The organism is Saprospiraceae bacterium (assembly GCA_026129545.1).
Lineage (GTDB): Bacteria > Bacteroidota > Bacteroidia > Chitinophagales > Saprospiraceae > M3007.
Genome location: JAHCHX010000001.1, coordinates 651,200 through 708,870, shown reverse-complemented (window position 1 = coordinate 708,870; position 57,671 = coordinate 651,200). Strand labels below are relative to the sequence as shown.

Annotated in this window: 49 protein-coding genes and 1 pseudogene (2 of these 50 running past the window's edge); 33 read left to right on the top strand and 17 right to left on the bottom strand. The window is 52.4% G+C overall.

Annotation, left to right across the window (positions count from 1 at the left end):
- The 4 genes from KIS77_02525 to KIS77_02510 all read left to right on the top strand — a co-directional run.
- Positions 1–4,995: the 3' portion of a gliding motility-associated C-terminal domain-containing protein gene (locus KIS77_02525; GenBank protein ID MCW5921190.1), read on the top strand. The gene continues 1,602 nt to the left of window position 1, outside the view; only the last 4,995 of its 6,597 coding nucleotides appear in the window; its start codon lies beyond the left edge, outside the window; it ends in the stop codon at positions 4,993–4,995.
- 141 nt (positions 4,996–5,136) lie between these two features.
- Complete coding sequence (locus KIS77_02520; protein MCW5921189.1) at positions 5,137–5,775, top strand: LysE family transporter; 639 nt, start codon at positions 5,137–5,139, stop codon at positions 5,773–5,775.
- Positions 5,776–5,792: 17 nt separating this feature from the next.
- Positions 5,793–6,704, top strand: coding sequence for a sterol desaturase family protein (locus tag KIS77_02515; GenBank protein MCW5921188.1), 912 nt, complete (start codon positions 5,793–5,795; stop codon positions 6,702–6,704).
- A gap of 134 nt (positions 6,705–6,838) precedes the next feature.
- Positions 6,839–8,104 (top strand): ABC transporter permease, encoded by a 1,266-nt coding sequence (locus KIS77_02510; protein MCW5921187.1) that lies wholly within the window; start codon positions 6,839–6,841, stop codon positions 8,102–8,104.
- Positions 8,105–8,199: 95 nt separating this feature from the next.
- On the opposite strand, the gene KIS77_02505 is transcribed toward KIS77_02510, so the two are convergent.
- The gene (locus KIS77_02505; protein MCW5921186.1) at positions 8,200–8,904 is read right to left on the bottom strand and encodes an outer membrane lipoprotein carrier protein LolA; all 705 of its coding nucleotides are present in this window, start codon (positions 8,902–8,904) and stop codon (positions 8,200–8,202) included.
- Positions 8,905–9,063: 159 nt separating this feature from the next.
- Between KIS77_02505 and rnr the strand changes: the two genes are divergently transcribed.
- The gene (gene rnr, locus KIS77_02500; protein ID MCW5921185.1) at positions 9,064–11,382 is read left to right on the top strand and encodes a ribonuclease R; all 2,319 of its coding nucleotides are present in this window, start codon (positions 9,064–9,066) and stop codon (positions 11,380–11,382) included.
- 217 nt (positions 11,383–11,599) lie between these two features.
- Here the strand turns inward: rnr and KIS77_02495 are convergent, their stop codons facing one another.
- Positions 11,600–12,028 carry a DUF1761 domain-containing protein gene (locus KIS77_02495; GenBank protein MCW5921184.1) on the bottom strand — a complete coding sequence of 143 codons (429 nt, stop codon included), beginning with the start codon at positions 12,026–12,028 and terminating at the stop codon, positions 11,600–11,602.
- A gap of 99 nt (positions 12,029–12,127) precedes the next feature.
- Complete coding sequence (locus tag KIS77_02490) at positions 12,128–12,805, bottom strand: winged helix DNA-binding protein (protein MCW5921183.1); 678 nt, start codon at positions 12,803–12,805, stop codon at positions 12,128–12,130.
- A gap of 189 nt (positions 12,806–12,994) precedes the next feature.
- Between KIS77_02490 and KIS77_02485 the strand changes: the two genes are divergently transcribed.
- The 10 genes and pseudogenes from KIS77_02485 to KIS77_02440 all read left to right on the top strand — a co-directional run bounded on the left by KIS77_02485 (position 12,995) and on the right by KIS77_02440 (position 25,156).
- Complete coding sequence (locus tag KIS77_02485; GenBank protein MCW5921182.1) at positions 12,995–15,451, top strand: TonB-dependent receptor; 2,457 nt, start codon at positions 12,995–12,997, stop codon at positions 15,449–15,451.
- Positions 15,452–15,811: 360 nt separating this feature from the next.
- Positions 15,812–16,087, top strand: a pseudogene (locus KIS77_02480) (four helix bundle protein).
- A 153-nt stretch (positions 16,088–16,240) separates the two neighbouring features.
- Complete coding sequence (gene carB, locus KIS77_02475; protein MCW5921181.1) at positions 16,241–19,153, top strand: carbamoyl-phosphate synthase large subunit; 2,913 nt, start codon at positions 16,241–16,243, stop codon at positions 19,151–19,153.
- 95 nt (positions 19,154–19,248) lie between these two features.
- The gene (locus KIS77_02470) at positions 19,249–19,500 is read left to right on the top strand and encodes a DUF433 domain-containing protein (GenBank protein ID MCW5921180.1); all 252 of its coding nucleotides are present in this window, start codon (positions 19,249–19,251) and stop codon (positions 19,498–19,500) included.
- On the top strand, positions 19,501–19,866 hold the full coding sequence (locus tag KIS77_02465) for a DUF5615 family PIN-like protein (protein MCW5921179.1): 366 nt from the start codon (positions 19,501–19,503) through the stop codon (positions 19,864–19,866).
- A gap of 319 nt (positions 19,867–20,185) precedes the next feature.
- Entirely contained in the window at positions 20,186–20,503 is a 318-nt protein-coding gene (locus tag KIS77_02460; GenBank protein ID MCW5921178.1) for a type II toxin-antitoxin system HigB family toxin, read from the top strand.
- On the top strand, positions 20,481–20,840 hold the full coding sequence (locus KIS77_02455; GenBank protein MCW5921177.1) for a hypothetical protein: 360 nt from the start codon (positions 20,481–20,483) through the stop codon (positions 20,838–20,840). Before KIS77_02460 ends, KIS77_02455 begins: the two co-directional genes overlap by 23 nt.
- Positions 20,841–20,935: 95 nt before the next feature.
- Complete coding sequence (locus KIS77_02450) at positions 20,936–21,904, top strand: ankyrin repeat domain-containing protein (protein ID MCW5921176.1); 969 nt, start codon at positions 20,936–20,938, stop codon at positions 21,902–21,904.
- 95 nt (positions 21,905–21,999) lie between these two features.
- Positions 22,000–23,295 (top strand): NAD(P)-binding domain-containing protein, encoded by a 1,296-nt coding sequence (locus tag KIS77_02445; GenBank protein ID MCW5921175.1) that lies wholly within the window; start codon positions 22,000–22,002, stop codon positions 23,293–23,295.
- Between the two features lie 76 nt (positions 23,296–23,371).
- Positions 23,372–25,156, top strand: a complete 1,785-nt coding sequence (locus tag KIS77_02440; protein MCW5921174.1) for an ATP-binding cassette domain-containing protein — start codon at positions 23,372–23,374, stop codon at positions 25,154–25,156.
- A gap of 382 nt (positions 25,157–25,538) precedes the next feature.
- On the opposite strand, the gene KIS77_02435 is transcribed toward KIS77_02440, so the two are convergent.
- On the bottom strand, positions 25,539–25,901 hold the full coding sequence (locus KIS77_02435) for a gliding motility protein GldC (GenBank protein ID MCW5921173.1): 363 nt from the start codon (positions 25,899–25,901) through the stop codon (positions 25,539–25,541).
- 70 nt (positions 25,902–25,971) lie between these two features.
- Between KIS77_02435 and KIS77_02430 the strand changes: the two genes are divergently transcribed.
- Complete coding sequence (locus tag KIS77_02430) at positions 25,972–28,704, top strand: PD-(D/E)XK nuclease family protein (GenBank protein ID MCW5921172.1); 2,733 nt, start codon at positions 25,972–25,974, stop codon at positions 28,702–28,704.
- Positions 28,705–28,977: 273 nt separating this feature from the next.
- Positions 28,978–30,822, top strand: a complete 1,845-nt coding sequence (locus tag KIS77_02425; GenBank protein MCW5921171.1) for a hypothetical protein — start codon at positions 28,978–28,980, stop codon at positions 30,820–30,822.
- A 5-nt stretch (positions 30,823–30,827) separates the two neighbouring features.
- Here the strand turns inward: KIS77_02425 and KIS77_02420 are convergent, their stop codons facing one another.
- Complete coding sequence (locus KIS77_02420; protein MCW5921170.1) at positions 30,828–31,145, bottom strand: 2Fe-2S iron-sulfur cluster binding domain-containing protein; 318 nt, start codon at positions 31,143–31,145, stop codon at positions 30,828–30,830.
- 688 nt (positions 31,146–31,833) lie between these two features.
- On the opposite strand from KIS77_02420, the gene KIS77_02415 reads away from it, so the two are divergent.
- From KIS77_02415 to KIS77_02360, 12 genes are all read left to right on the top strand, one after another.
- Positions 31,834–32,085 (top strand): type II toxin-antitoxin system RelE/ParE family toxin, encoded by a 252-nt coding sequence (locus KIS77_02415; protein ID MCW5921169.1) that lies wholly within the window; start codon positions 31,834–31,836, stop codon positions 32,083–32,085.
- A gap of 47 nt (positions 32,086–32,132) precedes the next feature.
- Positions 32,133–34,037 (top strand): ABC-F family ATP-binding cassette domain-containing protein, encoded by a 1,905-nt coding sequence (locus KIS77_02410; GenBank protein MCW5921168.1) that lies wholly within the window; start codon positions 32,133–32,135, stop codon positions 34,035–34,037.
- Between the two features lie 25 nt (positions 34,038–34,062).
- A complete protein-coding gene (locus tag KIS77_02405; protein MCW5921167.1) occupies positions 34,063–34,326 on the top strand; it encodes a hypothetical protein in 264 nt (87 codons plus the stop codon).
- Entirely contained in the window at positions 34,313–34,849 is a 537-nt protein-coding gene (locus tag KIS77_02400; GenBank protein ID MCW5921166.1) for a hypothetical protein, read from the top strand. The genes KIS77_02405 and KIS77_02400 overlap by 14 nt, the downstream gene beginning before the upstream one ends.
- Before the next feature lie 37 nt (positions 34,850–34,886).
- Complete coding sequence (locus tag KIS77_02395) at positions 34,887–35,891, top strand: SH3 domain-containing protein (GenBank protein MCW5921165.1); 1,005 nt, start codon at positions 34,887–34,889, stop codon at positions 35,889–35,891.
- 78 nt (positions 35,892–35,969) lie between these two features.
- Positions 35,970–36,401 (top strand): four helix bundle protein, encoded by a 432-nt coding sequence (locus KIS77_02390; protein MCW5921164.1) that lies wholly within the window; start codon positions 35,970–35,972, stop codon positions 36,399–36,401.
- A 254-nt stretch (positions 36,402–36,655) separates the two neighbouring features.
- A complete protein-coding gene (locus tag KIS77_02385) occupies positions 36,656–37,861 on the top strand; it encodes an aminotransferase class I/II-fold pyridoxal phosphate-dependent enzyme (GenBank protein ID MCW5921163.1) in 1,206 nt (401 codons plus the stop codon).
- 578 nt (positions 37,862–38,439) lie between these two features.
- Positions 38,440–39,150 (top strand): hypothetical protein, encoded by a 711-nt coding sequence (locus tag KIS77_02380; GenBank protein ID MCW5921162.1) that lies wholly within the window; start codon positions 38,440–38,442, stop codon positions 39,148–39,150.
- A 234-nt stretch (positions 39,151–39,384) separates the two neighbouring features.
- Positions 39,385–40,590, top strand: a complete 1,206-nt coding sequence (locus tag KIS77_02375) for a DUF2029 domain-containing protein (GenBank protein MCW5921161.1) — start codon at positions 39,385–39,387, stop codon at positions 40,588–40,590.
- Positions 40,587–41,258, top strand: a complete 672-nt coding sequence (locus KIS77_02370) for a hypothetical protein (GenBank protein MCW5921160.1) — start codon at positions 40,587–40,589, stop codon at positions 41,256–41,258. Before KIS77_02375 ends, KIS77_02370 begins: the two co-directional genes overlap by 4 nt.
- Before the next feature lie 194 nt (positions 41,259–41,452).
- Positions 41,453–42,163, top strand: a complete 711-nt coding sequence (locus tag KIS77_02365; GenBank protein ID MCW5921159.1) for a hypothetical protein — start codon at positions 41,453–41,455, stop codon at positions 42,161–42,163.
- Positions 42,135–43,160: an NAD(P)/FAD-dependent oxidoreductase gene (locus tag KIS77_02360; GenBank protein MCW5921158.1), complete on the top strand. Its 1,026-nt coding sequence runs from the start codon at positions 42,135–42,137 to the stop codon at positions 43,158–43,160. Before KIS77_02365 ends, KIS77_02360 begins: the two co-directional genes overlap by 29 nt.
- Positions 43,161–43,304: 144 nt before the next feature.
- On the opposite strand, the gene KIS77_02355 is transcribed toward KIS77_02360, so the two are convergent.
- Together KIS77_02355 and KIS77_02350 are read right to left on the bottom strand one after the other, a co-directional pair.
- Positions 43,305–43,820 (bottom strand): DUF4199 family protein, encoded by a 516-nt coding sequence (locus tag KIS77_02355; GenBank protein ID MCW5921157.1) that lies wholly within the window; start codon positions 43,818–43,820, stop codon positions 43,305–43,307.
- A gap of 20 nt (positions 43,821–43,840) precedes the next feature.
- Positions 43,841–44,404: a DUF4199 domain-containing protein gene (locus KIS77_02350; GenBank protein MCW5921156.1), complete on the bottom strand. Its 564-nt coding sequence runs from the start codon at positions 44,402–44,404 to the stop codon at positions 43,841–43,843.
- A gap of 251 nt (positions 44,405–44,655) precedes the next feature.
- On the opposite strand from KIS77_02350, the gene KIS77_02345 reads away from it, so the two are divergent.
- A complete protein-coding gene (locus tag KIS77_02345) occupies positions 44,656–46,431 on the top strand; it encodes an ABC transporter ATP-binding protein (GenBank protein ID MCW5921155.1) in 1,776 nt (591 codons plus the stop codon).
- 22 nt (positions 46,432–46,453) lie between these two features.
- Here the strand turns inward: KIS77_02345 and KIS77_02340 are convergent, their stop codons facing one another.
- From KIS77_02340 to KIS77_02310, 7 genes are all read right to left on the bottom strand, one after another.
- Entirely contained in the window at positions 46,454–46,972 is a 519-nt protein-coding gene (locus KIS77_02340) for a DUF2480 family protein (protein MCW5921154.1), read from the bottom strand.
- Positions 46,973–47,023: 51 nt separating this feature from the next.
- Positions 47,024–47,599, bottom strand: coding sequence for an SMC-Scp complex subunit ScpB (gene scpB, locus KIS77_02335; GenBank protein ID MCW5921153.1), 576 nt, complete (start codon positions 47,597–47,599; stop codon positions 47,024–47,026).
- A gap of 329 nt (positions 47,600–47,928) precedes the next feature.
- A complete protein-coding gene (locus KIS77_02330; protein ID MCW5921152.1) occupies positions 47,929–48,450 on the bottom strand; it encodes a DUF4382 domain-containing protein in 522 nt (173 codons plus the stop codon).
- A gap of 240 nt (positions 48,451–48,690) precedes the next feature.
- Positions 48,691–49,233, bottom strand: a complete 543-nt coding sequence (locus tag KIS77_02325) for a peptidoglycan-binding protein (protein ID MCW5921151.1) — start codon at positions 49,231–49,233, stop codon at positions 48,691–48,693.
- Between the two features lie 30 nt (positions 49,234–49,263).
- The gene (locus tag KIS77_02320; GenBank protein MCW5921150.1) at positions 49,264–49,620 is read right to left on the bottom strand and encodes a hypothetical protein; all 357 of its coding nucleotides are present in this window, start codon (positions 49,618–49,620) and stop codon (positions 49,264–49,266) included.
- Positions 49,621–49,779: 159 nt separating this feature from the next.
- Positions 49,780–51,153, bottom strand: a complete 1,374-nt coding sequence (locus tag KIS77_02315) for a peptidoglycan DD-metalloendopeptidase family protein (protein MCW5921149.1) — start codon at positions 51,151–51,153, stop codon at positions 49,780–49,782.
- 25 nt (positions 51,154–51,178) lie between these two features.
- Entirely contained in the window at positions 51,179–51,388 is a 210-nt protein-coding gene (locus KIS77_02310; protein ID MCW5921148.1) for a hypothetical protein, read from the bottom strand.
- Between the two features lie 72 nt (positions 51,389–51,460).
- Here KIS77_02310 and KIS77_02305 point away from each other — a divergent pair, with 72 nt between their 5' ends.
- Positions 51,461–53,161, top strand: a complete 1,701-nt coding sequence (locus tag KIS77_02305) for a gliding motility-associated C-terminal domain-containing protein (protein MCW5921147.1) — start codon at positions 51,461–51,463, stop codon at positions 53,159–53,161.
- A gap of 189 nt (positions 53,162–53,350) precedes the next feature.
- Here KIS77_02305 and KIS77_02300 read toward each other — a convergent pair whose 3' ends face one another.
- The gene (locus tag KIS77_02300; protein ID MCW5921146.1) at positions 53,351–54,154 is read right to left on the bottom strand and encodes a cyclase family protein; all 804 of its coding nucleotides are present in this window, start codon (positions 54,152–54,154) and stop codon (positions 53,351–53,353) included.
- A 181-nt stretch (positions 54,155–54,335) separates the two neighbouring features.
- On the opposite strand from KIS77_02300, the gene KIS77_02295 reads away from it, so the two are divergent.
- Complete coding sequence (locus KIS77_02295) at positions 54,336–55,349, top strand: alpha/beta hydrolase (GenBank protein ID MCW5921145.1); 1,014 nt, start codon at positions 54,336–54,338, stop codon at positions 55,347–55,349.
- Positions 55,350–55,625: 276 nt separating this feature from the next.
- Here the strand turns inward: KIS77_02295 and KIS77_02290 are convergent, their stop codons facing one another.
- The gene (locus tag KIS77_02290) at positions 55,626–56,270 is read right to left on the bottom strand and encodes an outer membrane beta-barrel protein (protein MCW5921144.1); all 645 of its coding nucleotides are present in this window, start codon (positions 56,268–56,270) and stop codon (positions 55,626–55,628) included.
- Positions 56,271–56,452: 182 nt separating this feature from the next.
- Here KIS77_02290 and KIS77_02285 point away from each other — a divergent pair, with 182 nt between their 5' ends.
- Positions 56,453–56,725, top strand: a complete 273-nt coding sequence (locus tag KIS77_02285) for a hypothetical protein (GenBank protein MCW5921143.1) — start codon at positions 56,453–56,455, stop codon at positions 56,723–56,725.
- Between the two features lie 7 nt (positions 56,726–56,732).
- On the opposite strand, the gene KIS77_02280 is transcribed toward KIS77_02285, so the two are convergent.
- On the bottom strand, positions 56,733–57,671 hold the end of the coding sequence (locus KIS77_02280; GenBank protein MCW5921142.1) for a thioredoxin family protein. It continues 1,257 nt past the right edge of the window; 939 of the gene's 2,196 nt are visible here — the last part of the coding sequence; its start codon lies off the right edge, out of view; its stop codon occupies positions 56,733–56,735.

Genomic DNA, 57,671 nt, shown 5'->3' with positions numbered 1-57,671 from the left:
GCATCGGGAGGCACCATCACCTGCGCATTGCCATCTGTGACATTGGAAGCAACCCCTACGACGGGTGTCACCTACTCATGGTCAGGCCCAGGTGGTTTTAGTTCCACACTCCAAAATCCGAACACGAACACTGCTGGCACTTACACCGTCACGGTCACCAACAACTCCAACAATTGCACGGCGACCGCGACGGCGACCGTAAATTTGAACAACACACCTCCCGCTGCGGGCGCTACCGTGAGTGGGCCCATATCCTGCCCAACCCCCAATGTCAACCTTAATGCCACCCCCGCTACGGGTGTCACTTATGCGTGGACGGGCCCGGGAGGCTTCACTTCTACCGCCCAGAACCCGCAAGTCAATACAGCGGGAACCTATAATGTGGTGGTGACGAGTACGGCCAATGGCTGCACGGCTCCTGCCTCAGTCAACGTGACGGGCAACACGACCCCCCCAGATATATCTGCTTCCGGCGGCACAGTGACGTGTGCCACGCAGTCTATTTCACTTACGGGCGGTTCGGCTACTCCGGGCGTTACCTTTGGTTGGACAGGCCCGGGTGGCTTCACCTCCAACCAACAAAACCCAACCGCCAGCACTGTGGGTACCTACACATTGACAGTGACCAATCCTGCCAACAGCTGCACTTCCACCGCGACCGCTACCGTGAATGGCAATTTCGCGGCACCAGATGCTTCGGCAACAGGTGGCATTATTACCTGCGCGACTTCGAGTACCACTATTTCAGGCAATTCAAACACGCCCAACGCTACGTTTGCATGGACAGGACCAGGTGGCTTCACTTCCAACCAACAGAATCCAACGGTCACAACCACAGGCACTTACACGCTCACGGTGACGAACCCCACCAATGGCTGCACCTCCACAGCGACCGCCGTCGTGCAACCGGATGCCAACGTGCCGGACGCGAGCGCGACTGGAGGCACTATTACTTGTTCCAATGGCTCTGTCACCTTGAATGGCGGCTCGAACACTCCAGGCATCACCCTTTTTTGGACGGGTCCCGGAGGCTTTACCTCCAACCAAGAGGACCCCGTCGTGACACTTGATGGCACCTACACACTTACAGTCTTGAATCCCTCAAACGGCTGTACGGCTCAAGCCACCGCCATCGTGAATCTAAATACCACAGCACCCGGTGCTACCGCCACAGGCGGCACACTTACCTGCAACGCTCCATCTTTCCAACTGACCGGAGGCTCCCCGACTAACGGTGTCTCTTTTGCATGGACGGGGCCAGGCGGCTTCACTTCCAACCAGCAGAACCCGAATGTGACCAGCAGCGGTGATTATACGCTTGTTGTCACCAACCCAACCAATGGCTGCACCTCTACCGCGACCACTACGGTAGCAGCAGACCAAAATGCACCCACAGCGGCATCCACCACTGGCACTTTGACTTGTGCGGTAAGCTCTATCGTGTTGAATGGCTCTTCCAATCAGACCGTCAACTACGCTTGGACAGGCCCCGGGGGCTTCACCTCCAACCAGCAAAACCCGACCGTCAATGTGCCGGGTGATTACACATTGGTGGTGACAAACACGACCAACGGATGCACAGGCAATACGACTGTGACGGTTGACCAAAATACCCAAGCGCCCGGTGCTTCCACCACGGGCAACACTATTAGTTGTTCCAGCCCACAAGTTGTTATCGGTGCCGATTCGCAGACGGGTGGAGTCTCATATTCATGGACGGGGCCGGGAGGTTTCATATCCAGTGCTCAAAACCCAACTGTTTCTCTGAATGGCAATTATATTGTGACCGTCACCAACCCAACCAACGGTTGTTCCAGTACCAGCACGGCAACCGTTCAAATTGATACGGTCACGGCCATATTACAAGCCTCCGCACCAGATGTGTTGACTTGCGCTGCAACGTCGGTCAATATTCAAGCATCGGTCAACACGGCTGGCTCTACTTTGCAAGGCCTGTCGTGGACCGGGCCGGGTGGGTTCACTTCCACGGTTGAAGACCCATCTGTCACCGCACCCGGCCTCTATACGCTGGTTGCCACATTGCAGAATGGCTGCACATCGCAAGTTCAAGTCAACGTCAGCCAAGACATTACACAACCAGATGTGGCAGCAGCAGGCGGTACACTGACGTGTATCATTACCACCATCAACCTCGATGGCAGCTCTGCAACAAGCGGCGCATCTTTCGCGTGGACAGGCCCGAGTGGATTCAATTCCACGCTTCAAGACCCACCTGTGACGGAGGCTGGCACCTATTCGCTCACGGTGACAGGCCCGAATGGTTGCACCTCGTCCACGACTGCGACAGTCGTGCTTGATGCCGTCGAGCCGGGCACCAATGCCGTCTCTTCCAACAATCTCGATTGTGACGATTTGAGCACCACTTTGACGGCTTCTTCGCCCACCAACGGAACAACTTATCAATGGGCAGGGCCGGGAGGCTTTACGGCTACCACGCCGACAGCCAATGCCTCGACCCCCGGCACCTACACGGTGACGGCGACCGGGCCTAATGGTTGCACTTCCGTTGCTTCTGTGGATGTTAGCCAAGACATTACCTTGCCCGGCGCGACAGCAGGAGGCGACACGACAGATTGTATCTCCGGCCAAGCCACATTGACTGGCAATTCACCCACTGGCAACGTGACTTGGCTTTGGAGCGGGCCAAACAACTTTAGTTCTACGCTTCAAAATCCGACAACTACTGTTCCGGGCAATTATACTCTCACAGTCACAGGACAAAATGGCTGTACTTCCACTGCCACCGCATCGGTTGAAGAAAACACCGACTCGCCCGATGTGACGTTGAGTGGCGGTGGCACGCTGACTTGCGCAGTGACCGAAGTCACGATTACGGGCACCATCACAACACCGGGCGCCACAGGCGTATGGACAGGGCCTGGAGGGTTTAACTCCACGAACAGCGCCATTACGGTGTCCACTCCGGGTGAGTATTTCTATACCGTGACGGCACTTAACGGTTGCATATCGGCCCCCTCCTCGACGGTTCCACAGAACATTCAAGCGCCGCAAGGCGTGACGGCAGCCGGTGGTTTGCTGAATTGCACGTTCCCGACCATTACCATGCAGGGCAACTCCACGACCCCTGGCGTCACTTACAGTTGGACAGGTCCGGGTGGATTTACCTCCAGCCAGCAGAATCCTTCGGTCACCAACGCCGGCGATTACATCTTGGTCGTGACCAACCCCGTCAATGGTTGCACTTCACAAGCAAGCACCACAGTCACGCAAGACCCAACGGTACCGAACGTGCTCGTGCAAGCCGACACGTTGACTTGTTCCGTGCAATCCGTCACGTTGCAGACTACTTCCGACCCTGTGGATGTCACATATCTTTGGTCAGGGCCGGGAGGATTCACCTCTACTGCGGAAGACCCAGAAATAAGTGTGCCGGGCAACTACACTGTGGTGGCAACGGCTACAAGTGGGTGCACATCCTCGTTCTCCATCAACGTACAACAGAATGTCGTACTGCCGGGCGCTACCGCGCAAGGTGTCATCTTGTCGTGCACTTCCCCGACAGGCACTTTGACGGGCAGTTCTTCCACACCAGGTGTCACTTATTCGTGGACAGGGCCGGGCGGATTTACTTCCAGCCAACAAAATCCCACCGTGTCGCAAACAGGGCTTTACACCTTGACGACCACCGGGCCTAATGGATGCACATCGGTGGCTTCAGCAGAAGTGCAACCCGACCAAAGTATCCCGCAGATAAGCGTCACGGGGGGAACCATCACTTGCTTGGTCACGAGCATTCAGTTGACCGCAGCATCCTCCAACGTGCCAAACGCTACTTGGCTTTGGACAGGACCGGGCGGCTTCACTTCCACTGTGCCCAACCCAACCGTCACTGTGGCAGGAAATTATACCGTGCAGGCCACTGCTCCGAATGGCTGCACTGCCACGACCGGAGCAACCGTGAACAGCGACACACAAGGCCCTACCGTCAATGTCGGCACGCCGGGCGAATTGAATTGTACCACCACACAAGTCGGCTTGCAAGCATCTGTGCCAACACCAGGCAGCTATCAGTTCCAATGGACGACTCAAAATGGCAATATCCTTTCGGGGGCTAGCACACAAACACCGCAGGTGAGCCAAGCAGGCACTTACACGGTGGTGGTGACTAACACGGCCAATGGTTGCACCACTGCTCAAAACGTGCAGGTGCAAGTAAATCCAGCCACACCTTCGGGCGTGGACAAACAAGTGCGCGATGTCACCTGCTTCGGCTTCACGGACGGTTCCTTAGCCATTGCAGGGGTGCAAGGCGGCACGCCGCCTTTCGTTTACTCGGTTGACAACCAACCTTTCACGACAGGCACTTTGTTCACTGGCTTGCCTCCGGGCACACATACCTTGATGATAGAGGATGCCAATGGCTGCGAATTTGTGACAACCTTTGAAGTCTTTGAACCACAAGAGTTGATTGTGAACTTGGGCCAAGATACCACCGTGCGTTTTGGCCAAAGCCTCTCGCTTTCGCTCGACAACATCGTGAATTTCCCCGACCGAGTGGCTCAAACCATCCTGTCGCCGCCAGGCGTGCTTGATTCGTTCTTGTGCGATGGCTGCACGGAGTTCACCCCCTTCTATTCTTTCCGCTATCGCGTCACGGTAGTGGACTCGAACGGATGCCGAGCTTCGGACGACCGTTTGGTCATTGTGGACAAAACACGGTATGTCTATATCCCGAACATCTTCAAGCCTGACTCACCGACCGAGAATGCCATGTTCTACATTTTTGGCGATGAGTCACAGATTGTCAATATCCGTGCTTTCCAGATATTCGACCGCTGGGGCAGCATGGTGTTCGACCGATACAACTTCCAACCCAATGACTTCAATTCAGGCTGGGATGGCACCGTGAAGGGAGACAAAGCAACTCCCGCAGTGTTTGTCTATTACGCTGAAATCGAGTTCATTGATGGAGAAATAATTCTCTACAAAGGCGACGTGATGGTGTATCGTTGAGGATTATGAAGGAATTTCAGGGGTGTGCCGTAAGTTTCAATGACTTGTGGCACACCCCTTTTTTTTTTAACCACACGTTAAATTTTGGTTGTGCTCTTGCGGCGCATTTGTTCGCTACTTTTGTGCCCGAAAACACACGGCATGGAAGCAATTATCAAAGGAACATTGGCGGGGCTTGCTTACGGTTTGTTGTTAGGCCCGCTTTTTTTTGTGAGCCTCAAAGTAACGCTCAGTCAAGGCTGGCGCAACGGTATCGCCCTCATCGGCGGGGCTTTTGCCAGCGATGCCACGCTGGTGGCGGGAGGCTGGTGGAGTGCGGCTCGACTCTCCGCGTTTGCCCGCTTGGAAGCATTTCAGTCGAGCATGGGATTGGTGAGTGGTCTGGTGCTGTTCGGCTTCGGTCTTTCCGCGATTTGGCCGCGTAAGCGCAAAATGTTAATGGAAGGTGCCGACGAGCCGCTTGCCAAACGCCGATATTCTTTCCTCAAAGGTTTTTTTATCAACATGGCAAACCCTTCCAACTGGCTGTTTTGGCTCAGTTTGGCCACGTTGGTGCAGACGGAAGCCATCCCATCTGAAGGACGTTATGCCGAGGTTTTTCTTATCGCCACACTTGCGGTGGTGTTATTGACTGACTTGGTGAAGGTGCTGCTCGCACACAGGATTGGCAAATACTTGAAGCCGGGTGTGCCGGAAAAGATTGTGCGCGTGGCGGGTCTCATCCTCTTGGCGGTGAGTGGATGGCTGCTGCTCAACGTGATAAAAAATGCCGTCGCATAATTGCGATTTGAAAACACATGGAAGCTCTTCGTGAACAAATCCTAATTCTTGTCAGTGCGCCTGTTTACATCGTCGTCATCTGCTTGGAGGTGGCATTGAGCCATTTTAGGCGTACTCCTTCCTATTCATGGCGCGATACTTTGAACAATTTGTACCTCATGTTGCTGAATAGCGGTATTGACCTGTTTTTCAGGGGAGGATATGTATTGGTGTTTGCGTGGTTTCACGACTTGCAGTTTTTTCGCATAGAATCCTCTTTTTGGTATTGGTTCTGGTTGGTGGTGGGCATGGATTTTTTATTTTATTGGCTCCACAGAGTGGACCACGCCAGTCGTTTTTTTTGGGCGGTTCATGTGACACATCATTCATCGGAAAAATTTAACTTGACGGTGGGTTTTCGCTCATCGGTATTTCAGCCGCTCTATCGCTTCATTTATTTTATACCGCTCGCGTTGGCGGGCTTTGAGCCGCTTGATATTGTGTTTGTTTTTTCTGCCACCCAAATTTGGGGCATCCTGGTGCACACGGAACACATCGGCAAATTGGGTTGGCTCGAATATATCCTCGTGACACCCTCTCACCATCGGGTGCACCACGCATCCAACACGCTCTATCTCGACCGCAATCTCGGCATGTTGCTCATTGTCTGGGATAGAATGTTCGGCACATTCCAGCCAGAATTGAAGGAACGAGAATACGAACCTATTCGCTACGGGCTGACTAAGCCGATTGAACGCCCCAACGCGCTGCGCCTCGTCTTGCATGAATGGGAGGGAATAGTGAAAGACCTGCGCAGGAAGGGCATCAACGTTTGGGACAAGTTGTGGTATGTGTTTGGCCCACCCGGATGGAGCCACGACAACAGCACGAAAACAAGCGTGCAACTTCGCGCCGAAGAGATAAATAGCAGTAAGGTCGTGAAGAAATAAGCGCCTCCAACCAATCTTTCAGTAGAAAAACTTCGGGTTTTTATCGAATCGCCATGTTTGCCAATGTGCTGACACCTACTTTTGATGTGTGAAATTCCTCACGTCGCACGTCTCTTTCACTGCTTTTTGACTTTATGAGGCAAATCATTCGCATCCTTTCTGAAGGCGCTGCCCAAGCTTGGCAACAATTGATGGCAAACAAGCTGCGCTCTTTCCTATCGCTGCTCGGCATCACGATTGGCATTTTCTGCATTATCGGGGTGAAAAGCGCCGTAAACTCCTTGGAGGACAACATCCGGGGCAGTCTTGCCAAATTGGGAAATGACGTGATTTACCTAAGCAAATTCTCTTGGACGGAAGACCCGGGCCAGAATTTCTGGAAATGGATGCGTCGCCCCAATTTTACGTTTCAGGAGTACGAGCGATTGCGCGCCAAACTAAAAGGCGCCTCTCAAGTAGGGCTTTGGCAATATCTGGGCGACAAGACGGTGAAGTGGCGCTCGTCGAGTGTGGAGGGGGTGCCGTTCATGAGCGTGACGGAGGATTGCGCGGAGATTTTTCGATTGGAATTTGACGGCGATGGGCGCTATTATTCACAAGCAGAATATTACAACGGTGCCGATGTGTGCATCATGGGAGCGGTGGTAGCAGAAAGCCTTTTTGGGGAAAATGTGGACCCTATCGGCAAGGACATCAACATAAGTGGCCGGAAACTTAAAGTGATTGGCGTGGTGAAAAAGTCGGGCAAAGACATCCTGAAAGTGATGAACTTTGACAATGTCGTGCTCATCGGCTACACCCTTGCCCGTCGCGGATTCAATGTGCGAGCCAAAGGCCCTTGGGCCGGCACCACGAGTTTGGGCGTGAGAGCGCGAGAGGGTGTTGATTTGGAAAACTTGAAAGATGAAATCACGGGGGTGCTGCGCTCCGAGCGTCGCTTGAAACCGCGTGAAGAGACCAATTTTGCATTGAACACACTGACCATATTGAGCGGCCTTTTCGACAGCCTGTTTGGAGTCATCAACATGGCAGGTTTCATTATCGGGGTGTTTGCCCTGTTAGTGGGAATGTTCTCGGTAGCCAACATCATGTTCGTGTCCGTCAAGGAACGCACCAACATCATCGGCATCAAAATGGCACTTGGGGCCAAACGCTGGTTTATTCTCTTGGAAATTCTTTTTGAGGCAATCGTGCTATGCGTGGTGGGCGGAGCCTTTGGCTTGCTGCTTATCTGGTCTATCACCGAAATCATCACGGCTGTCATTGATTTCGACATTCACCTGTCGCTCTCCAATATGCTTATCGGCGTGCTGACCTCTGTGGTGGTGGGAGTGCTGTCGGGTCTCATTCCTGCCTTGCAAGCCAGCCGAATGGACCCGGTGGAGGCGATAAGAAAATGAGACACCTGCGTCGGGAGAGGAAAATTAGAGACGAAAAATATCTCAATTTCACGCTCGCCTCCTTCGCGTCATTGCGCCACCGTGGCAATTTTTTTTCAAAGACGAAGGTCTTCCACTTTCACGCCCGGATATTTCTGGGGGTCGAACGTAAAATGGTTAGCGGCAAACTGCTTGTCCGGTGTCAGTTTTGTCACCGCGAAAGTGTAGCGTGAGCCATCCTTGCCAAAAGCTTTCATGCTCTGCACCGCCCCCCCCTTTTCGTCAATGCTGACGCGCAATTTTGAGTACTCCGAGTTTTTCTCTTTCGGCTTGAACTCGATGTGCGTCAGCACTTTGCCGCCCTCTGTCGTTTTGTCCGTGATGGCGTACAGATAATCGCCCTTTTGATACCGTTTTAAAAGGCTTTTGGGGGTGAGAAAGCCGCCCTCCGCGTCTTTTGGGTCGGCATCATTGATTTGAACCTCGTTGTTTTTTTTCAAGTAAACCCACGTTGTCTTGCCATCGCTCACAATGATTTGGTCATCCATGTCGAGGCGAAACTTGGTGTCGCCCTCTTGCGCGATGGTGCCCTTCTGCACTTCCTGTTTTTGCCCGGGAAGCTCGATGGTGAGGGCAAAAGATGCCTCAAGCGATTTATATCCCTCGTATTTTTTCCGAATTTTATCGAGGATTTTTTTCGCCTCCGGGTCGCTTTTTTCAGCGGGCGCGGCGGGGGGAGCCGGTGCGGGGTTTTTTCCGCTTTGGGCAAAGAGCACATTCAGCGAACAAATGGTCAAAAGGGCAGCAAGCAGTTTTTTCATGTTTTATGATTTTTACGCAAAGAAACGGCGGAAGAAGGGCGTAGTTGCGGAAAGGTTGGTTAAAGATTCGCAAAAGCACTTTGCAACTATTCGTCGCGGAAATCCGTTTCATTCGCATTTTGTCGCAGCTTTGCGCACAATTTTTACATTATTTCAAACATGACCAAAAAGAAAAAAAGCGAGGGCGGCAAAAAGTTGACCACCCAGCAACTGCAAATCGAAGTCCTAAAGTTCTTGCTTGCCCATCCCAACAAACGTTTCTCGCCTCGCCAAATCACCGACCAAATTCGCGTGGAAAATAACAAGGACTCTGCCGAATATGCTTTGCGCCAACTGGTGCAGGCAGGCTCGGTCGCTGAGTTCTCCGAAGGCAAATTCGGTGTCGCGCTCGAACGGTTGACGGTTGACGATGCGCGGCACACGGCAGGCGGCGAGCGCAAGCAAAAAAATACCCGTGCGGAAAAACAGAAAAACACAAAAGCCGAAAACCGGGAGCCAGCAGCTGGCAGCCGCGCCTCGTCGAGAAAATTCATAGAAGGCCGTGTGGACATGACGCGCACGGGCGCTGCCTACATCGTGAGCGAATTGCGCGAAACAGATGTGTATGTGCCGCCCAAGCACGTCAACGGCGCCCTCAATGGAGACATCGTGCGCGTGCTGCTTTTCCCTGCACCGCCAAGAAGAAAAGGCGGAGCGCCTATCAGAAAACCAGAAGGCGAAATCGTGGCCGTGCTCAAACGCGCCAACGAGTTTTTTATCGGCACCTTGCGTAAAAGCCGCAAATACGCGCTGTTTTTGCCCGACAATCCCAATATGCCAGTGGACATATATGTCCCGCTCGAAGCCTGCGGCGATGCCCGCGACGGCGACAAGGTGGTGGTTCGCGTCACCGACTGGCAGGAAGGCAAAGGCCGCGTGCCGATTGGCAAAGTCACCCAGACGCTGGGAGAAGTCGGTGGCAACGACTTCGAGATGAAAAAAATCCTCATCAACCAAGGCTTTGAACTCTCGCACTCGGAAGAGGCCGAGGCGGAAGCCGAACGGATACCAGAAAAAATCTCGCCGCAGGAAATAGCGCGGCGGCGCGACTTCCGCGACGTGCTGACTTTCACCATTGACCCTGAGGATGCCAAGGATTTTGACGACGCGCTCAGTTTCAAGGAGCTGGAGGATGGCAAGGTGGAAATCGGCGTACACATAGCCGATGTGACGCATTATCTGAAACCCGACTCGCAATTGGATAGGGAGGCCTTCAAACGCAGCACCTCCGTCTATCTGGTGGACCGTGTCAGCCCCATGCTGCCGGAAAAACTATCGAACAATCTCTGCTCGCTCGTGCCGCACGCCGACAGGCTGACATTCTCAGCCGTATTCGTTTTTGACTCCAAAGGCAAAATCACCTCCCGGTGGTTTGGCAAAACGGTGATTCACTCGGCGCATCGCTTCAGTTACGAAGAGGCCCAAACAGTGCTGGAAGGAAAGCCTACAGAAGGCTTGCTCCAGTTGAAAATCTATCCGGCACTCCAAAAAGCATTGCAACACCTCGACCGCCTCGCCAAGCAAATGCGGAAGGAGCGAGAGAAAAATGGCGCCATCGGCTTCGAGACGGAAGAGGTGCGTTTTCGACTTGCGGCGGATGGCTCGCCCATCGAAGCGTTTGTGAAAGAACGCAAGGACGCACACTTGCTGATAGAGGATTTTATGTTGCTGGCCAACAAAGAAGTCGCCCTCTACATTGACAACAAGGGCAAAGCGCAACAAGAGGTGCCATTTGTCTATCGGGTACACGATTTGCCGGACATGGAAAAAATCGCCGAATTCGCGCGATTTGCAAAGGAACTTGGCTACTCCATGAAGGTAGATACGCCCAAACAAATCGCCCAAGCCTTCAACGGCCTGATGAAGGCTGCCCGCAAGGACGACCGCCTAAAACTACTGGAGCCGCTAGCCATCCGCACGATGGCAAAAGCCGTGTATAGCACCGACAATATAGGGCACTACGGGCTTGGTTTCTCGCATTACAGCCACTTCACCTCGCCCATTCGCCGCTATTCCGATGTGTTGGCGCACCGGATTCTGGAAAGAAACTTGGATGGCAAGACCTACCGGGTGGACAAAAGCAAATTGGAGGAACAATGCAAGCACATCAGCAATCAAGAAAAAAAGGCCGCCGACGCGGAACGCGAAAGCGTGAAATACAAACAGGCCGAACTGCTTCGCCGTCATATCGGGGAGGAATTTGAGGGCATCATCAGCGGCATGATTGACCGAGGCTTCTTTGTGGAACTGTCTGGCTCGAAGGCGGAGGGCTTGGTCGAGTTCAAATACCTCGACGACACCTTCACGGTGGAGGAAGGCAACTTGCGCGCTGTTGGTCGCCGCTACAAACGCCAGTTCAAAATGGGCGACCGAGTGCGGATTCGCGTGGCATCGGTGGATTTGCAGAGACGCCAGATTGAGATGGAACTGGTGGACTGAGGCATTCCTTTTCGCGAGTCGCCTTCTCCAACCTGTCTGAAATGCACCCGTCTTCTTTTTCTCCTCTTGGCAAGTCTGGCGATTGCGGTGTCGCGGGTGTCGCCTCTGTTGCTTTTCTCTTGGCAAGAAATTGTCCCCAATTGATGCAAAAAACCGCCTCGCCGATTCTCTCGGCAAGGCGGTCGCGGTATATTCAGAGTCAAGTGTTTGCAAATTGTCACTTCTTCCGCCAGCCACCCACAATCGCGCCGATGACGGTAAACAACACGAAAGAATAAGAGCCGTCCACCAGCGTCAGGCTCATGGGGTTCATGGCGAACATATTGCCGACCACTACGCCAAGCAACATAATCAGACCAATCGCCGCACCGATGGTCGCGCCCGTCTGCCAAGTGCTGACGTTCATCTTTTTGAACAGCCAATCCATGATGAGCGCATAAACGGCCATGACGACCGTGTTGACAATCATGGGCGTGAACGACATGGGCACTTCCATGCCGTTTTTGAGCATTTTTTCGCCTTCCATCGTAAAGCCGTTGCCGTCCATCCAAAGTTTGTTGAACAAGGCGCCATACCAAAGGAAGCCGATGACCATGCCCGCGACGGCGGAGGTGACGATTGCCAGCCAATTCGTTTTTCTTTCCATAACAAGTTGATTTTTGTTTGAAAATAAGGTGAAAGATGTGGCGAATGTAAAAACAAATTATTTTACAAATTGTCATTTTGCCCAAAAAATCTTTCAATTTTATGCCCTTTCTGCACTTTCGTCGTCCAATCCATCTTTGTGGATTGTTTGCCCCAGCATCTCCCCCAATGTCGCTTCGTCAGCATCGTCGAAAATCGGCTTGTGAAAAAAGTGAAGCTTGGTCAGCAGATGCAGTAAGGTCGCTTTTTCCTCTTCATTCAGGTCGGCAACGACTACATCCGAAAGGCGCTCGATGCCATTTTGGACAGACATGAAGGCTGCCCTGCCCGCATCGGTGAGCATGACTAATTTGGAGCGCCCGTCGTCCGGGTGCGGTGTTTCCTGTATCAGCCCCTGTTTCAGCAGGCGCTTGAGCACTTCGTTGCCGGAGGATTTTTCCATAATGCAGCCGCGCAACACTTCGGTTTTTTTCATTTGCAAGTCTGGGAAAAGCGACACGAGGATGCCCCAGTCGTCGTCGGAATAAATTTCCGAATCCCGAAATACCCGGCGGCCATAGAACTGGGCGTAGCGTCCCATAAAATTCAAGTACATGGCTATCAGGCCATTGAGTCGAGGGCCAGCCTCTGGTTGTCGGCTTTGCTTCCTCGTACTTCCGCGCCGAAAAGTGATGAGCCAGCTGGCGAATGATTCCCTGTCCAACCGATTAGTGTCGCCGCCTTCCCGCTCGAAGGCCTCGATCAAATCAAGCAATTCCCGAACAAAAGCAATCTGCATTTTAGTATGATTTAAAAATATTTTTTTTAAAAAAGTTTGATAAAAAACTAAACACGGTAGGCGAGTGTTTGTTTAGGGCTTGCTTTCAAGACTGTTTGCAGCCAGGTTCGCAAATCCGGATGGCCGGACAAGGTTGGGCGAATGTCTCGAAGCGTATTCAAAATCAAGACAAAAATCTTTCAAACACTCATGCGAATCTTACTTCTTTTTCTGCTTTTTTTCCTCGTTTACAGGAATGTCGCCGCGCAGAACACCGGCTCGCTCGCCGGCTCCGTGAAAGACAAACTCACCCAAGAGGCGCTGATAGGCGCGTCTGTCAAACTCGACAACAGCGACCTGGGCGCAGTGACGGATGTGGATGGCAACTTCCGCATTGCGGGTATCCCGCCGCGCACTTACAACGTTACCATTTCTTATTTGGGCTATGCCAGCCAAACAAAGTTCAACATCGTCATCACAACTGGCAATGTCAACCAACTCAATGTCGAACTAGAACCCAATGCCAAATCGCTCGGCGAAGTAGTGGTGGCCGAGAACCGTTCGGTGCGCATCGCTTCCGTCGAAACGCCGCTCTCTATCCAGAATCTTTCTGTGGAGGAAATCAAAAGCAACCCAGGCGGCAACTTCGATATTAGCCGGGTGGTGCAGGCTTTGCCGGGCGTGGGTGGCGTGGCCGGTACAGGCGGCGGCTTTCGCAACGACTTGATTATCAGAGGTGGCGGGCCGAGCGAAAACGTGTTTTACCTCGACGGCGTGGAAATCCCGGTCATCAATCACTTTTCCACGCAGGGCGCGGCAGGTGGGCCAGTGGGTATGCTCAACGTGTCTTTTATCGAAGACGCTACCTTATCGAGCAGTGCATTCAATGCCCGTTATGACAACACGCTCTCATCGGTGCTGCAATTCCGCCAACGCGACGGCAACCCGGAGAGAATACAGGGAAACGTTCGGGTGAGCGCCTCCGAAACCGCTCTTACTGCCGAAGGACCACTGGGCAAAAAGAACGGCAAAACAACTTTTTTGGCTTCAGCCCGGCGTTCTTATCTCCAACTTTTGTTCGAGGCACTGGGCTTGCCCATTCGACCGGATTATTGGGATTTTCAATACAAAATCACGCATAAAATCAACTCGAAAACGACGCTCACCGCGCTCGGCGTGGGCGCGATTGACGATTTTTTCTTTGAAGCGCCCAAAGACGCGACTCCCGAAAATCTGTACATTTTAAGCGCAACGCCAGGCATCAACCAGTGGAACTACACACAGGGCTTTACACTCAAACGCCTCATTAGCAACGGATTTTGGAACCTGACGCTTAGCCGCAATATGCTCGACAACCAGCTCGACCAGTTCGCCGACAACACGGACGGCAAGCAGTCGGACGAGTCGAAACGCATTCTCGGCATACAAAGTCAGGAAATCGAAAACAAACTTCGGTTCGACATCAACCGCTATTCGGGTGCGTGGAAATTCAGCGCGGGCATCATGGCTCAATACGTCAAATACAACAACAATTCCTACACCCGGCTGCGGGCGGAAGTGCTCGATTCAGCGGGAGTCGTCGTTCAACCTGCGGTGGAGCAGCGTTTCAACACGGCGATTGATTTTTTCAAATTCGGCGGATTTGGTCAGGTCAACCGCACTTTTTTCAACGAACGGCTTGGCGTATCGGCAGGTGTCCGGGTGGATGGCAACACGTTCACGGACGATGGGGAAAACGTGCTCAACACCTTCAGCCCTCGCCTTAGTTTGAGTTATGCGCTGGCTCCCAAATGGAAAGCGAACGCCTCGGTAGGCCGCTACTTCAAAACCCCGCTTTACACCGTGCTGGGCTACCGCGACGAATCGGGCAGTTTGGTCAACAAAGACCAACCCTATTTGCGCAGCGACCATTATGTGGCGGGACTCGAGTTTGTGCCGACCCGCGTGTTGCGTTTCACACTCGAAGGTTTTTACAAAAAATACGAAGACTACCCCATCAGCGCGTTCGACGGCATTTCGCTTGCCAACCGCGGCGGCGGGTTCGGTATTCTCGGCAACGAGCGCGTGTTGGCTACCGGCACAGGCGAGGCTTACGGTCTGGAATTGTTTGCGCAGCAAAAACTGAACAACAACCTTTACTTTACCGGCTCGTACACGCTTTTTTGGTCAAAATTCAGCAACGCAGACGGCGAATTGACCGCTTCGGCCTGGGATAATCGCCATTTGCTCTCTCTGCTCGCTGGTTACAAATTCAAACGGAACTGGGAACTGGGCATCAAATACCGCCTACAAGGTGGCGTACCTTACACGCCCCTCGATTTGGAAGCCAGCCGCCTCAATTACGCAACGATTGGAACCGGTGTGCTCGACAACAGCCGACTCAACACCCTGCGTCTCGGCAATTTTAGTCAATTAGACCTCCGTTTGGATAAAAAATGGAATTTCCAGCGCACTACGCTCAATGTATTCATTGATGTCCAAAACCTGCTTAACACCGTGAACCCCGCCCCACCCAACTACACCTTCCAACGGACTTCCGATGGCAAAGCATTCGTCACCACCGACGGTCAACCCCTGCGGACCGATGGCAGCAACGCCGTGCCTCTGCTGCTTGAAAACACAGAAGGCTCTTTGCTGCCAAGTATCGGCATCATCGTAGAATTTTAAGGTGACGACGACGAAAGGTTCGAACAACTTTTTAAAAGTCTGTCGTTGTTTTGTCTCCTTTTCCTACCTTCGCCCCTCGAAATGAAAAAACGACACCCTTCGCTTTTCACTTCGGCCATGCCGGAAATCGGGTTTTCGCCCGGTTTCCGGCATTTTTTTAATTGATTCGATTTTTCGATTGCCTCGATTGATTTGATTGGTCAAAATCGGACTAATCGAATCAATGGGACCAATCGAATCAATCGAACCAATCAAATGACATAGGAAGAACTAAAAAAGTGATTCAAAGACTGGGCGGTTGAAGTCGTTCGCTTTACACGAGCCCTTCCAAGTACGCCTGAGTTTAAAGACGTTCGCAATCAGATGGTGCGGTCAGCCCCTTCAGCGGCAGCAAATTACAGGGCCGCGTGTCGCCGCAAATCGGGGAAAGATTTTATCAATAAACTCAAAATTGTAGAGGAAGAATTAGATGAAACGATGTTTTGGCTTGAATTCACAGTCGCTCTTGACGCTGAATTACGACCTGCGATAGTCCCTCTTTACAAAGAAGCCGATGAACTGATTTCAATCATCGTATCGTCCATCGGAACAGCCAGAAAAAACTTATACCTTGATTCGCTAGGATTTGTTAGATGAACATGATTGATATTCTTGATTTTTAGCAGATTGCGATTGCAGCCATGCCCAAAACCTAACGACGCGAAGTATAAAAAAGACCAAGCCCAAACCTCCCAAATCAAATCAATCGAGCCAATCGAATCAATCGAACTAATCGACTTAATCGAATCAATGCGAGATACCTCCATCCAATCCATCCTCATCATCGGCTCCGGCCCCATCATCATCGGCCAAGCCTGCGAATTCGACTATTCCGGCTCGCAAGCCAGTCGCTCCTTGCGCGAAGAAGGCATCAAAGTCGCCCTCATCAACTCCAACCCGGCCACCATCATGACCGACCCGGTGACGGCGGACTATGTCTATCTGCGCCCCCTCACGCCGGAGAGCATCGAGGCGATTTTGCAAGAGCACCAAGAAAGCCTCGAATTGCCAAACATTGACGCAGTGTTGCCCACCATGGGCGGCCAAACCGCCCTCAACCTCGCCATTGAGTGCGAAAAACTCGGCATCTGGGAAAAATACGGCGTGCGCATGATTGGCGTGGACACCAAAGCCATCGAGACGACCGAGAACCGCGAAGAGTTTAAAAAACTCGTAGTGAACTTGGGTCTTTCCGTCGCGCCTTCTTACATCGCCAACTCTTATTTGGAAGGCAAAGAAGCGGGACAAAAGATTGGTTTTCCGTTGGTTATCCGCCCCTCCTACACGCTCGGCGGCACAGGCGGCGGCTTCGTGATGCGCGAAGAAGACTTCGACGAAGCCCTCAAACGCGGTCTCAACGCCTCGCCGACCCACGAGGTGTTGGTGGAAAAAGCCGTGCTCGGCTGGAAGGAATTTGAACTCGAACTCCTGCGCGACCAAAACGACAATGTCGTCATCATCTGCACCGTCGAAAATCTCGACCCGATGGGCGTCCACACAGGCGACAGCATCACCGTCGCCCCGGCCATGACTTTGAGCGACACGGCCTATCAGGATATGCGCAATCAGGCCATCAAAATCATGCGTGCACTCGGCAACTTCGCCGGCGGCTGCAACGTACAGTTCGCCCAAAACCCTGAGACCGAAGAATTGATTGCCGTCGAAGTCAACCCCCGCGTATCGCGCTCCTCCGCATTGGCAAGCAAGGCTACCGGCTATCCGATTGCAAAAATCGCGGCCAAACTCGCCATCGGCTACACGCTCGACGAGTTGAAAAACCAAATCACCAAAACCACTTCGGCCTATTTCGAGCCAACGTTGGACTATGTGATTGTCAAAATGCCGCGCTGGAATTTTGAAAAATTCCCCAACGCCGACTACCGTCTGGGTTTGCAAATGAAATCCGTCGGCGAAGTGATGGCGATTGGCAGAACCTTCAACGAAGCCCTTCAAAAAGCCTGTCAGAGTCAGGAAAACAACCGCACCGGTCTCGGCGCCGACAAGAAGGAATGGCTCAAAACCGACGACATCATGGAGCGGTTGGAAAAGGTGAGCGACGACCGCATTTACCGCGTGAAAGATGCGCTGCGGCTCGGCATCCCGTCCAAAACCGTCCAGAAATTCACCAACATTGACCCTTGGTTCATCGGCCAAATCAAAGATTTGGTGAAAATGGAAGAGCGCCTTCAGCGATACAATGTACCGGAAGACATCCCGACCGATTTTTTCATCGAACTAAAAAAGAACGGCTATTCCGACGCTCAAATCGCGTGGCTCCTGCGCGTGGACGAAAAATTCGTGACCCAAGAGCGCAAACAGCGCGGCATCCGGCGCGTCTATAAAATGGTGGACACCTGCGCCGCCGAATTCGAGTCGAAGACCAACTATTTTTATTCGACTTTTGAAAATGGAGCATCGGAAACGGAAACGTCGGAAGGGTTTGAAACCCTTCCGACGTTGGAAACCCTCCCGACGTTGACAAAACCAAAGAACGAAAGCATCGTCACCACCCGCAAAAAAATCGTCGTGCTTGGCTCCGGCCCCAACCGTATCGGGCAAGGCATCGAGTTCGACTACTGTTGTGTACACGGTTTGCTGGCGGCAAAAGAGGTTGGCTACGAGGCGATTATGGTCAATTGCAACCCCGAAACCGTCTCGACGGATTTTGACATGGCCGACAAACTCTACTTCGAGCCAGTATACTGGGAGCATTTGGAAGAAATTTTGGAACACGAAAAACCCGAAGGTGTCATCGTGCAGCTCGGCGGCCAAACGGCGCTCAAACTCGCCGAAGACCTCCACAAAAAAGGCTGGAATATCATCGGCACGAGTTACAACGACATGGACATCGCCGAAGACCGGGGGCGTTTTTCAGATCTTTTAAAAGAACTCGACATCCCCTACCCCAAGTACGGTGCTGCCCGCGATGTGGATGAGGCGCTGGAAATTGCGAAGAAAATCCCCTACCCGCTTTTGGTGCGCCCGTCCTACGTTTTGGGTGGTCAACGCATGAAAATCGTCATCAACGACAACGAGTTGGAGCGCCAGGTGCTCACCATTTTCAAACACCTGCCCGACAACCGGGTGCTGATTGACCAATTCCTCGAACGTGCGAAAGAGGCCGAAATTGACGCGATTTTCGACGGCGACGAGATGCACGTCATGGGCATTATGGAACACATCGAGCCGGCGGGCATTCATTCGGGCGACTCGTCGGCGGTGTTGCCGCAGTATTCGCTCGGCCCCATCGTCATCGAGCAAATGGTCGAGTACGCGGAAAAAATCGCCCGCGCCCTAAACATTAAAGGCTTGATAAACATACAGTTCGCCATCAAAAACGACGAGGTGTACGTCATCGAGGCCAACCCGCGCGCCTCGCGCACCACGCCGTTCATCGCCAAAGCCTACGGGGTTCCGTACCTGAATATCGCCACGAAAGTGATGCTCGGCACGCACAAACTCAAGGACTTCGACATCACGCAAAAACTCGATGGTTACGCCATCAAAATCCCGGTATTCAGTTTTGAGAAATTCCCCGGCGTGGACAAACGCCTTGGCCCCGAAATGAAAAGCACGGGCGAGGCGATTTACTTCATCAAAGATTTGAAAGACCCGTATTTCAGGGAGTTGGAAAGGAATCGGAGTATGTATTTGTACAACTAAGTAACGCCAACCTTCTGGTTGGCGAGCCGCGATGGTCGCCAACTGAAAGTTGACGTTACGAAAAGTTGTACTTTTGTAAAAAAAAAATTAAGATTATGAACTGGCGTGACCATATCGTTTCCGACCCTGAAATTTTGCTCGGCAAACCCGTTATCAAAGGCACCCGGCTATCCGTCGAGTTTTTGCTCGAACGCCTCGCCAGCGGTTGGACAGAAGAAATGTTGCTGGAAAATGCGCCGCGTCTCACCCGCGCCGACCTGCAAGCGGTTTATATGTTCCTCAACGAGTGCATGAAAGACGGCTTGCTGTACTTGCAATTCCCTTCATCTACTGCCGAAGCCGCGTAAATGAAATTTTTAGCCAACGAAAATTTCATGGCATTTGGAGTGCGCGTTTTGCGCGATGCCGGGCTGGATGTGACCTTCATTGGAGAAGATTCACCTTCCATCAAAGATTGGGAGGTCATGGAAATTGCCATCGCCACGAGTCGAACAATTCTCACGCACGACCGCGATTACGGTGAACTGGTTTTCAAATATGGCTACCGCCCCAATGCAGGCGTGATTTATTTTCGGATGAAAGATTATTTGCCTGAAGAACCTGCACAAATGTTGCTGCAATTGCTCGCCGATTCGAATTTTGCATTTGAGGGGTTGCATACTGTAGTTGACAAAGACGGGAGTATTCGGCAGCGACCTATTCCCGCCGTGTGATTCCCCGGCGTGGACAAACGCCTCGGCCCTGAAATGAAAAGCACGGGCGAGGCGATTTACTTCATCAAAGATTTGAAAGACCCGTATTTCAGGGAGTTGGAGCGGAATCGGAGTATGTATCTGTACAACTAATGCGAATCAAGGGTTGAAAAGTCAAAAATATTGAAAACCAGCCTTTTCCGAAACGACGTTTACGAAACTTCCAAAGTTTGGTAAACGTAAATCGCTTACAACGAGCGTCGTTTTCCAACCCTTGATTCGCATAACTAATAAAAATCGCTCCCGATTTGGGAACGTTTTTTATTTTTGCAACGTCCTTATGCGCGTCATCGCCGTCAAAACGCTGAAACATTATTGGGAAAAACACCCCGAAGCAGAGGGCGCCCTGCTTTCATGGCACGAAGAAGTTTCCGAAGCAATGTGGGAAACACCGAACAACCTGAAAGAACAGTTTGGGAACGCTTCGTTAGTTGGTAGCAAACGGGTGATTTTCAACATTCACGGCAACAAATACCGACTGATTGTTGACATTGAATTCAAATTTAAAATCGTTTTCATCGTCTGGTTTGGGACGCACAAAGAATACGACCAAATTGACGCAAAAACTGTCCGTTATGTTAAAACCGATAAAAAATGAAGCCCAGTACGAGGCCGCTTTGGAGCGCATCTTCGAACTGATGCAACTTGACATAGAACCCGGCACAGAGCTTGGCGACGAATTAGAAATCCTCTCTCTGTTGGTGAAAGACTACGAAAACGTTCACTATCCTGTTCCGAAACCGCACCCCATCGAGGCTATCAAATTCCGACTCGAACAAATGTCGCTTTCCGAGTCCGAACTGACCCGAATCTTGGGCAGCCGCAGCCGCAAGTCAGAGATTCTTTCGGGCGAGCGAAAACTGAGTTTGGAGATGATTCGGAAACTGAATCAAGAGTTGAAGATTCCGGCGGAGGTGCTGATACAGGCGTATTGATGGCGAGGCGATTTACTTCAACAAAGATTTGAAAGACCCGTATTTCAGGGAATTGGAAAGGAATCGGAGCATGTATCTGTACAACTAATCGCACCATGAACATCATCAAAATCATTACCGTCCTCAACTGGCTCGTCATCGCCATTCTCGCATTTTTGGTCATCGCCGAAACGCTCTCGCCCGCCAAAGGCGGCGACGCGGCAGGCAGGGGCATGGGGCAGGCGATTTATTACCTCGCCATCATCGCTTTGTTCGTGTTGCTTGGTTTGAATTTATTACCCTACAACTGGGCAAAATACACGGCCTTCGCGCTGGTCGCTTTGCCCATTCTTTTCATAAAAGTTGCCCCCTCGTGGCGGAATATGAAACGCAATGTGAGCAACATGCTCGAGGAGGCCAAGCCCATTTTCCCTGACAAAGAACGCGACCGCATCGCGCGGGCTATCTATGAAGGCAAGTCGGGAAAAGTGTGGGAGCTGCTGCAAACGCCTCCGCCGAACCTCAACGAAGACGGCGAACTGCTCGCTTACGCCATCAATGCAGTCGGCCATTCTGGCTACAAACCCGAAGAAAGGATGAAATGCCTCAAGTTGCTCTTCCAAGCAGGCGCAAAACTTGACAGCGTGAACCGCGGGTCGGAAGTGCCAATTCATTTTGCCGCCGCCGATGTCGGGAACGCCAAACTGCTCCGGCTTTTGCTCGAACATGGCGCCGATGCCAACGCCCAACATCGCTATTTCAAAAGGCATATCCTGTTCGAAGCCGTCGGTGCGCACGGCGAGCCGGAAGCAACAGTGAAGGTTTTGCTCGATTTCGGTGCCGACCCGAACGCAACTGCTGTGCACGACGATGAGCAAGGACCCATCACGCCTTTGTGGCGAGCAGCTGAATTAGGGCGCTGGGGCATTTGCGCGACCCTTATCGAGCATGGCGCCGACCCGAATTTTAAAACGGCCGACGGAAAAACGTTTCGTTCGCTCGTGGAGGAAGCAGCCCAGAACTTTACTCCGCACGGCTACGCGACGCAGGAAGATTTTGAAAGGCTAAAAAGAACACTCAAATAACACCCACCTCCGGTTGGGGGAGCCAGAGAGTCCCACCAACCAAAAGTTGGCGTTACGAATGCCCCGCAAAAAACCTGACCACACCAACGCTACCCGTGCACACAACCAACTCAAACACCCAATCACCCCGCATCGCCATCATCGGCGCAGGCTGCTCCGGTCTGGCGGCCATCAAAGTACTTACGGAGAACGGCCTTGACAACTTGGTTTGCTTCGAAAAGAACGCTCAAATCGGTGGCAACTGGGTTTTCACGGCTTCCGAGAGCCACAGCAGCGTGTGCGAAACCACGCACATCATCTCCAGCAAGTGGCTTTCGCGCTTCAGCGATTTCCCCATGCCCACAGCGTACCCCGACTACCCCAGTCATCGGCAGGTATTGGCCTATTTCCAACAATACGCCGACAAGTTTGGCCTGAGAAAATACGTCCGATTCAACACGGAAGTGCTCAAGGCTGAAAAAATCGAACAGGAGCGTTGGCGCCTCACGCTTGCGGATGGCTCCGCTGAGGAGTTTGATTATTTGCTCGTGGCCAATGGCCACCACTCTGCACCGCGCCACCCCGTATGGAAAGATGACTTTACAGGGCGATACCTTCATTCACATAGTTTTAAAAACAATCAAGGTTTCGAGGGCAAGCGAGTGCTCGTGGTAGGGGCTGGCAATTCGGGATGCGACTGCGCCGTGGAAACCAGCCGTGTGGCCGAGCGCGTTGACATCAGTGTCCGTAGCCCGCAATACATTATCCCGAAATTTTTCCTCGGCAGACCCACCGATATTTTTGCCGCGAAAATGGTTTGGTTGCCGCGTTCGGTACAGGATGCGCTGCACAAAATAAGCGTCCGTGTGCAAGTGGGTCGCTATCGGTACTACGGCCTGCCCGAGCCCGACTTTCCGCCCACCCGCTCCCACCCTACCGTCAACTCTGAGATGCTCGAAAAAATCCGTCATGGCAAGGTGCATCCGCGTCCCGGCATTGAGCGCGTGGAAGGCCGCACCGTTCGCTTCACCGATGGCACCTCCTCCGAATATGATGTCATCATCGCTGCCACAGGGTACCTGATGAGTCTTCCATTTTTCGGCAAAGACTTTATTGATTGGGAAAATGCGCTGAGCGTGCCGCTCTATCTCCGCGTTTTTCACCCGGCACACAAGTCGCTGTTTTTCATAGGACTGGTGCAGCCGCAGGGTAGTATTTGGCCGCTTTCGGAAGCGCAAGCCCGCTTGGTGGCCCGTCTGCTGAAAGGCCAATGGGCGCTCCCTGCCCACTGGCAGCAGATGGCAGAGGAAGAGCGGCAAGCCACCGAGCGAGCGTTTTTCAAAAGCCCGCGCCATGCGGTGGAAGTGCATTTTTTGCCTTATTTGAAAAAATTGGAAAAGTTGGTGCGGTAAGAGAGAGGGGGGGGCGAAGAACACCTCCCGAACTTTTCCCTCGATTTTCAGTTTCCCTCCCGAATTTTGCGTCGCAATGGAGAAGAACGAACCCACCCGCCCCAAACTTACCCGTGAGAGCCTGCGCGAGGCGCTCAAGATTTTTGAGTACATCCGCCCCTACAAATGGCAATTTGTTTTCGGGCTATTTTTGCTGTTTCTCGGCAGCTCGGTCTTTCTGGTGTTTCCAAAAGTCATCGGCCAAATGCTGGATGTGGCGCAGGGCAAAGTCACTACCGACCTTGATTTGCCGACCATTGGCCTGTGGCTGGTGGGCATCCTTGTTTTTCAAGGCATCGTGTCCTATTTGCGCGTCATGATGTTTGCCCAAGTCAGCGAAAAAGGCACTGCCGACATTCGCGTGGCGCTCTACAGGCGGCTTATTTCCCTGCCCATTGTTTTTTTTGAAAAAAGCCGCGTCGGCGAGTTGGTGAGCCGCCTCACCAACGACGTGGAAAAACTCTACAACACTTTCTATTTTATCCTTGCCGAATTTTTGCGCCAAATCATCATTCTGGTCGGCGGCATAGCGGTGTTGTGGTGGATGTCGCACCAATTAGCATTGGTCATGCTCGGCACTTTTCCGGTCATCGTGATAGGAGCCATGTTCTTTGGGCGGTGGGTGCGCAAGCTCTCCAAAGAGCGCCAGAACAAACTGGCCGAGACCAACACTATCCTCGACGAGACCTTGCAGAGCATCCATGCGGTGAAGGCGTTCACAAACGAGCTGTTTGAAAGCCAGCGTTACACGCGCTCCAACTCATCGGTGGTGGGTGTGTCCATGCGCTATGCCAAAGGCCGGGCCGTGTTCGCCGTCTTCATCATCACCATGTTGTTCGGAGCACTTTTTTTCGTCATCGGCTATGGGATGCACATGGTGCAGACGGGGCAAATCACGGCAGGCGACTTGATTGCATTCGTGACTTACACGGCCATCATCGGGGGCAGCATCGCCAGCTTGGGCAATTTTTACACGGAGCTTGTGGGGGCAGTAGGCGCTACGGAGCGCGTCCGGGAAATCCTGAAATCGCCGACGGAAGTGGAAGACCGCCCGCGGGGCAACCTCCACGCTGGTCGCCTTCGCGGCCACGTCTCTTTTGAAGAGGTGCATTTTTCCTATCCGACCCGTGCGGATGTGGAGGTGCTAAAAGGGGTGAGTCTGGAAATTCCCGCAGGGCAAAAAGTCGCCATTGTGGGTCAGAGCGGCGCGGGCAAATCCACCATCATGCAGCTGCTGCTGCAATTTCATTTTCCGGCTTCAGGCGAACTTTTTGTGGATGGCAGACGCATTTACGACTACGACCTCGAATCGTATCGCTCCAATTTTGCCATCGTGCCACAAGAGGTCATCCTCTTTGGCGGCACTATTCGGGAAAACATACTCTATGGAAAGCCCGACGCGACGGAAGCGGAAATCATCGCCGCCGCTCGCCAAGCCAATGCTTGGGATTTCATCTCGAAGTTCCCTGACAAGTTGGACACTGTGGTTGGCGAGCGCGGCATCAAGCTCTCCGGCGGCCAGCGCCAGCGCATCGCCATCGCGCGTGCCATTTTGAGAAATCCGAGCATTCTCTTGCTCGACGAGGCGACTTCCTCACTCGATGCCGAATCTGAAAAAGTGGTTCAGGAGGCTTTGAACAACCTGATGGAAGGCCGCACGAGCATCATCATCGCGCATCGGCTGGCGACGATTCGGGACGTGGACTGCATCTATGTGTTGGAAAACGGCCGCATCGTGGAGCAGGGCACGCACGAGGAATTGTCGGCGAAAGAGAATGGGGCATATTCGAGTCTGGCCCGTTTGCAGTTTGAGATGGCATGAAAAAATCACCTCTCCTCTTCCACGTTTTTGTGGATGCCGCTCACGGGCAGCGTCACGCCCCATGAAAGACTTGTTGCGGTGGAGGCCTTAGCGTAAGGCTTAGGGATTATTTTTTCATCTATGCGCTGCTTGGGTTGTCACGCCGTTGTTCTTTTTTTGAGTAAATGCAAGTAAAAAGTTAGGTAGAAGATCGAGGGCTGTGAGACTTGCTTTTGGATTGCATGCAGTATAAATGAAGATGAAATCGGCCTTCCACCTTCCTCCTAAGTTTTTACTTTATACCTTGATTCACTAGGATTTGTCAGTTCACCATGATTGATGTCTATGATTTTGAGCAGATTGCGCTTTTAGCCATGCCCAAAGCTTGGCGACGCGAAGTATATCAAGACTGTTTGGGAATAATCTCGGTTTGCTCGCCGAAATAGTGCGCAAATTTGGCCAAGTCCTCTGCCAAGTCCTTGTTTTGCGTAGCCTTTAGGTAGGTCTGGCCCAAGGAACGAAGTATCTGATAGACAAATCGGTCCATCTCGATGACCTGCATCTCATTCGTCCATAAGTCAATGCGCAGGGTGTCGCGGTGCTCTTTGTCGAACAGTGCAACGGCCATTGCCTTGCATTCTTCCATTTGGCCGTTGTTTCGGTCGCTTGCTGCCCATTCTATTTTGACTGGCACTTGTTCGGCGTTCAGCCCTACTCGTAGCGTGATGTCACTCGTTTTGACTATTTCGTTGGATTCCATGTTTATCAAAAAAATTGTTTCAAAAAAGCGGGGCAAAGCTAAGTGAAAAAGGCGGGAGCGCCTACTTTTGTTCGCCATGTTTACTTGTCATTTCGGTATTGATTTCGATGGCCCGGTCTATGCCCCTCCCAGCCCGACGAGGGTGGGCGCGTTTTACGCTGGCCCGCAAAAACTGTTGCATTGGCTTGAAAATCAACTTGGTTTGTGTGGTTATCCCGAAAACACCGACTACCTCCGCATCGAATTATACCGACAGGCTTTGGGGCAGCACCTCATCGCGCTCGAGCAGGACTCGCCCGCCAACCGACATCCATTCTACGAAAAATCCTTCGCCGCCGACCGCTTTGCCACGGCTGCCACCTTGCTGGCTTGGCGCGACGAATTGTTGCTGGCCAGCAACGGGAGGTTTTCCCTTTTGGCATCTCTTGATGGGCTGCCCCCTCGATTGGCCACACTTGGCGCGGTCGAGGCATTATTTCAAGAAAAATTGTCTGCCCCCGAGGCAGATGTGCGAGCCTTTGGTTTCGCCGACCGCTTTGTGCAAGTGTTGCGAACTTTAAAAAAACGGCCAGTCCCGTTGTCAAAAATCTGGCTTCACGAACCGGAGCACCTGCAAGCACCACATATTCAATGGTTGTTGCAAATCCTTCGTTCGCACAAAATCGAAATAGAGACGACCCATGCCATTTGTGCGGCAGATGCCAAGACGAATCTAGGGCACTTGCAGCGAAAAATGAGCGGCGAGGAACCGGTGCCGCCCGCGGAGGCTGAGGCTTCCAGCATCCTCATTCTTCGCGCTCGCCGCGATAGCGACGCTGCGGTTGCTTTGGCGCAAATCGCCAAACACAACCCCGCATTTTGCCCAGTCTTCCTTGTGCCCGAGATGAACTTATTGCTGGAGCGGGCGCTGGTGCTCGAAGGTTTTCCGGCAATGGGGATTCTGTCGGCTTCCTTAGCTCGCCCCTCATTGCAAGTGCTCAAACTGGCTCCCGCTTTTCTGTGGGAACCAGTGGACGTGTTCAAAATCATGGAATTCGCCACCCTGCCCGTGAAGCCCCTCGATGGGGGGTTAGCATTGGAGATAGCGCGTGTGTTGGCTGAAAAGCCGGGAATGATGAGCGACACTTGGTTTGCGGCGGTGTATGGCTATTTGGAGCAAGCAGAGGTGCCTGATAGGGTGCGGGAGCAATATGAGTTTTGGTTTGGTCGTCGTCGTTATTCAGCCAACGGCACGGCCCCCAAACGCGAGGCGATTGTGATTTACAACTATTTGCACGAGTGGGCGCTTGATTATTTTGATGAAACGGGCAGCACCAACACTTCCCTGCTCGTGTTGGCCGAGCAAGCCCGACGCATCCGCGACTTGCTCGAAACCCTGCCCGAGCAACGCATCACTTTTCTCGAACTGGAGCGCATCGTCCGCACCATCTACGAGCCATCGCCCGTGCAGTTTGCGCCCGCAGAGTTGGGGCGATTCGAGTTCGTGCATAGCCCCGGCGCTTTGGCGACACCCGTGGACACCCTCGTTTGGTGGAATTGCCTGTACGAGAACACAACCCCTACCCCCGACAAATGGCAATCGGAAGAACGAAACTTCTGCGAGCAGCAAGGGTGGCTCCTTGGCACACCGCGGCGGGAAAGCCAACTGAACCTCCTGCGACAGATGCGTCCAGTGTTGCAAACGGCTCAAAGGCTCATCCTTGTGGTGCCACAACAGGCTGATGGCGCGGAGGCCGTGCCGAACCTGCTGCTGGGTGACATAGAGGCGACTTTCCCGCATCGACAAGCGTTCACTTTTCGCCTCGACGACGAAACCGACAGAAATCGCCTGAGCCAACTATGGCAAATGCCCGAACGGTCTTTGTTGGCTGTTCGCCCTGCTGGTCGGGCGCATCCCCAATTGCGCATCGAGCGCCCCGATTTGCTGCCGGAAAGCGAGTATGAGACACCGACCAACTTGGAGAGCCTTTTTTACTACCCACACCGCTGGTTTTTCAGGCAAAAAATGCGGCTTTTCCCTTCGAGCCTGCTCAGTGTGACGGGCGACACCACCTTGCTCGGCAGCCTGGCTCACCGTTTTTTTGAAAAATTATTGAAGGACGACATCACGGCACTCGACCGACGCGCCGTGCAGGAATGGGTGGACGCGGAAGCCGAGACCTTGTTGCCCCGCGAAGGAGCGACGCTCTTGCTTTATGGCCGCGAACCAGAGCGCAATGCCTTTTTGAATCGAGTGAAAAACGCCGCTTGGAGCCTCGTGTCGCTGCTTCGAAGCAATGGCTGGAGCGTGGCGCATACCGAACTTGACTTGGAAGGCTTTTTTGGAAAAATGCCCGTGCGCGGCAAGGCCGATTTGGTGCTTCAACGTGCGGACGAACTGGCCATCGTTGACCTGAAATGGAGCGGGGCCCGGCGGCGAAGGGAACTGATAAAAAATGGCGAAGATTTGCAACTTGTCCTTTACGCTCACCTTTTGCCTCCCGCCGGGCAATGGCCCCACACGGCTTATTTCATTTTGGAGGAGGGGAAAATGATAGCCCGCAACACAATGGCCTTCAAAGAAGCTATTGTCGCCGGAAACGGCAACGAGGACCACGCGGCAGCTTGCGAAGCCATTTTTCAAAAAATGGAAAAAACTTTCGCATGGCGCATGGAACAATTGCAACTTGGCACGCTGGAACTCCGCACTGCCCGCACGGCGCAAGAACTGGAAGCCATCTACGAGGGGCAACTTTTTGAACTGTTGGAAATGAAAACGGACGACGCGCCGTGGGACGATTACCGGGTGCTGCTCGAAATGGGGCTATAACGCGGCTCCCTCTCCCAAACAAGCCAGTTGTGTATGCCTGAAATAGGTTGACGGACAACCTATCTCAGGCACACACAAATCGTAAATCATGCGAATCAAGAATTGGAAAATCCAAAGTGTTGAAAGTCATATTTTTAAGCACCCACGTTTACGAAACTTTCAAAAGTTTCGTAAACGTAAGTCGCTTAAAACGAAGTCAATTTTCTAACCCTTGATTCGCATAAATCTCAAATCGTAAATCGTAAATCGCAAATCGTAAATCGCAAATCGCCCATGCGCTACTCCCTCTACACCTGTTTCTTCATCGGATTGTGTTATGTGGCCTCGTTTCACTATTTCAAAAACTGGCAAAATGGCTTTTCGGGAGGCGACCCGAATGGGTATTACATTTGGCTGACCTCGTCGTTGTTGTACCGGGATGTGGAGAATCCGCAGACGACGCTACAAGTGCGTCGCAAAGTGTTTGGGCAGCCCGACCGCCCCATGGAGGATGAGGGATTCAGCCGCCCCGCGGGGGCGAGCGAAGCGGTTTATTTGAACAAGTACACGATGGGGATGGCAGTGCTATATGCGCCATTTTTCGCCGCCGCGCATTGGCTCGCGCCTTTGCTGGGCTATGAGCCTGACGGGTATTCGATGATTTATCGCTACTTGGTGTTTTTGAATGCCTGCGTGTATGGTTTTCTTGGCTTGCTGGTGCTGCGGAAGGTACTGCTCCGATATTTCCCCGACCGCATCGCGGCGTGGGTGCTGGGAGCGATTGGCTTGGCGACGAATTTATACTTTTTTTCGGTCTGGAATACCGGCATGAGCCATGCGGGGTCGTTCTTGCTGTTTGCACTGCTGCTCTTGTTCACCGAGCGGTGGTACGAGACACAGCGCATCGCCTATGCGGTGGGGGTGGGGCTTGCTTTTGGTCTGATTGCGCTGATTCGCCCTTCCGATGCGATGATGGCCTTGGCGCCGCTCCTTTGGGGCATTTCGTCGTGGCAGGCTTTGCGCGGGCGTCTTGCATTGTTGCGGGAAAAATGGCTGCATTGCGCGGCATTGGTTGGCTGCGCGGTATTGGTGGGCCTGCCACAATTGTTGTTCTGGAAAAAACACGCTGGCACATTTTTCTATTACAGCTACGGCGACGAGGGTTTTGACTTTTCCAATCCACATTTGCTGGAAGGTATATTCGGGTACCAAAACGGCTGGCTTGCCTACACCCCCGTGATGTATCTCGCCATCTTTGGCATCTGGTGGCTGTGGAAAAGCCGCAACAATTATCTGCTACCCGTCCTACTCATCCTGCCCGCTCAACTTTACCTCATTTACAGCTATTGGTGTTGGCAATGGACCAACGGCTTCGGCGCTCGACCCATGATACAGTTCTACGCGCTGCTGGCCATCCCGATGGGATACTTTCTTGTTTTTGCCTTCAAAAAACTATGGCTTCGGTGGTTGACACCGGGGTTCATCCTGCTGTGCACTGCGCTCAACGTGTTTCAAACTTGGCAGTACGACAGGGGAATGCAATGGACAGAACTGAGCAACCGACGCTTTTTCTTTTCCTCCATGTGGAAAACCCGTCTAAGCGCAAACGACCTGCTCTACTTCGATGGCGCTCCCGCTCAACCCGCCGACCCCAGCCGTCTTCGTCTGGTGAAAACGTTGTACTTCAACGATTTTGAAGACTCCGCTTCCACCCACTTCACCCGCGAATACCGATATGCTGGGCAGTTTGGCTATCGTTTCAATCAATCGCAGCAGTTCAGTCCGGGGCTTGTGGTCGAACCCGTCGGGGCAGAGCTCAAGCCAGGCCGATGGCTCAAGGTGAGTGTATGGTGCATGCGACCCGATATTTTTCTCGACCTCTACAAAATGAGCCAATTGGTGACTTATATCGGTCAGGGCGGTGAAATGCTCGATTATTGCGCCGTGCGGCTTGAAAACAAGCCGGGCAATCGAGAAGGCACTTTGTGGACCGGCAGGTCGAATATGTGGGGGCAGGTGAGCTATTTCATGCCAGTGCCCAAAAATATCCGAGAAGACGCGCTACTGAAAGTGTATGTGTGGAACCCTCAGGCACACGATATTTTCGTGGACGACTTGCGGGTAGAGTTGTACGAGTAAGCTTTCTACTCCCCTACTGGCGCCAATCGTACGGTGAGACCGTCCATGTCGTCCTTGAGTTTGATTTGGCAGCCGAGGCGACTGTTGTTTTTCACGAAAAAAGCCGAATCGAGCATGGCCAATTCGTCGTCGGAGGGCACGGGCAGGGCATGGTCGCTGAGGACGTAAACATGACAGGATGCACAGAGCGCCATGCCGCCACAGGTGCCTTCCACGGGCAGTTCGTAGGCTTTGCACAATTCCATTAGGCTCAGCCCCATGTCGGTGGGGGCTTCGAGGTCGTGGGGCGTTTCTTCGCGGTCGAGGACGGTGACGTGAATCATGGAGTGCGGATGATTTTTGAGGGGCAAAGGTAATCCATAGTCAGTGACGGGTGGGTGGGTTGTTCGCCAGTTGACGGTCTTTCACGACGCGAGTGATGTGGCGGCAGCGCGAGAATTAAAAAAGGCATTCCACATAAAGCGAAATGCCCTGCTTTTCCAAAATTCAGATTTATTTGTTGGCCAGCACCTGTTTATACCTCGCGCCGCCAAGTTTTCAGCGTCGTCTAGGGTAGCGTTTACTAAACTTTTGAAGTTTAGTAAACGTGATCTCATCCTTCCAACCATGCTGAAAACTTGGCGGCACGAGGTATAGTATCTCCAAGTGACATGCAAGTCAATTTTTATTCCGTGCCATGCAGCCGGATTGTAAAGTTGGATAATTAGGGTAGCGTTTACTAAACTTTTGAAGTTTAGTAAACGTGATCTCATCCTTCCAACCATGCTGAAAACTTGGCGGCACGAGGTATATCAGCTCTTGCGTAATAACTGCTCGATTAAAAAACTTTGACCCATATCAAAATGCGCAACAAGCGGGTATATTTCTTTTCGGGCCTGAAATGGACAGCAACAACTGCTTCCGGATTACTTTCGTATTTACTAAAATCCACGAAAAAGGAATACCCTATCGAGATGAATGGACCGACCGAATACAAAGTCTTCAAGCACGCATCATGATAATTTGCGCGCAGTGTATGTTTTCCATTTGGAGAAATCCGAGCGTTATGCCGACACGCTGTTGGACGCCATATTCGACAAGGTGAAACCCATTGAGCAATTTCCTTTGCTAGGCAGAATGGTGCCGGAATTGAATATCCCTTCCATTCGTGAATTGATAGTGGAAAAATACCGCATCATCTATTTTGTCTCCGATGCACCGGAAATCAGGATTATTGCCATTCGCCACAGCGCGCGGCCGCTTGATTTGCCCTTTAATTCGTAAACAATGGGCAAAACGAGGCCTCCCATTTTCCTACCTTTGCGCCCGCTATGCTCAGCCTCTCAAACATCTACATCCAATACGGCAACCGCATCCTGCTCGATTCGGTCAACTTCGTGCTCAAACCCGGCGAGCGCGTCGGCCTCGTGGGCCGCAACGGCGCGGGCAAATCCACCCTCCTCAAAATCATCGCCGGTGAAATGTCGCCCCACGAAGGCAACGTGGTGGTGCCGGCGCATTTCACGCTCGGCTACTTGCACCAAGACATGCTCTTGCCCAAAGGCAAAACCGTCATTGACGAGACCATGACCGCCTTTGCCGAAATACTGGCCTTGGAAAACGAGTTGCGACGCATCGAAAACGAACTCGCTACCCGCGACGACTACGAGTCCGATGCCTACCACAAGCTCATCGAGCAGATGAGCGACGTGACCGAACACCTCCACCACATGGGAAGCGCCACCACCCAAGCCGACGCGGAAAAAGTGCTCGCAGGTCTCGGCTTTCAACACACCGACATGACGCGCCTGACCGACGAGTTTAGCGGTGGCTGGCAAATGCGCATCGAACTCGCCAAAATGCTCCTGCGCCAGCCCGACCTGCTGTTGCTCGACGAGCCGACCAACCACCTCGACATCGAGAGCATCCTCTGGCTCGAAAACTGGCTCGTCAACTACCCCGGTATGGTCATCGTCATCAGTCACGACCGCCGCTTCCTCGACAACGTGACCAACCGAACAGCGGAAATCTCGCTCGGCAAAATCTATGACTACAAAGCCCCCTACTCCAAGTATGTGGAACTCAGCGCCGAGCGCCGCGAACAAATGCAAAACGCCTATGAAAACCAACAGCGCGTCATCGCCGACAAGGAGCGCACCATCGCCCGATTCATGGCCAAAGCCAGCAAGACCAGCATGGCGCAGAGTATGCAAAAGCAACTGGACAAGATGGAGCGCATCGAAATCGCCGACATGGACACGGCAACGATGAAAATCCGATTCCCCGAAGCGCCGCGCTCAGGGGAAGTGGTGGCAAAGGCCGAACATTTGAGCAAACGATACGGCCATTTGAAAGTGCTGGAAAACGTTGACTTTCAAATTTTAAGAGGCGAGCGCGTGGCCTTCGTTGGCCAAAACGGACAGGGCAAGACCACACTGGCCAAAATACTGATTGGCGCCGAACCCGCCACTTCCGGCAAGGCCACGCTGGGTCACAACGTCAGCATCGGATACTACGCCCAGAATCAGGCCGAGACACTCGACCCCAAACTCACGCTGCTCCAGACAATGGAGCAACACTCGCCGGAAGAAATGCGCACCAAACTCCGCGGCATTCTCGGCGCCTTCCTCTTCAGCGGTGAAGATGTGGACAAAAAAGTGGCGGCACTCAGCGGTGGCGAACGCGCCCGCCTCGCATTGGCCTGCATGCTCCTACGCCCATTCAATTTCCTCCTGCTCGACGAGCCGACCAACCACCTCGACATGCTCTCCAAAGACGTGCTCAAGCAGGCACTCTTGGCCTACAATGGCACCTTGCTCGTGGTGAGCCACGACCGCGAGTTCTTGTCCGAGCTGACCACGCGCACCATCGAGTTCCGCGATGGACATTTGAAAGAATACCTCGGCGACGTGAACTATTTCCTCGAAAAACGACGGGTGGACAATATGCGAGATGTGGAAAAACGAACAACAACACACGGCACGCAACTGACGGACAACGGCGTGCAGGTGCTTGGTTCGGAAGAGAAAAAACAATTGCAACGGGTGGTGCAAAAAGCCGAAAAACGCATCGGCGAACTAGAGGGCGAAATCGGAAAGTGGGAGCAAAAGATGGCCGACCCGGAATTCTACAATCGCCCCGAATCAAGCGAGGCCATTCTTAAATACAACAACCTAAAAGTGGAATTGCAAACCGTTTACGGAGAATGGGAGCAGGCGGTGGAAAGGTTGGGATAGAGCGTCCTTGTTTCAAACAATAACTATGAACACAGCAGACCTTACCAGCGGCTTTGGGGTATTCCTCATCCTTACTGCTTTTTCACTCAACACTTTCGGCATTTTAAACAGGGAAGACCGAAGTTATCTCATTCTGAATCTTGCCGGCGGCGTGCTTGCCAGTGTTGGGGCTTGGCTTATTCAGTCCATACCCTTTTTGGTCTTGGAAACAACTTGGACGGTAGTGGCAATAGCAGGTTTGGCAAAATCGTTCCGAATAACAAAGAATTCCAACCATGCAAAAATCTGAGCTGCTCACTCGCCTATTCGCCTGGCTCAGTCTATTCGCGCTGTTCGCACTGGCTTGGCTCTACACGCGAGAGTTCCGCATTTTCTCCAACACCATCGGGATAGGCAAATTGGCGTTAGGCTCAATCATTGCTGGCTTATTGCTGGCAGTTGGCGTGCTCTATCGCTTCCGAGAGCGCCTCACGCCGTGGGAACGGCATTTGCCAGAGGTTTTTTTCTGTTTGCTCATGTTTCCATTGTTTGCCCCCTTGTTTGGCAGCTTGCTCAACCGAGCAGTGGGCAAGACCGAATACCAGCCTTTTGAGTTCATTGCCGAAACACCTTTCTACGCCTCCAACTACGGCGTGTTGAAAGGAGAGGAAGTAGAGCAGACAGGCTGGTTTCTCACGGTTCGGGAAAATGGAGCTTCATACAAATTTAAATACAAAACACAAGCCTACTACCCGCTCACCAAACCCGGCGACACCATACTTTTGCCCGTGCAAAAAGGGCTGTTCGGCTTCCGTGTCGTGCTGCTCAAATGAACCACTGCCACCCTATTTCTCTCAACTCAATTTTTCAATGAAGTCGCTCCGCTTCCTGTTCCCGGCACTTTTCCTGACGCTGCCAACGCTCGCCCAATCCCCCTTTTTCCCCGAAGAAATGGTCGTCACCGCCACCTCGCTCAACCTGCGCGAGACACCCGACAAAAACGGCAAAAAAATCACCTCCCTGTCGCGCGGCACCGTCGTGCAATTCGTGGAAGCCCACGACAACGGCCAATGGGTGCAAGCCGATGCCAACGACCCCAACTCCCCCTACGGCCCTTGGCTCAAAATCCGCCATCAAGGCAAGACGGGCTACGCTTTTGGCATCTACTTAAGCGGCACCATCGGCCTTTTCCGCGAACAAGAAATGGTCCACGACGAAAGCCCCTTGCCCCCATTCCACTGGTACGGCGTGTATCAACGCGACTCTTTTGCCGATGAGCTACGGAAAATCGAGGTGCGGGTAGAGAAAACATACAGCGAATTTTACGGCGACACCATCCAAGTGCTGAAAACCAACCAAAAAATGGAAAGCAAATTCATCGTTGGCAGCTTTCAGCCCATGAAAACAGGATATGCAGGGCCACTCGGCGTATATGAGGTGCAACACTTTTACCTGTCCGGCCAACTGTCACCCGGCAACACCACATCCATTCACGCTGGCTATGACGACAAAAACCCAAACGAGGCCGCCGAAAAACCCAGCTATACGTTGGTGGCAACAGGCTGCGCCAGCATGGATGCCAACGAATTCTTCTCAGTGCGCGTCAGCGACTACAAACTCTCCCTACTTGACTTCACCACTACCCCAGCCCGCCGGCAGGACTTGACGCCTTGGGTGCAAATAGCCTCCGAGGAAGCCATGCCGACGGTCAGCCTTAGCTGGTATGGCGACCTCGACATGGACGGAAAGCCCGATGCCATCCTCAACGACTGCCCCTATGAGATGGGCTGCCGCGAATCCATTTTCCTATCCTCAAAAGCAAAACCCGGCGAGTACCTGAAAAAGGTGTGCGAACGGTTTTGGCCGATGGATTAGAGGGGGCATTGGGGGTTATTAAGGGGCATTAAGGGTCATTGGGGGTCATTAAAAGTCATTTTTTAAATTTTTACGAAAATGAATTACATTCCGATTGAAGAGTTAGAAGTACACAAACTTGCCATGGAAATTGGCGAGGAAAATTGGGTTGTTGTGGACAAATGGCCGGAATTTCCGAAAAAAGTCGTTGGAGCGCAATGCTGCGAGGCAGGAGATTCCATTGCTGCTAACATATCAGAAGCGCATGGCCGTTATCACTACAAAGACAAAAAGAATTTTTGTTTCTTCGCCAGAGGCTCCCTCCTCGAATCGAAAACTTGGCTCAAAAAATCGCACAATCGAAAACTTGTTGATGACGAAACCCATACCCGTATCCACGACAAGTTGAAAAGATGTCATTACCTGCTTAATCAGTATATTAAGTCAATCGGCACCTCCAAGAGAGTGTTCAGAAAAGTGTGTCAAACCATACCGGATGTTTTCTTTTTACGCAATACACGCCGCGCTTAAAGGAATGTAAATTATTGAAAACCAAAACTCTGTGCCCTTCGTGCCTCTGTGTTTTCTTATCGTCTCCCTTGGGATGACACAGTTTTCTAAACACTCTCACCTCCAATGATGGCAATGATGGGGACAGTAAAGTTCAAGAACCTGATGCTCTGCCCTACGGCCTACCCCCTGATTTCGACAATCTTAATGACTTTAAATGCCCCTCCCAATTACCCCTAATTACCCCCAATTACCCCTAATGACTTTTAACAACCATGCAACTCGACTCCCTCCTCGCAAAAGAACACCCCGACAACCGCACGACTGCCCCCCATGTGCTGCCCATTTATGCCACGTCATCGTTCGCGTTTGAGGACATAAATCAAGGCGTCGAAATTTTCAAAAACATCGAAAGCGGCCACGTTTACAGCCGCTACGCTAACCCAACAGTGGACACGGTGGCCGCCAAAATCGCCGCGCTCGAAACGCACGGTCTCGGCCTCGAAGCCTCAGCGGTGATGACCTCAAGCGGCATGTCGGCCATCTCGACCTTGCTGCTCGGCGTGTTGAAATCTGGCGACAAAATCCTGACGCAGGGCAATCTGTATGGCGGCACCACAGAATTGCTCGCCGCAGTGTTCGGCCAATTCGGCGTGGAAACAGTACTCACCGATTTGCGCGATTTGAACCGTGTGGAGGCCATTTTAAAAAATGACTCTAACGACCCCAATTACCGCAATATCCGGCTGCTCTACTGCGAGACACCCGCCAACCCCACGCTCGCCTGCGTGAACATCGGCGCGCTGGCGGATTTAGCGCACCGACACAGCGCCTTGTGCGCCATTGACAACACCTTTTCTACCCCGCTTTTGCAACAACCCTTCGCGCACGGCGTGGATTTCATCGTTCACTCCACGACCAAATACCTCAATGGCCACGGCAACTCCATCGCAGGCATCATCGTAGGGCGCGACAAAACCCTGATGCGCAAAAACGTGTGGCGTGCCATGAAACTTGCAGGCACCAACTGCTCGCCCTTCGAGGCATGGCTCACGCACAACGGTCTGAAAACCCTCGCCTTGCGCATGGAGCGCCACTGCTCCAACGCGCTTGCGCTGGCCGAGTTTTTGGAAAAACACCCCGCCGTCGAGCGCGTCAACTACCCCGGCCTCGCCTCCCACCCCGACCACACATTGGCGAAACGCCAGATGCGCAGCGGCTTTGGCGGCATGCTCAGCTTTGAACTCAAAGGCGGCCTCGAAGCAGGCATCCGGTGCATGAATCGAATCCAGTTCTGTACGCTGGCCCCCACGCTCGGCGATGTGGACACGCTGATTTTGCACCCGGCATCGAGCTCGCATGTGGCCGTGCCAAAGGAAATTCGCCTGCAAAACGGCATCACCGACGGGCTGGTGCGGGTGTCAGTGGGCATTGAAAACGTGGCGGACATCATCGGGGATTTGGAGCAGGCCCTTTCCTGAGCGACGTGCGGCATTGCCTTTTTTTCAAAAAAATTTGTAAAAACTTAGTCCGCCTCCGGGCGCAGAGGACTCGGTTGACAGGCTTACATGTTTTTGACAGGATTTACAAGATTTACAGGATTTTTCGCAGCGAAGCCGACTCATCTTTGTAAATCCTGTCAAAATTCAAGGTCTGCTGTCTTGCCTAAGTTTTTACAAAAATTTCAGGCATCTGATAACGTTTCGAGGCAAGCCGACATTAACGAGCAACTTGTCTATCGAACATTCACGCTTCGTCCCCACCCTCTCGGTTTTTTTATTTCAATAGGCAAGGCGCAACATCCGCCCCCCCCCCACAGAACCACATTTGACATAAGATATGGCTGGCTGCGGCGACGCGCCAGCCATGTTTTTTATAATTGGTGAAGAAAAGAATAAAACACGGCATGGAAAAAGCGGCGCTAGCGCTATCGGAGTTGTTGCAATCCGCTTGACACGACAGCCCGGAACGAACCTTCCGAGATATTGCCCCGTCACACGGTACATTCCCTAACTTTGCCCCCGTCAGAATTTCTGTTCAACAAAAAATAGGGAATGTCATGAAAATACTCCTGTTGACGCTTTCCGCGCTCACCATGCTTGCTGCCGAAAAATGCCGCAAAAACGTCGCTAGCACGCCCCTACCGCTCGTGAGCCTTGAGACGGGCCCTTGCTTCGGTTTTTGCCCTGTGTTCAAATTGGATGCCCTCGATAACGGCCTCGTGCGATATGAGGGCATCCAATTTGTGGAAAAAGAAGGCCGCGACTCTTTCCTACTAACGAAAGAAGAGCTCAAACAACTGAAAGCCAAAACGCAGGAAGTCAACCTCTGGCAATACCCCGACCAGATTCAGACCGATGTGGTGGATGCGCCTTATGCCACGCTCACGGCGTACAACCGCGACAAGAGCAAAAGTGTGCGCGGCTCCATTGACCGACCAGCCCCCTTGCTCCAACTTGAAGACTTGCTCAAAGACCTCGCGGAAGCGCACGGCATTCAGGTGAAACGTGGGGTCAACCCCAACTCACCGCCCTCTGGCAGCCAACGTGAGGTGGTGGTGCACCTCAAGCCAGACGTGAACGCGGGCAATTGGCTCGCCCAGTTTGGCGAGCTCCGACTGCGGCTTGTGCGCCGGCTCGCCGCGGAAAACATCTGGCTCGTGGCCTACAACCCCAACGAAATAGCGGAAAAAGAACTGATTAGCCTGCTTAAAGACATGGATGGCGTGGTGGATGTGCAGACCAATTTGCCAGTGAAAGAGAGGGATTAGACCTGGGATTTGCGATTTGCGATTTGCGATTTACGATTTACGATTTGCGATTTACGATTTACGATTTACGATTTACGATTTGCGATTGGGGATTTGCGATTGGGGATTTGCGATTGGGGATTTGCGATTTGCCTGCCCGGCCAAGCGCAGCGGACGGGATTCGGTTGTGATAGTTGATTGCTCAATGACAAGGCGACATTCGAGACAGCCTCACGCTTCCGCGTGGATTCAAACATGAAGGATTTTTGGAAAAACAAGAGGGTCTTGTGGACGGTGTATGCACTGGCCGCGGTCATCGTCTCGGCGCAGGCGCTGCATTTGGGCGAACGCGCAGGCGGATATACTTTTTACGAGAACTACGTCATTTTCAAAAACGCCTTCCCTCACCTGTTGCATGGGCTGAATCCCTACGCCGACTTTCCCGCCGAACAATGGGACCTGTACAAATATAGCCCGGCATTCGCGCTCTTCATGGCCCCCTTTGCCGCGTTGCCCGATTGGGCGGGGCTGCCCTTGTGGAACCTCCTGAATGCGCTCGTCCTTTTGGCAGCCATTCTCCGACTTCCTTTGCTGTCGGAGGGTCAAAGAGGCTTTGTCGCTTGGTTCGTGCTGTTAGAGCTCATCACTTCCATGCAAAACAGCCAAAGCAATGGCCTTACCGCAGGGCTGATGCTGTGGACATTCATCGCTTTTGAGCGCGGCAAAATGTGGCAAGCGGCTGGCTTCGTGGCAGGATCGGCTTTCATCAAAATTTTTGGATTCGCGTCGGCGGTGCTAGTGCTGCTCTATGCGAAGTGGCGGGCGTTTTTGGTGTTTTCCGAAAGCAATGGGAGCGCGTTTTGGAAATTTGTGGGATGGCTCATGGCATGGGTGTTGTCGCTTGCATTGATTCCTTTGCTGTTCATGTCGCCCTCGCATTTGTGGCAAGTGTACGAATGGTGGTGGGAGCTCTTGCGCGACGACCACGCGGCATCCGTTGGGCTGTCGGTGCAGGGCTGGCTACAAACATGGTTTGGTTGGATGCCCTCGAAAATGGGCGTGACGCTGGCGGGAATGGCCATTTTAACTGCAAGCATTGTTGCCGTGTCCCGAGTACCGTCTGCCGCAAACCGCGTGCTAGCGTGTGCGTCGCTTATGCTCTGGGTTGTCGTTTTCAACCACAAAGCCGAATCGCCGACCTTTATCATCGCCATGTGCGGCATCGCGTTGTGGTGGTGCGTAGCGGAAAAAAGGGCGTGGGAAAGAGCCTTGTTGTGGGTTGCATTCGCTTTGGTCTCGTTGTCGCCGACGGACATTTTTCCGCCCAATATTCGCCGCGAAATCATTCAGCCTTTCGTGTTGAAAGCCGTGCCTTGCATCGCCATTTGGGGGATTATAACCTGGAAATTATTACGACGAGCTCGGACGCATTTTATTCGCGGTCAAAAACTTAAAACATGAAACTGCTCAAATCTGCATTCCTGTCTTTTTGCCTGACAAGCCCTTTTTTCACATGGGCGCAGTTGCCCAAAGGCGGGATTATCCTCGAAGGAAACTTTTATTTCGGCACCCCTTTTAAAGATGAAAACGCACCGGAAGGCACCAAGTCGCCCTACCAGTTGGGGCTGGGCGCTTCGGCGGGTTTCCTGATTACGCCCCGCACTGAACTCGGTTTCGGATTGGGCTTGTTGTCCAGCCGAAGCGCCTACTTCCCCACTCCTGATCCCGGCTCTTTTCCGTACCCGATCTTTTTTGGAAACGTCCGGAAGGCTTGGGGGATAACGCCGCGTATTTTTTGGCGGCATTATTCGCAATTGGCAGGCAAAATTTTGTTCTCTTCGGGTGTGGCGTTCAACACGCAATTTGGCAGCACCGAACAACAGGATTTTTCTTCGGGCGCCGTTTTGGAGCGCAATTTCACTCAACTCTCGCTGGGCTATACGCCCTCGCTGGTGTACCAGTTCAGCCCGCGACTCGGTGTCCGGGGCAATTTCGGCCTTATCGGTTTTGTGTTTGTCAAGGAAGAAGGCGTCGAATCCTGGGACAAAAATTTTTCCGCCAGTTTTTCGCCACAGAACCTCAACTTCGGAATATTTTTTCTGGTAAATGCCGGAAAATCAACAGATTAAGGTCAGGATTAAGAATGACGAACGTCACCGTTCAGAAAAAACGATGGCCTTAGTTTTGCCGAAAAATTGGGAAACGAGTGAAATTCTGAACGTTACCAAAACCTTAAAAACCGTTTCAAGCGAAAGCGATTCCCAAGCCGGCGGCGTATCAGAAGACAGAAAACTCATTTTGTTCAATCAAAAATTTCTGTCCGATGAAATTGTCGAGAACTACCCTTCTGCTCATTTGTTGTATCGCCGTTTCCCGCTATTCGCACGCGCAATTTCAAAAGGGCGACTGGTTGTTGGAAGGCGGGGGCGATTTGCGATGGGAGAAAGCGCATGGGAAAGCCGATGTTGACTTGTCGCAAGGAACTTTCAGGGTCAGTGTGTCGAATGGTTTTGGCTGGAATGTGTCTGCTGGAAAGTTTATCGGCGACCACCGGGAAATAGGGCTTTCGTTCGAGGAGGATTGGAGACGTATCACGCACGAGTCGCACTATTTGTCTGGTTCAAACATTGTGGTTTGGATAGACGAAATCACGAATTACAGTTTTGTTACCAACCTGTTCTTCCGTCGCTATTATCATTGGAATAGGCGTTGGTTTGGCGGGTATCGCGTTGCGGTATCGAGTGTTTATGGCTATTACACGAGTCAAGTCATTGTCAATGGCACCAAATCGCCTCTGATTGGCAATATAAATTACAGAATCGGGGCCAATGCAAATATGTTTGTGGCGCGGATGCTTGGCAAACGTTTTGGGGCGAGGGTTTCGGTGGGCAATATCGGCTGGAGCGTAAGGTCTGAACAAAGTGCTAAAAAACTACGGTATTCCTCTTTTGACCTCAATTTTCGGAATGTTGTTTTCCCCAACATCTCCCTTTTTTGGACATTTCATGGAAAATCAAAAAACGATAGAGACTGACATTATCATCATTGGGGCGGGGCCTGTGGGTCTGTTCGCCGTGTTCGAGGCGGGATTGTTGAAATTGCGCTGTCACCTCATTGATGCCCTACCCTATCCCGGTGGGCAGCTCACGGAAATTTATCCGAAAAAGCCCATCTACGACATTCCCGGTTGCCCGGAGATTCTGGCAAGCGACTTGGTAAGCAACTTGATGCGCCAAATCGCCCCCTTCAAACCGGGCTTCACGCTGGGCGAACGCGCCGAAACCGTTGAAAAACAAGCAGATGGCCGATGGCTCGTCACCACCTCGAAGGGCGCCAAGCACCTCGCGCCCGTCATTTTCATCGCCGCAGGCTTGGGCAGTTTTGAGCCTCGAAAGCCTCCGATTGACAACATCGGCGAGTTTGAGGACAAGGGTGTGGAATACTTCGTGCGCAACCCGGAATTCTACCAGAATCGCCGCGTCGTCATTGCTGGCGGTGGCGACTCGGCCCTCGATTGGGCGATTTATCTTTCCAAAGTCGCCCGTGAGCTGACGCTCGTTCATCGCCGAACGGAGTTTCGCGGCGCGCCTGACTCGGTGGAAAAAATCCAGTATCTGGCAAAAAAAGGAAAAATCAAACTTCTCACCAACTCGCAAGTCGTCGGGCTGAATGGCAACGGTCAGCTCCACAGCGTCACCATCCAACACGACACGGAAGGGGCGTTCCAGATACCGACCGACCATTTTGTGCCGCTTTTTGGCCTCACGCCCAAACTTGGCCCGATTGCCAACTGGGGACTTGGCATTGACAAGAACGCCATTGAGGTCAACACGCTTGACTACAGCACCAACGTGCCGGGCATCTTTGCCATTGGCGACATCAATACCTACACGGGCAAACTCAAGCTGATTCTCTGCGGCTTCCACGAGGCAACGCTGGCTTGCCAGTCAGCCTTCAAAATCGTGCACCCCGACCAAAAGCTGTCGTTCAAATACACGACGGTGACGGGGATAGAGGGCATGGGCAATTGAGGAACTGGCTGACAGGTTTTTGTAGAGAAAATTTTTGGGGGGCAGGACTTACAAGATTTGCAGGCACTTGAAAAGGACAAGCCCAATTCTTGTAAACCCCGCCCCCCCCAAAAAAACCGTCAACCATTGAGGAGCACGAGCCATTCATTTTCTCGCGCGCATGATGCCAGCGATGCCGGCAGCCAACAGGAACCCGCCCAAGGCACCGATGCCCATTTGCATGAACACGGTGCCCATGGTGAGCGAAACCCCCTCTTTTTCAATGGTTTGAATCTGTTCGCGGAGTTGATTGGCTCGTTGCGGGTCGCCGGGGCCTGCATCAAGTTGTTTTTGCAGGTAGTCCAATTGGAGCTGGGTCTCCATCCGCAACAATTCGGGGTCGGCCAAATGTAGCGTGTACCAGCAAAGCCAGAATAGCAGGTTGACCAGTAAAAAGACAGTGAACGGCGTTCGGATAATGTCGCGGAAGTCGCGGGCAACGCCTTTCTCGGCACAGTCTTCTTTAGCAGCTTGCCACATGAACAATAGATAGAAGACCAGACTCCCCCAATAGAGCCAGATATTGAGCAGGTAGTCTTTTTTGACAATATAGAGCATCACAAAAAAGAAGACGACTACCATGCCGCCCAAAAGACCATATCGAACACTGACATTTTTCATTGAAAAACACTAAGGGAGAGTCAAATGACAGAGCGTTCGCGCTTCATGACCAGCCCCGCTATGAGGCCGATAATGAGGCCAATCAGCACACTCATGAATACCTGCATGAGAGACACCCCTATCGGGTTGGTGAAAGCTGATGACATGCTTGCGGCCAATTCGATTTGTTCCTCGCTCATGCCCTGTTCGGCCCAAGCCTCTTGCATGGCATCCATCATTTGTTGCTTGTAACCGGGATTGATGACCGTCAGGTAGAGAATGGAAAAAACGGCTCCGATAGCGCCCGCGACCAAGCCAGTGAGCGCGCCTATGCCGATGCAACGGCCCAAGCCAATGTAACCGCCCAATTGCTCATCCCTGTCAGCTTTGATTGCGCTGACGATGGCCCATATAGCCACGCCCACTCCAATCAGTGTATAGACCCACTTGATGGAGCCAGTAGTTGGCATGGAAGGGTCAGTGTTGGTGAGGAAGGCGACCAGCGATGAAAGAATGCCGACAGCTGCCCAAATAGCGCCGAATCGGATGGCCAGCTGACGGTAGGAAACGGTGGAGGGGTCCGGGTAGGAAGGATTGGTGAGCATACAGAGAGTATTTTCGTTTTGTGAAAGACTAACGTTTGATTGCAGGGCGAAACTAAGCCCCTTTGGAAGCCTGTGAACCAATAATTGCGATTATTTTTTTGTTTTTAACGACCAAAAACTGCTTTTGACGAACTTTGCCTGTATAAAATCGTTTGAAAGGCTGTTAAGATTGGCGGGTTGACGGGCTGGGTGCGCATCTCGCTTACCAGCCAATCCTCAAACCCGTCAACCCGCCCACACTCTCCTCATAAATGTCTGACACTCAGAAATTCAACTACCCCTTATTCCGCCGAGTGATGGCTATGGTGAAGCCTTACAAGCGGACCTTTTACTTCACCGCAGCGCTGACGCTTGTGCTTGCCCCGTTGGCAGTGCTTCGACCCAAATTGGTGGAAACGATGGTGGACGACTACATCGTGACGAGCAACGTGGGTGGCATGGCGCTTTTGACTTGCATCATCTTGGGCGTGTTGTTGTTGGAAGTGGTGCTGCGCTATTTCTTCCTCTATTGGGCCGATTGGCTTGGGCAAGCAACCATACGCGACCTGCGCGTGAAGGTGTTCAACCACGTCACGAGCCTCAATCTCAACTATTTCGACAAAACACCTATCGGCCAAAGCACCACACGCACCATCAACGACATTGAGGCCATCAACACCGTTTTTTCAGAGGGAAGCATCACGATTCTGGCAGACTTGATGACGCTGACGGCTGTTTTGGCCATGATGTTTTACACCTCATGGAAATTGACGTTGGTGGTGCTGGTGGTCTTCCCACTCTTGATATGGGGTAGTTACCAATTCAAGGAAAGCGTGCGCAAGAGCTATGAGAAAGTGCGCAATCACATTGCCACCATGAACTCTTTTTTGCAGGAACGCATCAGCGGAATGCGCATCGTGCAAATTTTCAACGCGGAGGCCCGCGAAGCGGAGAAATTCCGCCAAATCAACAGGGACTACACCTCGGCCAACCTGCGGGCCATTTTCGCCTACGCCGTTTTTTTCCCGGTGGTTGACATCATTTCGGCACTCTCGCTCGGCCTCATGGTGTGGTATGGCGCTCGCGGCGTGCTCATGGAGGAAGTGACGATTGGGATGCTTGTCGCTTTCCCGCTTTACATCACGATGCTCTACCGCCCCATCCGAATGTTGGCCGATAAGTTTAACACCCTCCAAATGGGGTTGATTGCCGCGGAACGCGTGTTCAGGCTATTGGAAAACAATGACAAAGTGCAAAACTCCGGCCATCTGGCCCCTGAAAAACTGCAAGGCAGGGTGGAGTTCGACCAAGTGCATTTTTCTTACAGCGGTGATGTGGAAAAAGACGCGATACTGCGCGGTGTTTCTTTTGAAATAAATCCCGGCGACACGTTGGCCATCGTGGGCAGCACAGGTAGCGGGAAGACGACGATTATCAGCCTGCTCAATCGTTTCTACGAAGTTCAGAAGGGGCAAATTCGCATTGACGGCCACGACCTGCGAGCGTATGACGTGTTCGCGCTGCGCCGTCGCATCGCGGTCGTGCTGCAAGATGTTTTTCTCTTTTCAGGCACCGTGCTCGAAAACATCACCTTGCGCGACACGAGCATCACGGAGGAACAAGTGGTGAAGGCTGCGAAAATGATTGGCGCACACAAGTTTATCCAAAAATTGCCGGGCGGCTATCAATATCAGGTGATGGAGCGAGGCGCGACGCTTTCGATGGGCCAACGCCAGTTGATTTCCTTCGTGCGGGCGCTTGTGTTCAATCCAGACATACTTATTCTCGACGAGGCTACTTCGTCTATTGACCCCGAATCGGAAGCCGTCATACAACACGCCATCGAGACGCTCATCGCCAAGCGCACGAGCATCATCATCGCGCATCGCCTCTCGACGATTCGCCACGCCACAAACATTTTGGTCTTGGAAAAAGGCGAGGTCAAGGAATTCGGCTCGCACGATGTGTTGCTCGAACTGGAAGAGGGCAAATACCGCGAGTTGTACGAAAAACAATTTTTGCAAGTGACGGCGGAGGCTGGGGTTTGAGGAGCAATGTGCCACTCGGTGCTTACTTTTTCTTGTAAACAGGCACGGTGGAGCAGGGTTCGCCGAACATGATGCTCTGAGCCACGGGTTGGAGGCGGCGCGTGATTTCCATATACGCTGAGGGAGGCACGGGCTTGTCGCTGCAACCTTTGACGACGATTCGCTTGCCTGCGTAGTCGTCCATGTTCAGCGTGGCGAGTTTTCGCAAAAAAGCGGTTTCGGCAAATAAATCGGGAGAGGTGAGTGCAACATCGCTGGCAAAAGGTGCGGCGTGTGTGGCCACAAGCATATAGGCCCACATCGGAATGATGGCATCGGCGGAGCAAAACACGGCTAGGTTTTTCCCTTCATACTGCGACCAATCATGGGTTTTCAAGGCCTCCCGAAAATCTTTTTCCTTCAAAATCAGCCCCATGAACAGGTAGTCCTTTAAGTCGAAGGGTACGATTTCACCGACCGGATAAAGCTCTTCCAAGTCAATGGTGAGGAGGCCGCTTTGCGCGACGCGATTGACGAGTGGTTGTTCGAGTGTGGTCTCCACGATTGAAAAAATGTTGTTTTTGATGTCTTCACCAAGCCTTTTGCTGAAGGTTCAGTTCCTCTCTACCACTTCTTCCGCGGCAGGTGCTTCTCCCACCGTGTTTTCCACCTCTTTGAAATCTTTGGGTTTGGGCAGGTCTGCCAAACTATTGATGCCCATATAGTCCATGAATTTTTCGGAAGTGGCATAGAGTAGCGGGCGACCGGGGCCTTCGCTACGCCCGGCGATTGTAACAAGTTCTTTTTCCAAAAGTTTCTGCAAAGCGTAGTCGCAGTTGACTCCGCGAATTTCCTCGAGCTCGGAGCGGCTCACGGGTTGTTTGTAGGCAATGAGTGCCAGCGTTTCCATGGCTGCCTGCGAAAGCCGTTTTTTGGTTGTCTGTTTGAGATGAATGGCAACTGCGTTGTGGTAGGCACCCTTAGTGAGAAACTGCCACCCCCCGGCTATTTCCACCAACTCGAATGCGAAATTATCCTGCGAAAACTGCGCTCGGGTCTCTTCGATGGCGGCCAAGATGTCAGCCTCCGACACCTCCATCTGGAGAGCTTCTTCCAGTGCCGATTTGATATCGGCTGTGGGTATCGCTTGCGGTGAAGCAAAGATGAGGGCTTCGATGTGTTGTTTCATGGGGCAAAGGTAAGAATGGAGATTGGTTGATTGGCGATGGATTGGTTGAGGTCTTTGAACATCTGGTATGCAAGCGCACATTCAGGCGGGGTGCATTTCAAATTGTCGCTTCTGTACACCGGAACCCTGTTCTGATATGTGCCGGAACAGCGTTCCGTCTTACTTGCGACAATTTGAAACGACGATGTCTCACAAGTGATAGCTGTTGACAGGATTAACAACATTTACAGGATTTGCGTCCTTATTTTTAGAAAAAAAACCTGTAAATCTTGTTAATCCTGTCGAAGTTTGAACTTGTGAGACAGCCTGCGTTTTCAGCGTCTCACATCTCAGTTTTTCACTTTGATGACTGGCTTCAAGATGAAGCCGCCGTTGCCTGTCTTGACCACGGACTGTTCGGCGTCGAAATCGAGTGTGAGGGTGTTGATGTCAAGGTTGAGCGATTTGTCAATCTTTATTTTCAGGCCGGACTGCTGCGCGCTGGGGGTCTGGAGCGGATAAACGATGCTATCCACCATCACCGAGTTGTCGGGGCCGAGGATGAAGCGGACCTCTTTCAACACGTCGGCTGGCACCATGCCTGTTGCGAGCAACGTGTCCACGCCGTTTTGAAAATCGAGCAGGTTGTAAATGCCCGCGTTGGTATTCAAGGAAACCCACTGCGAGGTGTCGTTGGCCGCTTTGATGCGCACCTCCTTGATGTCCACGTTGACTTGCTGATAATCGCCGGGGCCATCCGTGAGACGGATATGAAGGGTGACCAAGTCTTTGGCGCTGCTGTTGTCGTCTTTGTTGCAAGCGAAGAAGGCGGCCAGACCGAGAGCGAATGTGATTAAGAACACTTTTTTCATGTGTGATAACAGTTTGACGTTGAAAAATCGGATGATGGACGGGATTAAAATAGAATTGTATAGTATGACATGACCGCTTTGAGAGCGGTGATAAGGTAAGATTCCCATGGGCAGCCATGCCACGCGAAATGCCGCAAAAACGGCTTTGCAGGGCTGTTATTTTGGCCATAACAAAAATCGGCTGCCCCGAAATGTGGGAGGGGCAGCCGATTCTATCGCTATGAAAGATATTTTGGGCTTCTATTGCATCTGTTGTCTGATATGTTCTGCGTTGAGGTTGAGGAGCAAGTCCAAGGTGGCGCCTTCGGAGGGCAGATTGTTGGCTACCTGAAATTTTTTCAATGCGGATTTTGTCTTTTTGTCGTATTGACCGTTGGTGTCGCCGGGATAGAAGCCTTTTTGCTTGAGCACTTCTTGCACGGTACGAATTTCTTTGGGAGAAATCAAAGCGGCTTGTCCTTCGCGGGATGTCCTTTTCGAGAAATCGTCGCCCAATGTGGTATTCATGGGCTTGAGTCCCTGCAACAGGTTTTGGCTGGTCTCTTGCATGAGCAAGGTGTGTTGCGAGAGCTTTGAATCCACTCTATCCAACAGTCTATTGAACAACATCGCCTGAACAACGGCTGCAACCAGCAAGATGCTGCCTCCCACGAATACATAACGATTGAAGGTGCGCAATCCTTCGTAGTTGATTCTTATCCTCGAACTGTCGGGGTTTTTCGTGTCGCTGGCAGAGGCGATATTGTGTGTGCGCGATGCGGCGGTGGCGGATTTTTCCTGCATAAGACAAGGTTGGGTCTTAGTTTGAGAAACTTATTTTTTCAGCAGGTTGATGTCGTTTTGAACTTGGTCGAGCCGTTTGTCAAATTGTCCCAAAAGTTGCTGCATACTCTCGGTTGCCAACTTGTATTCCTTCGATTGCTTCTCGATTTCCTGTTCGATTTTTTGCACTTTGGCTTCCATGTTGCGATAGGTGAGCGTGAGGGTCACGATGACACCCACGAGAAAAGAAATCAGCAAAAAGAATTCCCCCAAAGTGACGTTGACGCTAAAAATCTTTTTTTTCAGGCGTTCAAATGTAGATTCTGGTTGCCCGGATTGGTTTGGCGGGTTGTTTTCAGGCATGATGACTACAAATGGAGTGAACGAAAGGTTTGAATTTGACTCCACAAAGGTACTTGTTTAGCAATTTTTTCCAAATACGGGCAAATAGGGTACAAAGCAACATCGGCTACCCCGTTTTGATGGAGCAGCCGATGCTGTACGTTCCCGGAACGGGATGGCTTGCCATACTTCGCGCCGTCAACAGGGCGAGGCATAGAATGCTTCTCACGGTTCCGTTTTCATCATTTCTTCCTCTGTTTCCCCGTCGCGCACGGCCTGTTCATGGAACGTGCGGTACTCGACCTTTTCCAGCAGTTGCAGCAGTTCATCGCGCACGATGTTGAATGCTTCCAACGCAGCGCCTTTGATAGGTTCGGGTTGAGGCAGGTTGAGGCGCAAATGGTCCACTTCGCGGCCATTTTTCCAAAAACGGAAACAAACGTGGGGGCCTGTGGCCAGCCCGGTGGAGCCTACATAGCCGATGGTTTGGCCTTGCACCACTCGTGCGCCCGGGCGAATGCCTTTGGCAAAACCGCTCATGTGCAGGTATTGGGTCTGATAAATGCCGTCGTGACGGATTTTGACGAACAGCCCGTTGCCTCCCCGACGTGTGGCCTCCAACACCGTGCCGTCGGCCACTGCCATGATGGGGGTGCCGTGTGGCGCGGCATAGTCGGTGCCGAGGTGTGCTTTGTGGTATCCGAGTATGGGGTGCAGCCGACGCAAATTGTAGCGGCTGGTGATGCGGGAGTATTTCAGGGGTGATTTGAGAAATGCTTTGCGGGCAGGCCGTCCTTCAAAATCGAAGTAATTGGCTTTCTCTCCCTCTTTCTCAAAGCGGAAGGCATAGAATTGCTTGTCTTCACGCTCATACATGGCGGCTATGATTTTGCCCGTGCCGACTGGCTCGCCTTCCACGATGTGTTGTTCATACACTACCTTGAAGCGGTCGCCTTTTTTCTGGCGGTAAAAATCCACGGAGGAGGACAGCACGTCAATCATGCCATCGGCCAATGCGTCGTTGAGACCGTTGTCCATGAGGGCTTGCCAAAAACTCGTTTCCAACACGCCTGATGCTGCCACCGTGTCAATCTTGACGGCACGCTTGACCAATTGCACCTCGAATGGCTCGCGTAGGTTGAAGATGACGTACTCGTAAGGGGATGGCTCATAAATCAGGTGGCTGGGCGATTCGCCTTCTTGGGACGCGATGAAGTGCAGTTTGCGCCCTTTGCGCATGGAGTTGATGTTGAATGTCCCCTTGCAGTTTTGCACGATTTGATGCACCTGCGGGTAGGTCAAGCCTTGTTTCAGCAGGATTTCTCCGAGCACGTCGCCCGATTTGAGCTCGACATCCGAAAGATGAAACTTGTCAATGGCAAATCCCCATCGAATATTTTCCGGCACTACGGGAAGCGCATCGAGCGCAGGTTCGGAATAAACGAGGGCCGCTGCCTGACGAGTAGAGGAAAGTTGGAGAGTCGCGGCCAAAACAACTGCCGAAATAGCGGCCAAAACGACGAAAATAGGGCCTTTTTTCAGGCGAAGCCTTTTCACACGCCACAGCTGACGCTGTAGCCAATTGCTGTCTGATTTCACGTTGTGTGTAAGATTAGAACGAGGTTCAGTGACTTGTTTTCATCGCTTGTGGAGCGGCAAAAATAGAATTGCATTTTGTTTTTCTCCCAATTGTGCGAATAATTTTCACCAACACCCTTTGGGCAGTTTTTTGCCCAGAATGTTGATAACCTGATTTTTGCCTTTTGATTTTCGCCTCCCATGCACCTACCTTTCGGTTTGCAATACCACCCCCAACTGGACCATTTTTTTTCATCTTGGTTTGTCAGGATTCTTCCAAATGACTGTGGCAGTTCGCCAGTGAAACGAAACACACAAGGATGCCTTCATGCGAATTTTAGTCCTCTTGCCCCTTCTGCTATCCCAGTTTGCCATCGGCCAAATCAGCACTTTCGACAACGGCAACGAAGGATGGACGACCTCCGGCGATGCCACCAGCCCCGACGCGACTTGGATGCCCACGGGGGGCAATCCCGGCGGCCACATCCGCGTCACTGACCAATCTGTGGGCGGCACTTGGCATTTTGTGGCACCTCCCAAATTCAGGGGCAACAAATGCGATGCCTATGGGAAGCATCTGCGCTACGACCAATTTGTGAGCGACACTACCAACGAAGACAAAAGCAACAGCCTCCCTGATGTGGTGCTTTTTGGAGGAGGGCTTACGCTTGTGTACGACAATGCCTCAAACCCCAAATTGTCTTGGACGCACTACGACATCCTTCTGCGCGAGGATGCGGGCTGGCGACTCGCAGCCCTCAATGGCCCCGTACCGACAGAAGCACAGTTCCGCGCAGTGCTTAGCGACATTGCTGGCTGGCGCATTCGGGGTGAGTACCGCCCGCTGGCTGATTTTGGCGGCCTCGACAATGTGGTGCTGGAAAGCGATTTTGGCTTCGACCTTGACGGGGATGATAGCTCCGGCGCCATGAATGGAGACTTTCGGGCGGACACGCTTTGCTATCCTTTCGGCAGCGTCGCAGATGCGGATGCTTTGCTTTTTTCGGAAAAACCCATTGACTCCGTCGTGGTGAAAATCCTGTATGCGAGCAGCGACGAAGTGCTCGAATTGGATGCCTTCCCTGCCAACCTCGATATTGAAATGACCAATCTGCACAGTATCGTTCTGAAAAACGCGGGGGATGCCACCCCATCTGATTTTGTGCTGGCCATTCAACTCATGCACTACAACGACCTCTCCCCTGCCCCTTTGCGGGGTGAGCGAATCATAGAGTTCAGGGTCTTCACGGAGTGCGGTCAAGTTGCGACCCGGTATGCTTACCTGCCCATCTTCCCGCCATTGGATGCGGGGCTTGATGCAGATACGGTAGTGTGTGCTGGCAGTCTGCCTTTTGATATGCACAGCGTGCTAAAAGGCAATCCGGACAAGGGCGGGAAATGGTCGCCAACACTGAGCTCTGGCACCAATTTTTTTGACGCGACGAGGGATGCCGCTGGTTTGTACGCCTATTTTTTTCAAAAAACAGGTGAATGTCACAGCGACACGGCTTATGTGTTGGTGACGATTGAGCAGCCATTTGAACTGCGTGCCGACACCACTGTCTGCTTCGGCGACACGGTGTCGCTGCTCGTCCCGCCCAGCCTGACCGACTGGCAATGGGGGGACGGCACTCGAGGCAGCGAATGGGAGGTGACCACTCCCGGCACTTATTCGCTTACCGGCCGCACACAACACTGCATTTTTAGCGACAGTGTTCGCGTGGCGTTTTATACTTGCCAAAACTGCCCTTTCTACGCACCCAATGTATTTGCGCCCAACAGTGACGGCCTCAATGCGGAATGGCGCATTTTCCTACCTTGCGTTTGGTTCGAATATAACTTGGAAATCTTCGACCGTTGGGGCAATCTTGTCTTTGTTGCCAACGACCCGTCGAGCAGTTGGGATGGCTCTTGTAGAGGGCGTGCGTGTGCGCCGGGGGTGTACGCCTGGCATTTGGAATGGGTCGGCGAGTTGTTCGGCAAGCGACGAAAATACCGTGCAGAAGGAGACGTGACCGTGTTGCGTTAGTTTTTGTGGATGGAGCAAAGTTTACGAAATAAGTCATTCAGGCGAAAGAGGGAGTGAAGTAAAGTGTTGAAAACGTGTGCTATTCAGGCGGCGATTTGGAATCGCCGCCTGAATAAGAAGCTGAATATCAAGCGCCAAAATTGTCAACCCCTCATTCGCATTATTCCTTTGAGCGTGTTAACGAAACGGTCAGCCCCCCACTCTCGCCACAATGCGCAGCGGCCCGCCGCTTCCACCTTTTATTTTCATTGGCAAGGCGATGACCCAAATGCCTTTTAAGGGCAATTGGTCGAGATTTGCAAGATTCTCAAAGGCTGGGATGTTTTTTTCAAACAAAATCCGATGGCTCTCGAAAAGCGTGGACTGCCCGTAGTCAATACTTGGCGTATCAAGCCCGATGGCCTTGATAGTGCGTTCGGCAAGCAGCCAGCGTGCCGCGTCGGGGTGCAAGCCGGGAAAATGCAGTTTGGCGACAGCCTCCGCGCCGCGTTCAGCCGTGCCCATGTAGCGTTCGCGGTCGGGCCAGAATTTGCCAAAACCCGTTCGCAGCAACACAATAGCATCTTTTGGCAGCGGCCCATTGGCGCGTTCCCAAGCCATAAAATCCTCCGCCGATACTTGATAATTGGGGTTCGCGGAAGCTTGCGCCGACACGTCCACAACGACCGCATCGCCCATGAGCTGCTCCAATGGAATTTGGTCCATAGGCAGTTTGCCTTCCGCAAAATGCACTGGCGCGTCCAAGTGGGTGCCTCCGTGTTCGGCAGCGCAGTACTGAAAAGCGGCATAATAAAACCCGCTGTCAGTCATGCCCTCAAATACCGTGTCCAAACGGAAAGTCTCGGCAGTCGGCCAATAGATGGTTGTTTCGTCGAAGGAATAAGTAAGGTCAATCCATTTGCCGCCGCCGAAGGGAGAAGAGTTTTTTTCGGGGGCAGGGTTTGAGCAGGCAATGGCCGCAAGGAGAAACAGAACAGAAAAGGTGCGTTTCATAATTTTTCGCTGTTTGGCAGAAAGTGTTGAGGGCATCCATCCTTGACAACAAAGATATGGTGCCCCATCCCTAAATGAAAAATGACAGTCTCTGCACAAAGACGGCACGCTCTTATTTCGCCTCGGCGCGTATGGACAAATTCAAGTAGGTTTGCGCCAAGGAGAGAAAACCCTCTGTGGAATGGAGGACAATTCAGAAAAAAACGCCTCAACAAGTCGGCAAAGGTCTGTCAAACGCATCGCCACCGCCAAGAAATGGCTGCGTCGCTTCAGCATTTCGCGCCTGATTCGTTGGGCGATTTATCTTTTTTTGCTGACTTGGATTTACCGCAATTGGCACAATGACGTTCCGCAGCAGCAGTTGGTGCGCAAGCACGCCTTCCCCGACTCGCGCTTCATCAGTGTGGATGGCATGGATGTGCATTGCCGCGTCAGCGGCAAGGGAGAGCCAGTTTTGTTGCTTCACGACGCGCAAAGCTCGCTTCACACCTGGGCAGGCTGGACGGACTCGCTCTCCCGCAAATATATGGTTGTCAGTGTGGATTTGCCGGGCTTCGGTCTGACTGGCCCTCATCCAAGAGGCAGTTACAGTGCTTTTGCCTACGCGAGTTTTCTCGATAGCCTGGTAGTAAAATTGGATTTGAAAAAATTCTGTCTGGTAGGGAATGGCCTGGGTGCTCAGATTGCGTGGTTTTATGCAGCCGACCATCCAGAACGACTGAGCAAACTTATCCTATTGGACGCGCCCGGCTTTGAGCCAAAAAGTACCCCGTGGATTGTGTGGCTGGCCCGCACACCCGTGCTCAACGGTATCATGCTCAAAATCACGCCGCGTGCTTTCATCCGTATCATGTTGCAGGAAGTATTTGCCGACGATGCGCTCGTGACGGAGCCGTTGTTGCAACGGCACTTCGAGCTCTTGCTCCGAAGAGGCAACCGCCAAGCTTTCATAGACCGCGCGTCGGTGAGTGAAAATCGCCCGCCAGTTGACATCGTGGAGCGCATCTCCACACCCACGCTTATCCTCTGGGGGGCTGAGGACGCCCGATTGTCGCCAGAATTTGCCTACGAGTTCCATCGTCACATCAAAGGCTCCTTGCTGCGCATTTATTCGCACACAGGTCATTGGCCGCAAGAGGAAACCCCCGTGCAAACCGTTAAGGACGTACAGGCTTTTTTAGAAGGAAGGTTCTAAGCAGGATTCACGGATTTTCATGCGACTTGCTCCCATCCTGAGATAGGAGTATCCCCAAGCATTTATTTAGGCGGTGATTTCAAACCACTGCCTGAAGAGCACGCATTTTCAACACTTTACTTCAACCAATCATTCGCGCAAATCCTGTCCGGGTGCATTTCAAATTGCCGCTCTTGTACGCCGGGACGCTGTTCCGGCAATATCGGAACAGCGTTCCGATTTATATGCGACAATTTGAAGTGCACCCTCCTGTTCAGATAATCGAACACGCCCTGCTCAAAACACATACATCGTCTGAAATGCCAAAAAGTGCTCGTGCAAAGAGCTGGCATAGCCGCCGCTATCTTTCGGGGAATAAAGACGGTTGACAGCGCGGTGCCATCGGAAGGTAAATCCCAAGTTTTTGGAGGCATAAAATGTGAGGCCAAGCATGGCGGAGAGACTGTTCTTGTTCAAGTCGGGCAGCGCCTCGGTGATGCCGTTGCCATCCTCAAACTTGTCGTTGTAGCTGAGCAACCGGCCATATAATATGCCCGCGCCCAGCTGGAAGCGATAATAATTGTCGGAAGCGTCGGCACCCTCTGCGAGCCATTCGCTATAGTGCCATTGAAGCGGCACTTCTATGTAATTCAGAGTAGTGCTGAATTGTGGGAAAGACTGTGGCTCGTGGCGGCAACCGCGCTGCGTGTAAAGAATTTCCACACTCGCTTGTTGTTTGGGCTGCAGCACCGCGATACCTCGCAGACCCGCCTGCAAACCAAGCTTGTGATAGCCTGCCGACAGGTCCCCATCAATTTGAGAAGCTGTCAGACCAGCGATAATGCCAGCCTTAAACCGCTGTGTGCGTTGGCTTTGCGCCATATTGGGCAATAAAAACAGCACCGCCGCAAACGATGCAAAGAGATGTATGTTGATTCGCATGATGTCAGATTTTGGATACTTTTGCGCCGAAAAGTAGGCGTTCGCTGGCAAAAAACTCAAAACTACAAACAATTCTGCCCATACAAGCCCCGTCCTCACCGGCGCAGGCGAACAGTCAGCTGAAAATACAACGAACAACAAACAACCAGCAACGAACAACAAACAACAAACAACAAACAACGATGCGCTACACGCAAACCACATTGAAGAAACTCGAAGGCATCTTCGACGAACTTGACTACGCCGTTCGCTACGAAAAAGGCAATTTTCAGAGCGGGTACTGCATCGTGGAAAACCGCCGAATCGCGGTGGTAAACAAGTTTTTCGACACTGAAGCCCGCATTAACTGCCTGCTCGACATTTTGAGCAACGTCGAACTGCAGCTCGACACGCTTTCGGAGGCATCGAGAGAATTCGTGGAGAAAAACAGGAAACTGCCCAAATCACCCGAATAGGGACTTGTCAATTCGCTCCTATCAGTTCTTTCCCCTCTTTTTCCTTCATTTGCTGAAAGGCCGCCATGCCACAATCGAGGAACGCCTTGTAGGCAACAGGGTCGTTGCCGTTGGTATAATCCGTCGGTCGGTTCAGCAGTGTCTTGCCGTCATTGTGCATAAGCACATAGTATGGCTGTGCGCTCACGTCGAAGTTGTTGACCTGAAAGGCGCTCCACTTGCTGCCGACCGTGCGAAGCTTCTCCCCCGTTTTGGGGTCGAGCAGATAGGCGAAATTATTGTCGGGGAAAAGCCGCACTTTTTCGTCCACATAGAGAGAAACAACCACATAGTTGTTGCGCAAATGGTCTATGATGCCCGGAAGCGGCCAAACGGTTTCTTCCATTTTGCGACAATTGACACAGCCGTGCCCCGTGAAGTCAATAAACAAAGGCTTGTTCAGGCGTTTGGCCTCCGCCAATCCTTCATCAAAATCGTGGAAACAATCCAGCCCCTGCGGACAGCCCGGGCCGTGATGTTTGTCCCCTTTTTCACTTTCGTATTTGTAACTGTAATGCACCGGAGGCGCCAGACCGCTGAGCAGCGACAAAGACTTGTGCTCCATCAAACCCCAACCGACATACAAGGCAAACGCCAGCGAACTCAGCCCCAACGCCAAGCGCCCCACACCCGGCCGTCCTTTGTTGCCTTTCCACGGGATGAGGCCGAATTGGTAGAGCGCCAATGCCAACGCGAGCAGGAACCACAGCGCCATAAATGTTTCGAAGCGCAGTATGCCCCACTGCTTCACCATATCGGCCGTGCTGAGAAACTTGAAAGCCAATGCCAATTCGACAAGCCCCAGCGTGATTTTCAAATTGTCCATCCAGCCACCCGATTTCGGCAGAGTATTGAGCCAGCCAGGGAACATGGCAAACAAGCCAAACGGCAGCGCCAACCCCAAGCC

What these genes read in the sequence shown, in the direction of transcription:
- KIS77_02520 (MCW5921189.1), top strand. Translation starts at nt 5,137, where the DNA reads ATGGAAGCAATTATCAAAGGAACATTGGCGGGGCTTGCTTACGGTTTG.
- KIS77_02515 (MCW5921188.1), top strand. Translation starts at nt 5,793, where the DNA reads ATGGAAGCTCTTCGTGAACAAATCCTAATTCTTGTCAGTGCGCCTGTT.
- KIS77_02510 (MCW5921187.1), top strand. Translation starts at nt 6,839, where the DNA reads ATGAGGCAAATCATTCGCATCCTTTCTGAAGGCGCTGCCCAAGCTTGG.
- KIS77_02505 (MCW5921186.1), bottom strand. Translation starts at nt 8,904, where the DNA reads ATGAAAAAACTGCTTGCTGCCCTTTTGACCATTTGTTCGCTGAATGTG.
- rnr (MCW5921185.1), top strand. Translation starts at nt 9,064, where the DNA reads ATGACCAAAAAGAAAAAAAGCGAGGGCGGCAAAAAGTTGACCACCCAG.
- KIS77_02495 (MCW5921184.1), bottom strand. Translation starts at nt 12,028, where the DNA reads ATGGAAAGAAAAACGAATTGGCTGGCAATCGTCACCTCCGCCGTCGCG.
- KIS77_02490 (MCW5921183.1), bottom strand. Translation starts at nt 12,805, where the DNA reads ATGCAGATTGCTTTTGTTCGGGAATTGCTTGATTTGATCGAGGCCTTC.
- KIS77_02485 (MCW5921182.1), top strand. Translation starts at nt 12,995, where the DNA reads ATGCGAATCTTACTTCTTTTTCTGCTTTTTTTCCTCGTTTACAGGAAT.
- carB (MCW5921181.1), top strand. Translation starts at nt 16,241, where the DNA reads ATGCGAGATACCTCCATCCAATCCATCCTCATCATCGGCTCCGGCCCC.
- KIS77_02470 (MCW5921180.1), top strand. Translation starts at nt 19,249, where the DNA reads ATGAACTGGCGTGACCATATCGTTTCCGACCCTGAAATTTTGCTCGGC.
- KIS77_02465 (MCW5921179.1), top strand. Translation starts at nt 19,501, where the DNA reads ATGAAATTTTTAGCCAACGAAAATTTCATGGCATTTGGAGTGCGCGTT.
- KIS77_02460 (MCW5921178.1), top strand. Translation starts at nt 20,186, where the DNA reads ATGCGCGTCATCGCCGTCAAAACGCTGAAACATTATTGGGAAAAACAC.
- KIS77_02455 (MCW5921177.1), top strand. Translation starts at nt 20,481, where the DNA reads ATGTTAAAACCGATAAAAAATGAAGCCCAGTACGAGGCCGCTTTGGAG.
- KIS77_02450 (MCW5921176.1), top strand. Translation starts at nt 20,936, where the DNA reads ATGAACATCATCAAAATCATTACCGTCCTCAACTGGCTCGTCATCGCC.
- KIS77_02440 (MCW5921174.1), top strand. Translation starts at nt 23,372, where the DNA reads ATGGAGAAGAACGAACCCACCCGCCCCAAACTTACCCGTGAGAGCCTG.
- KIS77_02430 (MCW5921172.1), top strand. Translation starts at nt 25,972, where the DNA reads ATGTTTACTTGTCATTTCGGTATTGATTTCGATGGCCCGGTCTATGCC.
- KIS77_02425 (MCW5921171.1), top strand. Translation starts at nt 28,978, where the DNA reads ATGCGCTACTCCCTCTACACCTGTTTCTTCATCGGATTGTGTTATGTG.
- KIS77_02420 (MCW5921170.1), bottom strand. Translation starts at nt 31,145, where the DNA reads ATGATTCACGTCACCGTCCTCGACCGCGAAGAAACGCCCCACGACCTC.
- KIS77_02410 (MCW5921168.1), top strand. Translation starts at nt 32,133, where the DNA reads ATGCTCAGCCTCTCAAACATCTACATCCAATACGGCAACCGCATCCTG.
- KIS77_02405 (MCW5921167.1), top strand. Translation starts at nt 34,063, where the DNA reads ATGAACACAGCAGACCTTACCAGCGGCTTTGGGGTATTCCTCATCCTT.
- KIS77_02400 (MCW5921166.1), top strand. Translation starts at nt 34,313, where the DNA reads ATGCAAAAATCTGAGCTGCTCACTCGCCTATTCGCCTGGCTCAGTCTA.
- KIS77_02395 (MCW5921165.1), top strand. Translation starts at nt 34,887, where the DNA reads ATGAAGTCGCTCCGCTTCCTGTTCCCGGCACTTTTCCTGACGCTGCCA.
- KIS77_02390 (MCW5921164.1), top strand. Translation starts at nt 35,970, where the DNA reads ATGAATTACATTCCGATTGAAGAGTTAGAAGTACACAAACTTGCCATG.
- KIS77_02385 (MCW5921163.1), top strand. Translation starts at nt 36,656, where the DNA reads ATGCAACTCGACTCCCTCCTCGCAAAAGAACACCCCGACAACCGCACG.
- KIS77_02380 (MCW5921162.1), top strand. Translation starts at nt 38,440, where the DNA reads ATGAAAATACTCCTGTTGACGCTTTCCGCGCTCACCATGCTTGCTGCC.
- KIS77_02375 (MCW5921161.1), top strand. Translation starts at nt 39,385, where the DNA reads ATGAAGGATTTTTGGAAAAACAAGAGGGTCTTGTGGACGGTGTATGCA.
- KIS77_02370 (MCW5921160.1), top strand. Translation starts at nt 40,587, where the DNA reads ATGAAACTGCTCAAATCTGCATTCCTGTCTTTTTGCCTGACAAGCCCT.
- KIS77_02365 (MCW5921159.1), top strand. Translation starts at nt 41,453, where the DNA reads ATGAAATTGTCGAGAACTACCCTTCTGCTCATTTGTTGTATCGCCGTT.
- KIS77_02360 (MCW5921158.1), top strand. Translation starts at nt 42,135, where the DNA reads ATGGAAAATCAAAAAACGATAGAGACTGACATTATCATCATTGGGGCG.
- KIS77_02355 (MCW5921157.1), bottom strand. Translation starts at nt 43,820, where the DNA reads ATGAAAAATGTCAGTGTTCGATATGGTCTTTTGGGCGGCATGGTAGTC.
- KIS77_02350 (MCW5921156.1), bottom strand. Translation starts at nt 44,404, where the DNA reads ATGCTCACCAATCCTTCCTACCCGGACCCCTCCACCGTTTCCTACCGT.
- KIS77_02345 (MCW5921155.1), top strand. Translation starts at nt 44,656, where the DNA reads ATGTCTGACACTCAGAAATTCAACTACCCCTTATTCCGCCGAGTGATG.
- scpB (MCW5921153.1), bottom strand. Translation starts at nt 47,599, where the DNA reads ATGAAACAACACATCGAAGCCCTCATCTTTGCTTCACCGCAAGCGATA.
- KIS77_02330 (MCW5921152.1), bottom strand. Translation starts at nt 48,450, where the DNA reads ATGAAAAAAGTGTTCTTAATCACATTCGCTCTCGGTCTGGCCGCCTTC.
- KIS77_02325 (MCW5921151.1), bottom strand. Translation starts at nt 49,233, where the DNA reads ATGCAGGAAAAATCCGCCACCGCCGCATCGCGCACACACAATATCGCC.
- KIS77_02310 (MCW5921148.1), bottom strand. Translation starts at nt 51,388, where the DNA reads ATGAAAAAAAATGGTCCAGTTGGGGGTGGTATTGCAAACCGAAAGGTA.
- KIS77_02305 (MCW5921147.1), top strand. Translation starts at nt 51,461, where the DNA reads ATGCGAATTTTAGTCCTCTTGCCCCTTCTGCTATCCCAGTTTGCCATC.
- KIS77_02300 (MCW5921146.1), bottom strand. Translation starts at nt 54,154, where the DNA reads ATGAAACGCACCTTTTCTGTTCTGTTTCTCCTTGCGGCCATTGCCTGC.
- KIS77_02295 (MCW5921145.1), top strand. Translation starts at nt 54,336, where the DNA reads ATGGAGGACAATTCAGAAAAAAACGCCTCAACAAGTCGGCAAAGGTCT.
- KIS77_02290 (MCW5921144.1), bottom strand. Translation starts at nt 56,270, where the DNA reads ATGCGAATCAACATACATCTCTTTGCATCGTTTGCGGCGGTGCTGTTT.
- KIS77_02285 (MCW5921143.1), top strand. Translation starts at nt 56,453, where the DNA reads ATGCGCTACACGCAAACCACATTGAAGAAACTCGAAGGCATCTTCGAC.